Genomic DNA, 40,841 nt, shown 5'->3' with positions numbered 1-40,841 from the left:
GTCCTTCGCATGGCTTGAAAAATGCCGTCGTCTCTGGAAAAACTGTGAGCGAAAGCTTCATACCAGCGAACAGTTCATTGTCCTCGCGTTCCTCGCTCTCCTGTTAAAAAGATACTGAGCACGCTCTTAGCTGTCTTAGCTGTCTTAGCTGTCTTAGCTGTCTTAGCTGTCTTAGCTGTTAAAGGCATAAAGTACACTCCCTCCCCTTCAAGGGGAGGGGTGGGGTGGGGATGGGTTGAATGCTCCCCCTACTCCCACCCGGAAAAATTTGATCAAGGTCAAGGATTTAAAGCAGCCACCCCAATAGCATCCGCCTACCGTGTCATCTCCGAAACCGCGGCCTGCCTGCGGCGCGAAGACACGCCCCCACCATCCACCACAGGCAGAGACATCATGCGTTTGCGCTCGTCCCATCCGGCAATCAACATCATCCAGCACGACCATGATGTACTCGACGCCGTCTTGCAGGGCATGCTCCAGATCATCCGTACCATTGGCGAAAGCGGCAAGGCGCCCGACCTGAAGGTGCTGCGGGCCATGCTGTTTTATATCCACGAGTATCCCGAGCGGGTCCATCATCCCAAGGAAGACCGCTTCCTGTTTCCCGCGATCCGCAAGCGCACCAAAGCCGCCGATGAAGCCATTCTCGAACTTGAGGTGCAGCACACGCTTGGCGACCGCCTCGTGCTGGATCTCGAGCATGCGCTGAACCGCTACGAACTCGAAGGCGCCGCTGCATTCGATGCCTTTGCGCTGATGGCCGAGCAGTATGCCGGCTTTTACAAGGCGCACATGCGCCTGGAGGAACAGACTATCCTCCCCATCGCCATGGAGGTATTGAACGAAAATGACTGGCGCCAGCTCGATGCCGCTTTTACCGAAGAGAAAAATCCGCTCTCGGGAGACCGAGCCGACATGCAGCAGCTGTTCTCCATGATCGTCAACCTCGCACCGCCGCCGGTCGGTGTCGGTCCCGAACTGTGATCGCATGGCCGACAGTCTTTTGCTTACTCTCAATGTTGGGCCGATCGCCGGGAGTAGAGTCTGAATCAGGGCTACCTGAGGAGGGCGTACCATGAGCGAACTGGAAGAAAACATGTCGGCCGTAGTCTTGTGGATCCGTTGCACCTTCGTCGTACTCTGCATTTACGCCGGAGCCTTATTGATCGCAGGCTGCCAGGCGCTGCAGCAATGGCTGTCGCTGAAACCTCCTGCCGCAAGCAAGCCGGAGGCAGCCCCGGCCCCCGCTTCGGCACAAAGCAAGCTTCCCGGCAGCGCCTGACCATCGCACGCTGGAAAATCCTGCAGAGCCTTCACCGACGATCGCAGTGCAGCAGCATGTCTGTGCAGGACAGACGCGAGATCAGCCGCAACATGCGTTCACTGATGAGGATGCAATGCATATGCATCGCTGGATGAAGGCATGGCCGCAGCCGTTCCAAGCTGCACCGCCTCGTTGAAATAAGCGTCCAGCGCGGCGGGGTCCGGCATGGCTCCCGCCAGCCCCACGTGCCCGTCCGGACGCAGCAGGTAGAACGAAGGCCGCGGAATGCCGGCGCGTTCAAGCTCCTGGTTGTTGACCGGGTCATCCGGTACCACGCAGATACTCAAGAGGCCACCGCTGTGGGCAGGCAGCCTGCCTGCGGGCGGCTGCTGTCCGAACAGCAGCAGGTTGAAGCGGGTATCGTCGAGCTTCGCGAACAGGTCCTCCACCGGACCTGCCCCGGTGAACTTCAGTCGCATCCAGGGAAAGCGATCACCCGGACACGGCGCCTCTTCCGGCAGGCGGGAATGCATGCGCGACAGCGGGCTGTTCCGATAGCGGATGCCGATCTGCGAAATCGTGCGGAACGCCAGCTGGCGGGTGCGGTCCCGCCGCATTGCGATCGCAATGATTCTCTGAATGATCCGCGTCCGAAAGACTTCGGCCAGCCAGCGTTCGGAAATGAGGAAGTTGAATGCCTGATCGGTCGTTCTGAGCAGGCGTTCCGCAACCGGAATGCGCTCGATTTCATAGGAATCGAGCAGGCCCTGGCCGGCGTTCCCCGACAGAACCAGCGCCAGCTTCCATGCGAGATTGTAGGCATCCTGCAAGCCGGTGTTCATGCCTTGTGCGCCGACGGGACTGTGTATGTGCGCCGCATCGCCGAGCAGGAAACACCTGCGGTCGCGGAACCGGTCGGCGTGCCGATGATGCACATGATAAGTCGAGAACCAGCGGCATTCCTGAAACGCCACTGCATCGCCCGTCTCCGACCTTCCCACCTCGTTGCATACATAGGGAGCCACGTCGTCGAAGCCAAGAGCGTCTCGCGAGCGCAGTTCCGCCGGAAGAATGCCGACCACCCGCCAGTGATCCTTGCCGCGCAGCGGAAAGAACAGGTGGAATCCGCCGCGCCATAGATAAACGTTGAGTTCATCCGGCGCCATGGAGCCCGTTGCCTGCGTATCGGCGACATAGAACACATGCTGGTAAGGTGCACCGGAGAAGGGGATATTGCATGCCTCGCGCACCGTGCTGCGCGCGCCGTCGCAGCCGGCCACCCATGCGGCCGCGATCTCGTCGAAGGCGCCGTCCTGCCGTTCTATCCTTGCGGTGACGCCGTCGGCCGATTGAACAAGATCGACCAGCTTGGTGCTCCATTGAATCTGAACGCCTTGCCCGGCAAGCACATCACCTAACAGCGCCTCGTTGTCGTCCTGCCCGAGGATCAGCAGGAAAGGATAGGGGCTCAGGTTCGATCCGATGTCGCCCAACGGCACCCGCGCCGCACGCTTTCCGGCAACCCACATGCTGGCGCCGACGGCACGCCTGCCCATGTCGATCGCGCGTTCCGCAATGCCGAGATGCGCGTAGATTTCCATCGTGCGCGCCTGCACGCCGAGCGCCTTGGTCTGCACCGAGGGACCGGAATGCTGGTCGATGATGGTCACGCGAACCGATCGCTTCGCAAGCTGATTGGCGAGCATCAGGCCAGTCGGGCCTGCCCCGACGATAAGCACTTCGGTATCCATGCTGCCCCCGATACGATGACGAGGCTTCAATGGCAGGCACATTGCCCCGAACGCGGTTCAATGCCTGCCGGCAATCCGGATGGTCCTGCCTCCGGCCTTCATTTTAGGTCCGCGCCACCGCAGTTCAAAAGGCATGCGGAGAGCATTTGATCATGCGCAGGCCTTGCGGAATCATTCCCTGGGCAGCAGACCTGCCGGCTGATGCGTACAATCCTTGTTTTTGCAAGGCATCGGTTCGCGGCGCATCAGCAACGCCGCTCACATATTGATTGAGGCGAGCACATGAAAGAGGGAAACCTTTCTTCCCAGGGACTGGACGCACTCCGCGCGCGGTTCCAGGAACAGTCGCGCAAGGCGCAGGCCTATTACACGGTCATGCACAGGGCACGGGAATTCGCGGGGAACGACGATGCCGCAAGTGCCTGGATGAACGAACCGCTGCCTGCATTCGAAGGCAGGACTGCGGCCCAGCTGGTGAACGAAGGCCGTGCGGATGACGTGCTGCTGTACATCGACTCGCTTTGACCCGTGGCGCCCACGAACTTCAGCCGAACCCTTTTTCTGCATGTAAAAAAATTTCATGCAACGATACTTCCGTCATGCCCGCAGCCGCGCATGACATTCAGATAATTCCACAGCGCCGCCGACATGACAAACATCGAAACCGCCGACATCGTTTCCAATGACATCCGGGTCGATCATCCCCGTGGCCAGCTCTTCGTGCGCATCTGGCAAGGGCCCCAAGAGGCAGCCTCGTTCCGCGAGAAGGCGCCGATCGTGCTCTTCCACGATTCCCTGGGCTGCGTCGACTTGTGGCGCGATTTTCCTGCGCGGTTGAGCGCAGCGACGGGACGCAAGATCATTGCCTATGACCGGCTCGGTTTTGGACAGTCGGACCCGCGCACGGATCGCCCGGCGCTGGATTTCGTCGCCGACGAAGCGACGACGTTCTTTCCGGTGCTGCGCGAGCAGCTTGGTCTGCGAGGCTTCATCGCCTTCGGCCATAGCGTCGGCGGCGGCATGGCGGTCCATTGCGCCGCGCGGTATCCCGAAGACTGCCATGCGCTGGTCACCGTGGCCGCCCAGGTCTTTCCCGAAGACAGAACCCTGCAGGGCATCCGCGCCGCCAAGGAACAGTTCAAGGATGAGGCGCAGATCGATCGCCTCAGGAAGTATCACGGGGACAAGGCGGAATGGGTGCTCGATGCCTGGACCGGCACCTGGCTCGATCCGGCATTTGCTTCCTGGTCGATTGCCGACGTGCTGCCCAAGGTGACATGCCCGGTGCTGGCCATCCATGGAGAGTTCGACGAATACGGCTCGACGCGTCATCCGGAAATGATAGGCCAGCTGAGCGGCGGCCCTTCGCAGGTGGAAATCATGAAGGACACCAATCATGTGCCGCATCGGGAACGACCCGAAGTGACCCTGCGCCTGGTGTCCGAATTCGCTGCTTCGACCCGGTAGAAGAGACTTCAGCGGCCTTGAACGTGGGCGGCACTGCAGCCGGTTCATGATGCCTTCACACCGGTGAAGTGCCTCGCGAATGGGTCAAGCACACGCATGCGCTTTAGCGTGACCGATACGCTTCGGCATGCATGGAATGGTCGATGCCGCGTTCGTGCACCATTTCCTTCCGCTGTCGACGCTTTCCAAGTACGCCCCATACCGCCCGATATCTATCAGGATGACTTTAGGCGAAAACCCGCGTCACCTTCGCCAAACGTCTTCCGAGCATTCGCTTTTCACACTCAGTATTTGCCTGAATGCCGCTCTTTAGAGCGCTTTCGGCTTGACTGGACTCGGTGAGGCCGAGGCGATTTGCCTGCGGAACAAGGCGTGGTGACGCGACATGGCGAGCTCGGCGCCCCCGGGCCATGGCAAGGAGGACTCGGCGTCCCCACACAACGCAGTGCCGCTGGCAAATCGTCCGGGATCGACAGTACAGTCAAGCCGAAAGCGCTCTAGAATACTGCTGCGGCAGGTTTGCGCTTGTGAGCCCTAACTTCGCGGCAGCTATAAAAGATTTGCATTGAATGGAACTGATCTGATCCGGCTTGCCACACATGCTGCCTCAACAGTGAAGATTTCCGCTCGAAGACCATGCATGTTTCCCACAGCCGCCCGACAAGTTCACCTCCAGCCGGCTCCGGTTTCAGCCAGCGGCTGCAGTTTATGCTGCAGCAATTGAATATCCCGGTGACGCCGGGACCCGCTGCCGACGCCTACCTCCTGCGTTTCACCGATGAGCCGAACATCTATGTGATGAGCGCTGCTTCAGGAACCGTGCTGCATGCCGCCTGTGAGGCTGCAGTGCTGCCGCCCGCTCCACCTTCTGCAATGCTCTCCGGACTACTGGCGCTCAATCACAAGCCGTCCGGCGACCTCGACGCAACAGTAAGCCTCGACACAAGAACCGGCACTGTTGTCGTCTCTTCCCGACATCTGCTTTCAGCGGTCGACTCGGCAATGCTGAACACCATCCTCAGTGCCATTCGGCGCAAGACAAATGCTGTTCAAGGCGTTTTGACAGGTTCTCCGGCTGCGAATATGCATAGGCCCGCACACCGCTCCTGGAAAGGTTGACTGCAGTCGCGGTGACACGCCTCGTTTCCGATCAAATTCATCTGCACCGAAATGCCATGAAAACTCCGCCAACTTCCGCTCCCACCACGCCTGCGCTTGCTCGTGCTCACGATTCCAGCCGCTCGCCAACCAATCACGGCGTTGCGCGGGCAGAACCTACTGCTCCTTCTCATATCCCGACAACCCTGGCACCGGCGCAAATAACGGTTGAAAATGCAGCAAATATTTTGCTGGGAATGCGTAACGAACCACTCGTGGTGCAACCAATAACCTGTGTTCCAGCCTCCTTGGAGCCTGTAACGAAAACAATCCCGCTTGCTGCGCCATCACAGGGCACTTCGGCAAATTTCTTGAAAAGACTTTTGCACACAGAAGGCGAAAACGCAGATAACGCTCGGCAAGGCCGCACCATGCAACACTCCTCACCTCTCGGCGAGCCTTCGTCACCTCGCACTATGCATCCCGCCAAGCGTCACAAGGGTAACGACGGCTCGCCACGTGCAGCAACCTCGGCGCCCCATTTTTTCGAAAAACAAGGCCCGGGAACGCTAACTTGCCTGCAGCAGGCGTTCAACAATGCCTGGCAAGCGCATGCATGGGAACTTCCGTCAACCGAAGCATCTCACGGCGCGGATCTTGACCTCGTGTGTACTGGAGACGGACTTGGTGAACGAAAGATGATGCGTCTAGAAATCGACAAAGACCAGCTCGCCGCGCTCAAGCCATTATTGCTTGACGAGCTTGAAAGGATGGTGATCTACCGCGGTACGGTCACGATTGATAGCGGTGTGCAAGGACATTACATTGCCTTGCTCAAGCAGGACGATCGGTGGTACCTGCTTGACTCGCTGAAGGAATGCCCCGTACAAATGGATGCTGCCAAGTATCTCGACGCTTGCCTGAGCGAAGGTACTACCCTGCTGGCTACCGTGCCGGAGCAATCTTCACAACGTGTCAGAAGCATCGTCACCAACTTGTCGCAAGGCGCGTTTCCCTATGCCTGCCGCCTTCTCGGAAAGCTCTATGGCACCCAGCCTATCGAAGAACTGGCAAGCCATCTTGAAGCGCAGGCGTCTTCCGACGTTAGATTGTCGGCATCGAGCCTGTCGACATATCTGGCGGCGCGAGGCCAGAACGCGTCGCATCAGGCTTGGACTGCAGTCGGTAGCGACAGCCAGGATCTGGAGAACGTGCTCAACGAACAATTGCCGCAGCATGCACAGGGCCTGTTGTGGGTGCGTACCGCCCCATACCTCATCGCAGTTCGTCGCCACAATGACGGTTGGCAAACGCTGATGCAGGATCTGCAGAGCAACGATGCAGCGTTCATCAGCCAGACGCCTGCAACACTCTGGTCAGCGCTGCAAGGAAAATTTAATGAAATGCACGAGGCAGCAGGCGATGTACGGAAGGCCGAAATCCAGTCTGACCGCAGGGCGGTTGATTTCATTAGTCTTGATAGTGATTTTTCCGCACGCTGGCCTGAGGCTGCCTCGGTAGAAAGCTTATCGCAAGGTCAAGTGCATGACAGCAAAGTCGGCGAGGTCCGTCTTGTGAAGGCTAGTCGTCCATATTATGCAGCTATGGAATTTGATTCTACTGGAACGCTTCGGTGCGCAGCATTTCATTTCGAGAAAGCGACAGGAAAATCTGGCAAAGCAGAAGCCAAACTAAATGCGGAGAAACGCGCTGAGGCTGCCATGGCTGAAATTCGTAATGGCGGATTCAACTTCGAAACGCATCGTGAAAAATTATGGGAGCTAAATGGTGGGAACGCGTTCAGCGCATGTCCAGGTGTAAGTTACAACTCGAGCACTAAGCGGTGGCAATTGGATTTTGGTACTCTTAAACTTGGCGAAAAGAAAACATGGACATCAAGGCGTCTTTTGCTTAAATCGCTTCAAGTCCAACACTCTCCAGGCAGCGAAGTTACCAGGGAAGACATTATGAATACACAAAGAATAATCGAGTCATACTGGGGAGACATGATGACTAGGCAAATTAGCCGAGAGCAATGGAATGAGGAGCTTGCACACAAAAACTATCCAGTCAGGAAGCCTGCAGAACATCATAGCAACGTACCGTTTGTAGATTGGGATAAAACACACACCTCTTGGGTTGTAAGTTACTTCGAATCCCCAAAGAAAGGGAGCATTAAGGTGGGAAAAACCAGGAATTTTCATGCCAAGAGTAATGAACAGAAAGACATAGATGCTGCACTTGAGAATGCTAAAGATTTTGCGAGCGGCGTCGAGCTTGGCCGTTATCCAAAAAAGCAGTCTTCGACCAAAAAAACCCGCAAAAAGTAAGAGCACCGTCGGCAACACCACGTTGTGATATGGCCTAGTAGTGTGCGCGGAGAATTCCGTCCGCATATCAAAGCGGATGATCGTTGTCGATAGCGGAAAGCGTCACCGAGGATCGCTAAAACGCCGGACTTTTTCCCCAGACGTTTAAGGCACTGTTCCGGTCGGCAATCCTTCATCTACATGCGTAATGGTATTCGGGGCGCAGTTCCCTCGAATACTTCCGGCATGCATTCAGCCCGGCAAGCCTGTCCCCCTGCTCATGCAAACAAAACCGGCAGCCGCATCACAAACCTGGCGCCGCCCAGCGACGACGTTTCCACTGCAAGCGTGCCGCCATGCAGCGACACCGCTTTCCGCGCAATGGCCAACCCCAGTCCGAAGCCGCCTGTTGCGCGGTCGCGGCTGCGGTCCAGCCGGTAGAAGGCTTCGAAAATGCGCTCCCTTTCCTCGGCCGGCACGCCGGGTCCGTCATCTTCGACAGCAATTTCCAATGCTTCATTGCCAATGCGGCTTGCGCTCAGCCTGACGTTCTGCCGCGCATAGTTGGCCGCGTTCAGCAAGAGGTTGTCGACAGCGCGCACCAGCAGGCGGCGGTCCCCTGTCCAAGCCTCCAAGCCTGTTTCAAGCACGCATTCGAGCCGCTTGCCGCTGAAAGCATGCTCGCTGCGCTGCGCGCATTCGCGCAATGCCTGCGCAAGATCGAAAGGCGCGCTCTGCAATCCTTGCTGGCCGTCCATCTGCGCAAGGCGCAGCAGTTCATTGACCAGCGCCTTCAGCTCATGCACATCCTCTTCCATGGACTGGATGCGCGTCTCGCGCTGCGGTCCGGCCGGTGCATCGCGCAGCAGCTCCAGGCCGAATTCGATGCGCGAGATGGGCGTGCGGAGTTCATGCGAGACCGAATGCAAAAGGCTTTTCTGCGCATCCAGCAAGCCTTCGATGCGAACGGCCATCTGGTTCATGCGCACGGCGAGCGGCTGCAGCGCCGAATGCCTGTTGGTTGCGGCGCGTGCCGACAGCCGGCCTTCACCGAGGCTGTCGGCCACTTTCGACAGCGCCAGCAGTTCGCGCCAGTGCGCGCGCGACCAGATGCCGAGCGGGATAAGCACGCATAGCGCCACGATGAGATAGCGCAGCAGTTCCGTCTTCAGTTCCAGACCGATATCGATCGGCAGCCGGCTCACCTGCAGCACGTCTTCGTCGCTGCCGACGTAGCGGTCTCCTTTGAGATCGACGCGGCGGTAGAAAGTCCTTGAACCAATATCCAGCACCACGCCGCCCTGCTGAAGCAAGGCATGTTCACGCGGCGGAAGACGCTCCTGCGCCGCACTGAGAGGGATCAGTTCCATGTTGAAGCCCGACACTTCGCGCACCTTGTTCAGCCGCACCAGCCATTCGTCGGCAGGCGCCAGGTCGATGTACTGCTCGAGCAGGAAGATGGGCCCGGCAGCCTGCTTGCGGGCGATGTCTTCCAGCGGGTCGCCGAACAGCAGGCGGATAGCGAAGTAGATCGCGACGGCCGCGACCGCGATTGCGGCCGCGATCAACGGCGCCATGCGGACGAAAACGCGGTTCATTTCAGTCCCAGGCGGAGGGGCTGAACAGGTAGCCTTCGCCCCAGACCGTCTTGATCCTTTCGGCCGCGGCATCATCGAACTTGCGGCGCAGGCGCGACACGCAGTTGTCGATGCTGCGGTCCTGGCCGTCGAATTCGATGCCGCGCATCTTTATCAGGATGTCGTTGCGCGACATGACCTGTCCGGCCGACTCTGCGAGAATCAGCAGCAGCTTGAACTCGACGCTGTTGAGCGCAACCGGCTGGTTCCGCCAGTGCACCGCGCGATCCGCCTTCGACAGGCGGAATGCGCCGAAGACCAGTTCGCCCGCCGGCGCGGCGCTGGCCTCGAGACCGCGGCGCAGCAATGCGCGCAAACGGGCAAGCAAGACCCTGGGCTGCACCGGCTTGTTGATGTAGTCGTCCGCGCCCTGCTCCAGGCCGGAGACCTCGTCGAACACGTCTTCACGCGCCGTCAGGATGAGGATGGGCACCCGGCTCGCTTCGCGAATCTGCCGGCAGACGACCATGCCGTCCAAGCCCGGCAGCATCAGGTCGAGCACCACGACATCGGGCCGGGTCTGGTGAAAGCGCGCAAGAGCCGTATCGCCGCGGTTCACGACATCGACCGCGAACTCGTAGCCGGCAAGGTAATCGGATACCAGTGCCGCAAGCTTTTCGTCGTCTTCCACCAGCATGATTCGATACATCGCATTCCTCCCAGCCCGCATTGTATAAGCAGAATTGCATGCCAGATATCCGGCATCGGGCTTTGTACAAATTCATGACAATTTCAGTACCGGCCCGGGAAGATTTCCTGCCGACGCTTGATTACGATGCGTGCTATAGACCCGGCCAACATGGCGGGCATGCAAACGATATTGTCTTGAAGGAGCAATCATGATGCATCAACGGTGGATGAAGTCCTGCCTGACTTCCCTTCTTGCCGTCTCGGCCGGCGCACTGATCGCCGCCTGCGGCGGAGGCGGCAGTGCGGCCCAGGGCGGCGGTTCGCAATCGCTCTCGACCGGCGCCGTCATGGCGGAAGGGCAGAGCCTGCCGTTCGAGCTGTTCTCCCCGGCCGCCGCACAGTCGGCCATCAGCCGGAAGAAGCTGGTTGCGGTGCGCGATGCGCAGGCCTGGAATGCGCTCTGGTCGGAACATGCCGGTCCGACTTTCGCATATCGCCCCGCGCCCGCGGTCGATTTCTCCAGGAACATGGTGATCGGCGTTTTCCTCGGCAGCCGCGGCGCCTGCGACCGGGTGGAGATCGCCTCCGTCAGGCAACCGCCGGGACAGGCAAAAATCGAAGTCAGCTACCGCGACATTCCGCCGTCGCCCGACATGGCCTGCATCGCCAGCATCGTCAATCTCGCCGTGCTCGCGACCGTGCCGCGCAGCGACCTGCCGGTGGAATTCCTGCAGTTGCCGGCCCGGCCCGCGAGCGATCTGGTCATCCGAAGCGGCTGGGAGTTCGCACTTTGTACCAACAATTGCAAGGCCGAGGTCGAGATTGCCAAGGAGGGAGCCACCCTGAACGTGACGCCGCGGCCGAATGCGGGCCAGCAGGATAGGCGTGGTCTCTGGGGCCAGGTATCGCCAGAGGAGTGGAATACCCTGGCGGCCAATTTCGGCAGCCTGCCCGACCTGGTAGTCGGTTGCCCCGGCTGTGCCGACGAAGGCCGCGAGTGGATCGAAGTTGAAAAGGACGGCAGGAAGAAGCGCGTTGCCGTCAGCTGCGGCATGCCCTTCCCCAATGCCGATGCCCTCGCCGGTACGGTGCGCGCCATCCGCAGCCGCCTTGCCGCCGCGCTGGGCGTGCCACAGGCTTGCTCGCCCGGCAGCATTGCCTTCGAAAGGCTGGCGCCGGCCGTGTTCACATCCCGCATCGCGGACAAGCGCTTCGTCACGGTGCGTGACGCCTCGGCCTGGACGGCGCTGTGGAACGAGCATGCCGGCGAAGGAAGCGTGCCGCCCGCGGTGGACTTCAGGGAAAAGATGGTGCTGGCGGTATTTCTGGGCCGCGAATCGGTCACCTGCGGCAGCATGCGGATAGAAACCGTCAGACAGCACGGCAACCCGGCGCGCATCGAAGCGGGCTATCGCGTCACCGATCCCGGACCGGATGTCATGTGCGTCGCCGCCAACATCAACCAGAGTGCGTTCGTGACCGTTCCAGCCAGCTCATTGCCGGTCGAGTACGTGAAGCTGCAGTAAGTGAGGCAGGTTCGGCCTTATCAGCATGACACGCCGTGCGCTCGCGATCACCTGCCTGATTGTTCTCGTGCTGACGGCATGGTGGCTGTTTCGGGAATGGGCGCCTGCGCCGCAGGGCAAGGCCGCGAAGGTACCGGCCTCTCAGCCGGTGCCGATGGTGCCGGTGCTTGGATTGCGCGGCTGATGCCGTGAAATGCAGCTGCGGGCAGTGTGATGCGTGGGCGAATCTTGCTGCCGTCTACCGGAAAAACTCCATACAATACCCGCTTTGCATGACGGCAATTCGGCCATCATTCTGGAGATCCGCAGTGACGCGCGCCCTGACTTTCCTACCCTGCCCGCACGGGCCCGCCCTGACTCTTGCCGCACTTCTGGCCGGCTTGCCGCCTGCTGCGAGCGCGCAGGCCCCCGCCGCGCGCATGATGCCCGACGGCAGCAGGGATCTTTACGTCGGCGCGGGGGTGCAGCGCGCGCCGCGCTATCAGGGCGCCGGCGAACGCGATACCGATCCGGCGCTGCTGCTGCAGCTGCAATGGAGCAACGGCATCTTCGTATCCGGCCTCAGCGCCGGCATGCATCTGACGGAAGGCAGCCGTTTCGAATTCGGTCCGCTGGTTTCCATCGAACCCGGCAGGGATGCCGCCGGCCGGCAGCGTGCTTCCAGCATCGGTGGCGCCGGCGGCCTCGACATGCCGACGTTCGGCGCGTCAATCCCGGCATCGGTGACTACGGCGGAAATCCTGCGCTTCAACCGCGTCAAGACGTCGCCGCAGGCCGGAGGCTTCCTTAACTACTATTTCAATGAAAACCTGCGTCTTGCCGGCAGTCTGCAGTACGGCGCGGGCAACGATCATAACGGTCTGCTGCTGAAAGCCGGCCTGCAGCAATCCTTCACGCCGGCCGCTCATCACCGGCTCTCGCTGGCGGCGGCGGCGACCTGGGCGAACACCCGCTACACCCGCGACTATTTCGGCGTTTCCTTTTCCTCGGGGTCGCCGATCGCCTACACGCCCGGCTCGGGTCTGCGCGACGTGCAGCTTGCCGCGAACTGGAACTGGGAATGGAGCCCGCGCTGGCTGATGGCAACGCAGCTGTCGGTGACGCGGCTCAAGGGCGATGCCGCCGACAGCCCGCTGAGCGAACGCCGCACCGGCATCGGCCTGCGCACCGGCATCGCCTATCGCTTTTGAATACGGAAACTTCATGACTCCGCTCCCGCGTCTTTTTCTGCAGCTGCTTCAGCCTCTTGTGCTGCTGCTCGCGGGAGGATGCATCGGCGCGGCAAACGCGGTGGCAGCGGAACCTGCGGGAGCAGCCGTGCAGGCGGCGGCTCCGAACGGAGACTGGATGAGTTATCGCGATGCCTACCGCACGATGATCCGCTTCGAAAAGTACGGCAAGCCCAAGCAGCTGATCCAGAGCCATTTCCGCGTCGTGCCGAAGGAAGAAGGCGTGTCGCTCGACGGCGTGCGCCTGACGCTGACCGGCCCTTCCGGCAGCCTCAACCTGCTGCTGGATGCGGCCGGACGCGCAGTGTTCCCTTTCCTGAAATCGGCCTTCGACGAGAACGCCCGCCTGCAGTTGAACCGCATCGGTGATCGCTACACCATGCAGCAGGCGGTATCGATCATCCCTCGCGCCGACGGCATCTACGATGTCGCCGATCTGCAGTCAGCCTGCGAGCAAACCCTGGCCTATCTGCGCGACATCGGGAAGCCGGGCATGCAGGGCAGGAAGTGCATCGGCGTGCGCTTCGCCTATCCGCGCCAGGCCGATGACCCGCAGGTATCGCTGCGGGGAGGCGAACACAAGGACGGGCTGCTGCAGATCGAAGAAGCCCCGGCGTTCACGGGCGATGCGGCGCCCCTGTTCAAGACCGTCACCTATCGTTTCAACCAGCGCCCGGAGAAAAGCCAGGCTCAGATCCATACCCAGCAAAGGCCGGTGGCGATCACTGCGGTCTTCGACTGATAGCACGGGCCCGCCCGCGCCACGTTTATCATTCGGTTTGACCGACATTTCCGAAAGACCACGATGCAGTTTCCATCCACGGCGAAACACGCCATTCTTCCGCTTGCAATGCTGATGCTGTCTTCCAGCGCATTCGGCCTCGACTGCCAGAAGGCAATCACCACGCCGGAGCTCAATGCATGCGCATCGATCGACCAGAAGAAGGCCGAGGCCAACCTGAACAAGGTCTATCAGCGCGTCTTGAAGACCTTGGGCCAGGGCGAGTCTGCAACGTCGTCGGAGGCCTCCCTACGGAACGCCTTCGTGGCCGCGCAGCGTGCGTGGATCAAATTCCGCGAAGCCGATTGCAATGCCGTCCATCAGAAATATGCGGGCGGCTCGATCAGGACGGTGATGTATCTCGGCTGCATGCAGAATCATGCGGAAAGGCGCATCAAGGATATTGAAGACTTCGTTTCGGAGTAGCGGCTCGGGGATCAAACATGGCAGATGCGCCGCCGGAGAAAATGTCGTCATCAGGAAAATGAGCGACAATGGCCGCTGGAACGGCTGGCCGATTGTCAGGCAGCGGGCTGCAGGACCACACCCCGGAGGAACTTGCAATGCATGAAGAGAAGGAATCCCTGTACGTCTCGGACCTGTCTGCGCTGGAGCGGATCTACGGCGTTCCCGCGGCGGCCTCGGTCAGCAAGGAGATCGACTATCTTCATCCGCACTACAGGGCGTTCATCGACGCCTCGCCGTTCCTGGCGCTGGCCACATGCGGGCCGGGCGGCCTTGATGTATCGCCCCGAGGGGATCCGAAAGGTTTCGTCGAAGTCCGCGACGACAAGACGCTGCTGCTGCCGGACCGCCGCGGCAACAACCGCATAGACAGCCTGCGCAACATCGTTTCCGATCCGAGGGTAGCCCTGCTGTTCATGATTCCCGGGATAGGAGAAACCCTGCGCGTCAACGGCAGGGCGAGAATCCTGATCGACCCGGCGGTACTGAACCGTTTCGCCATCGACGGCAAGCCGCCGCGCTCGGTGCTCGAAATCCATGTCGATACCGTTTTCTTTCAATGTTCGCGCGCGATACTCCGTTCCCGCATATGGGATGCGAGCGAACAGATTCCGCGCGCTTCGCTGCCCAGCCTGGGTACCATACTGCAGGACTTGAGCCGGCAGCAGATCGATGGAGAACAGTACGACCGGGAATTGCCCGAGCGCCTGAAGACCACGATCTATTGACATTCCCTCACCTCCGCGCGGGCAGGGCGCCCTTTCGGTATTTACCCACGCGGGGCGCGATGCTGCGCGCCCCGTCCTACACAATGCGTATCAGAAACCGTCTACTGCTGCTCGTCCTCGCCCTGTTCCTGCCGATGTTCGTGGCCTCGGCGCTGGTTGTCTGGTATGTCTATCGGGAAGAGCAGAAGTCGCAGGAGCGTTCGGTGGCGGAAACGGCGCGCGCCTTTGCGCTGCTGGTCGACAGCGAATTGCGCGTTCGAGAAGGCATACTGCAGACCATGGTGAATTCGCCCTCGCTGCAGAACAGCCTGCGCAGCAAGGATTTTTCCCTCTTCTATAGCTATGCCCGCAACATGGCGCCGAACCCCGATACCGCCATCGTTCTGAGCGAGCTCGACGGCAGGCAGATCTTCAATACACGGGTCGAGTTCGGAGAACAGCTTCCGGCGCGCCGCTCGTCCAACCTGACGGAACTCGTTCACAAATACGGCGCCGATTCCACCCTGGTGTCCGACCTGTTCTTTTCCCAGGTGGGCGAACGTTACGACTTCAACATACAGGTGCCGGTAAGGGTCGACGGGCAGGTCCGCTATTTCCTGATCATGGGTATCCAGACTGCGCAGCTGCAGGCGCTGTTCCGGGCGCAGCGCTTTCCGGCCAAGTGGATCGGTACCGTGGTCGACCGCAAGGGTACGGTGGTGGCGCGCAGCGCCGACCCCGAGCAGAACGTGGGCAGAGTGCTGCGCGAGAGCAGCCTGCAGCAGCTGGCCGCCGGACGCGAGGGCGTCTATCGCAGCGTGACGCTGGACGGCATTCGGGTGAAGGCTTTTTACAGCCACGTTCCCAACGCCGACTGGACGGTCCTGATCAGCATTCCGGAAGCGGAAGTACGCCGCGTTGCGTTTCGCGCGGCCGCCCTGCTCGGCGCCGTCATGGTGCTGCTGCTGGCACTGGCCGTGATCGCGGCGCGCCGCTTCGCCGCAGGCGTGATCCGGCCCATCGAGGATCTCGGCAGGACGGCCGACCGCCTCGGACAGGGGCAGGAAGTCGCTTACACGTCGCAAGGACTGGCCGAGGCGGATACGGTGGGCTACACCATGGTCAATGCCAGCCGGCAGATCCTTCGCGCCAAGGCCGAACTGGAACAGCGCGTTGCCGATGCGGTGTCGGCCTTCGAGCGTGCCCAGACGGCGCTGCTGCAAAGCCAGAAGCTGGAAGCGCTCGGCCGCCTCACCGGCGGAATTGCGCATGAATTCAACAACCTGCTGCAGACGCTGTCGACGGCGCTGCAGCTGGCGGAAATGACGTCGGACCGGCAGCGCATGCAATCCCTGATCGACACCTGCAAGAAGACGGTGGACCGGGCGACGTCATTGACCAGCCAGCTCAGCTCCTTCGGCCGCATACAGGATGCGCGCCTTGCCACGACCAGCGTGAAGGAACGTGTCGACACTTTCGTGCAGCTGGTGCATAACATTCTGCCGAGCAATATCACGCTCGAAGTCGACTGTGCGCCGGACCTGTGGCCGGTGACCGTCGATCCGCTGCAGTTCGAACTGGCGCTGCTCAACATCGCGCTCAATGCGAAGGATGCGATGCCCGAAGGCGGCAGGCTGCGCGTGCAGGCGTCCAACGTCGACCTGCAGCATCCGTCGCATGGCCTGCCGGCTGGCGGGTATGTCCGCATCACGGTGTCGGACACCGGTGCCGGCATGCCGCCGGATGTGCTGGCCAAGGCGCTCGATCCGTTTTTCACCACGAAGGGCGTGGGCAAGGGAACGGGTCTGGGTTTGCCGCAGGCTTACGGCTTTGCCACCCAGTCGCACGGGATGCTGGTGCTCAACAGCACTCCGGGTGCCGGCACGTCGGTCGGCATTTACCTCCCCAGGTCGGCGCTCCCGGTTTCCGTCCCATCCGGCAAGGAGGGTGCGTGGCAGGCCAACGGCATCGATGCAGGCAGCACGGACCGCGGCACGACCGTGCTGCTGGTGGAAGACGATGCGCTGGTGCGGGAAGCCGTATTGGCGGCATTGGAAAAAGCCGGCTTCCGCATGCTTGTCGCATGCTCGGGCGATGCGGCGCTGGCGATGCTGGAATCCGGCGTGCAGCCTTTCCCGGATGTCGTGTTTTCCGATATCGTGATGCCGGGCCAGATCGGCGGCATCGAGCTGGCGAAAATCGTAAGTGAGCGCTTCCCCGGAATCAGGATGGTGCTCAGCACCGGCTATACCGACAAGCGGGTCGAGATTCCCGGCGTGCACCTGCTGGCCAAGCCTTACGAGATCGGCGCCGCGGTGCGCCTGCTGAGCCGAAGCGGCAGCTGAGCTTCACGAAGGACGCGCATTGTTCCGGCCAGCCTGCATCGGCCGGTGCCGTCATCTGCGATACGCGTCAGTCGTGAATGGCAGCCAGGCTTTTCTGCTCGGTACGCTTTGGCGCTGCCATGCTGCTGGACTCGGGCGTGAAGTCCTTCTCGGGCCATCGTTCCATGGCTTCCGGCAAAGGTCGGGATATGTACACAAGCGCGGGATTGGCGGCGGTCACCTGGCCGCAATGCGGGCATTCGATCACGCCCGAAGGCATTCCCTGAGAAAAGCATTTGCTGAAATGTTCAACCTCGTAAGGCCTTCCGCAAAAGACACTGCTGCACTTCTCCAGCCGAACTGACATGGCACGTCTCCTGGTTTTTTATATAGTCTTTTTAAGTCATGCGGCTCATTCAGCATAGCGCTTATTTTCCGGAGTTCAAGGAAAGTCCTGCACGCGGAATACACCGCAGATTCTCGGGACCGGCGGCGCTCTCCTCGCTTGCCTGATTCGTATCGCCCCGACAGATCATGCAGCTCCGCGGGGTTGGAATTCAAATCATTTTTATCACTCGTTTTTTCAGGACAGCGGAGCTAGGATGTGGATAGCCGGCTCCCGCCGGCCTATGGTCCGATAACCCTGCGTCAACCCATGCGATGACTATCCAACATCAGGCCCCGGAACAAAAAATCGAAGCGCTCGAGAAAGCGTTGAACGACAGCCAGGCCGAACTTCTGCGCGTGCAGGCGGAGCTGGCCGAATCCACGGTCATGTACCGGACCACCTTCGACATGGCGGCCGTCGGCATCGCGCACACCACGACCGGCGGGAAATGGCTGCGCATCAATCCCTTCTTCTGCAAGCTGCTCGGCTACAACCTGGAGGAACTGGAAGGCAAACTGTTTCAGGATCTGACTCATCCCGACGATCTTCCGCAAGACCTGAGCGGCCAGGAAGACCTGTTGAACGGAAAGATCGGGTCCTACCTGACCGAAAAGCGGTACATCGGCAAGAACGGCGAGCCGCTCTGGGTGCACCTTGCGGTTTCACTGGTGCGTGATGAACAGGGACAGCCCAGATTTTTCATCTCGGTCGCGAAGGAAATCAACAGCCGCATACTCAGCGCCTTCGAAGTGGACCAGAGCCGTACGCGGCTCAAGGCCGTGCTCGACAGCCTGAGCGAAGGCGTCATCGTCTTCTCCAACACCGGCACGGTGCTGGAAGCCAATCCGGCGGCGCTCACGTTGTTCGGTTATGCCGACAGCAGCGAAATCAGTTCCGAAGCGCAAGACTTGCATGCAAGCTTCGAAGTCTGGACCAAGGAAGGCGTCGCGCTCCGTCCCGAAGAGTGGCCGGTATCGCTGATGCTCCAGGGCCAGCCCGTGACCAATTCGGAACTGATCATCCACCGGCGCGGTGCGGCGCGCACCTGGATCGCCAGCCTCAGCGGTTCCATCGTCAAGCCCAGCGAGCAGCTGCCGCCGCTCGGCGTGCTCACCGTGCGCGACATCACCAAGCGCCACATGGCCGAAACCGCCCTGCGCGTCAGCGAGGAGCGCCTGCGCCTGGCCTTCGACAACATTCCCGACATGGTGATCATCTATGACACCGCGCTGCGCATTCAGTATGCGAACCGCGCCGCGGCGCTCAATGTCGGCAAGAGCGAGCAGGAACTCACCGGCAAGCGCGACACCGAGGTCCGGCCGCAATCGATCCTGAACCTGTGGCGCCCCCTGCTGCATGCGGCGCTGGTATCGGCAACGATGCAGAGCGACGATTTCGACGTTCCTTCCGACAGCGGCCTGCGCAACCTGGCGGTTTCCTGCGTGCCGATCACCGACCTCGGCGGCACGGTGCGCGAAGTGATGGTGATCTGCCATGACTATACCGAGCGCCGCCAGGCCGAGGAAAGGGTGCGCCAGGCGGCCCTGCATGATCCGCTGACCGGCCTGCCCAACCGGGCGCTGCTGTTCGAATACGCGCGCCACATCTTCAGTGCGGCACGGCGATCCCGGCAGCAGGTCTCGATCGTGTTCATCGACCTCGACCGCTTCAAGCCGATCAACGACATCCACGGTCATGAAGCCGGCGACACGGTGTTGCGCCAGGTAGCGAACCGCTTGCGGGCCAGCATGCGCGGCGAAGACATCGTATTCCGCCTGGGCGGCGACGAATTTCTGGCGCTGATGCCCCATGTCAACGGCAACCATGCAAACAATCACCTGGGTCATCACGCAGGCAATCATGCCAGCCTCCATGCCGGCGACAAGATGGCGCGCCATCTGATGGATGCGCTCAGCCGCCCCTATCAGGTCGGCTCACTGGAACTCATGCTGTCCTGTTCGATCGGCATCAGCATCTTCCCGGACGACGGCGAGGAGGTCGATACCCTGATCAGCCATGCGGATGCGGCGATGTACCTGGCCAAGCAGATGGGCCGCAACAATTTCCAGTTCTATACGGCAGCCCTGGCCGAGCGCATGCACATGCAGTCGATGATCGAACAGGGGATCAAGTCTGCGCTGTCCAAGAGCGAATTCCGCCTCTGCTACCAGCCCCTGGTGGACATGCGGACCGGCGAGGTGGTCAGCGTGGAGGCCTTGCTGCGCTGGCCGGGCAACGGCCTGGGGCCGGACCGCTTCGTGCAGGTGGCGGAAAGCACCGGCCTGATCGAACGCCTCGGCGAATGGGTACTGTCGGAAGCCTGCCACCAGCACAGCGCATGGAAGAAGGACGGCCTGCCCGCGATACCGATCGCGGTGAATGTCTCGCCGCTCCAGTTCCGCAAGAAGGACTTCACCACCTATCTCGAAGACGTGATGCTCAAGCACCGCATCGATTCCGAGGCCATCCAGATCGAGCTGACCGAGACCGCGGTCATGGAAGACATCGATCATGCGATCGCGATCCTGAGGCATTTCCGGCAAAAAGGCATCAAGATTTCCCTGGATGATTTCGGGACCGGCTATTCCAGCCTCAACTACCTGAGCCGGCTGCCGCTGGACAAGATCAAGGTGGACAAGTCCTTCGTGCATCGGCTGGAAAGCGACACCGCCAGCCGTGCCATCACCGAGGCCATCATTGCCATGGGCCGCACGCTCAATCTCGAAGTCGTTGCAGAAGGCATCGAGACCGCCTCGGTGCTGGAGTACCTGCGCAACCAGGGCTGCCACCAGGCACAGGGCTACCATGTCTGCAAGCCGGTGATCGGCGGCGAGTTTGCGGCATGGTACCGTACGCGCTCCCTGCCCGACGGCGCCGGCATGCATTGAACATCTTTTAGAAAAAGCAAAACGGCCGGGCCGGTGCGGGATAGGATGACTGATGCAGGACTGTTCGCGCCTCTACCGCCGCCGATCCCCGGTGATGCACAATCGGAGCAGCCAGCCGGGTAGCTGGAGCGATTTGAGAGAAACAGTGTTCCGCCATTACCTTTAGAATCACCGGCTTGCTCATCAACCATGAAATTGGTCACCTGGAACATCCAATGGGGACGCGGCGTCGACGGCCGGGTGGATCTCGATCGCATCATCGACCACGCGCGGCGCTTTGCCGACTTCGACGTGCTTTGCCTGCAGGAAGTTTCGGACGGCTTCGCCGATCTGGCGGGCAACGATGACACCGATCAGTTCGCCGGTTTTGCATCGCGTCTGCCGGGATTCGTGCCGATCGCCGGCATCGCCACCGACCTGCCGGGCGAGGCCGGCAAGCGCCGGCGCTTCGGCAACATGATCCTGTCGCGCTATCCGGTCCTCCAGACGTTCTCGCACTTGCTGCCGTGGCCGCCGCAGGCTGGCGTCAAGAGCATGCAGCGGGTGGCGCTGGAAGCGACGCTCGATACGCCGCTCGGCGCGCTGCGCGTGACGACCACCCATCTCGAATACTATTCGCCGCAGCAAAGGCGGGCGCAGGTGGAGCGGCTCAGGCTGCTGCATCATGAGGCATGGATGCAATCTCAGAATGATCCGGTCGGGTCAGCGTCCGACGGGCCTTTTCATGTTCCGAAGCGGGGCGGCCCGGCCATCCTGACCGGGGATTTCAATTTCCTTCCCGATTCGTCGGACAAGGCGCTGCTGACGGCAAACATCGACGGCGAAACGCCAGCCTACCGGGATGCCTGGGAACTGCTCCACCCTGCGGCCGAGCGTCCGCCTACCGTCGGCCTCTACGACAAGGTGCAATGGCCGCAGGATCCGTTCACCTTCGATTTCATTTTCGTGAGCAGCGATCTTGCGCCCAGGGTCACGGCAGTGCGGGCGGATCCGCATAGCGATGCTTCGGATCATCAGCCGATGATGATCGAGCTGGAATAGGAAGGAAATCCGAAGGAAAACCAGATCAGCCGCCCTTGGGCAATGCCCCGGAGTCGAGCACCCGCAGATGCGTCAGCCTCCATGCGCCTTCCGGTGCGAGCATGCGCACGCAGGTTCCCGCGACCTCGGCTTCATACTGGTGCTCGACTTCATCATACAGTTCCAGATAGGCACGGAAGGACAGCGAATCGGGGCCCAGGGTTTCCTCCGCGGACACCATGATGGCGCCGATATGCGAAGGTCCTTCGAGATTTGCCTGTTCGCGGGCGGTACTTCCCTTGTCGCTGCGGTCAACCGCGGCAGAGATGTCCTTGTCGAGATAACGGATGGCTTCCTTGGCTGCATTGGCCGGCATGCGTTCTCCTGCGTCGGTGGAAATGTCCATGTGACCATGCATTTCCGCGCAAGTTTAATGCCGTGGGGATTGAAGCTTGCCGAGCTTAAACATCGGGAGGAAAACTTGAACCAAGACTTGAACTAAGGAAGAATGCAAAACGGCGCGAGGTGTTGCCTCGCGCCGTTGATGCTGCCCGCGCGGCACGCGAATGCCGCGCAAGTTTGAAGGAGAAGATGCCGGAATTACCAGACGGCCTTGCCGCTGCTGTCCTTGACCTGGCCCTTCCATGCGTCCTGCACCAGCTTCACCACCGGTGCCGGCATCGCGACATAGTCCAGATCCGCAGCCATCGCGCCGCCGTTCTTGTAAGCCCAGTCGAAGAACTTCAGCACTTCCTTGCCCTTGGCGGAATCCGCCTGGCTCTTGTGCATCAGGATGAAGGAGGCGCCTGTCATCGGCCAGCTGTTCTTGCCGGCCTGGTCGGTCAGTACCACGGCGAAGCCGGGCGTCTTCGACCAGTCGGCGCCGGCGGCTGCCGCCTTGAAGGTTTCATCGTCGGGCTGCACGAACTGGCCGTCGCGGTTCTGCATCTGGGTGTGCGACATCTTGTTCTTCTTGGCATACGCATACTCGACGTAACCGATCGAGTTCTTGATCCGCTGCACGTTGGCCGACACGCCTTCGTTGCCCTTGCCGCCAACGCCGGTCGGCCACTTGACTGCGGTGCCTGCGCCGACCTTGGACTTGAAGTCGGGGCTGGTCTTGGACAGGTAATCGGTGAACAGGAAGGACGTACCCGAGCCGTCGGCGCGGTGCACCACGGTGATGTCTTCGGCGGGCAACTTGACGCCGCTGTTCAGTGCGGCGATTTCAGGCGCGTTCCACTTGGTGATCTTGCCAAGATAGATATCGGCCAGCACGGCGCCGGTCAGTTTCAGCTGGCCCGGAGTGATGCCGTCGATATTGACGATCGGCACCACGCCGCCCATGATGGCCGGGAATTGCATCAGGCCTTCTGCTTCGAGTTCTTCCGCCTTGAGCGGCATGTCGGAGGCGCCGAAGTCCACGGTCTTGGCCTTGATCTGCTTGATGCCGCCGCCGGAGCCGATGGACTGATAGTTCAGGCCTGTACCGGTGGCTTTCTTGTACTCCTGCGCCCAGGCGGCATAGATCGGATAGGGGAACGTTGCGCCCGCGCCGGTGATATCGGCCGCTGCTGCATGGGAAAAGACCGTTGCCGCAATCGCGAATGTTCCGAATGATTGGATGAACTTGCCAAGACGCATGACTACTCCTTCGTTGTAAATTATCAAAACGATGGCAAAGATACCGATCAATTGTGACTTGCCTGTGACCTCATCACTTTCTGCATTGGCAAGGCTGTCATCAGCATGACATGCCGCCGGTCTAGCATGACGCGCATACGTTTCCTTCACGCTTCAGGCCCGACGCATGCGCGATCCATCTTCCGCCACCCTACACGCCCCGCGCCCTGCCGGCGACGTTCCGGCATTCATCCTGCGGCCCTCCGTCATATACGCGAAGACGGCGCGCGGCCATGAGGAAGTGGCCATGCGGTCCTTCGGCTTGACGCCCAAGCAGCGCAGGGTGCTGATCATGATGAACGGCAAGAAAGATCTCGCAGCCATCGCCGGCTTCGTTCCCTTGTCCGAATTGCGCGAGGCCGTGCCTTTTCTTCTCGCGGAGATGTTCATTGCAGATACGGCGGAAGATGCGGCAAGCAAGGAGGAAGAGGACGTGCCCGACGGGAAGGAGCGCGCGGACCATGGCGCCGCTCTTGTCCCGATCAAGCAGATGATGACGGCCGCGGCAAGCCGTCATCTTGGACTGCTCGCCGGCGATATCGTCAGGCGAATAGAAAGCGCCGGCGACCGTGCCGCCCTCCAGTCTGCGGCCGGATACTGGCACGTCGCCATCCTTGAATCCAAGACCGGCGCCGACAAGGCCGGCATTTATCTGGATGAGGTTCGGCGAGCCATCGCCGCGCTTTAGCCTGGCGGCATCCGGCTCGTCTTCGGGCGCGCCATGCGTCAGGCTGCCGAAGCGTTCAAACGCTTGATCAGCGCTGCAGTGAATTCAACGGTCGACGCGCTGCCGCCGAGGTCGCGGGTACGCACATTGTCCTCCAGCAGCGTGGCCTGTATGGCGGTGCGCAGGCGCACGGCCAGTTCCGGCTTGCCGACATGGTCGAGCATCAGTCCCGCCGCCAGCAGCAGCGACACCGGATTGGCGACTCCCTTGCCGGCAATATCGGGCGCCGAGCCGTGCACCGCTTCGAAGATGGCGCCGTGCTCGCCGATGTTTGCGCCCGGTGCCAGTCCCAGCCCGCCCACCAGGCCGGCAAGTTCGTCGGACAGGATATCGCCGAAGAGATTGGTACACAGCAGCATGTCGAACTGCCAGGGATTGAGCACCAGCTGCATTGCGCAGGCATCGACGATGCGGTCATCGACCTCGACCCGCCCTTCGTATTCCTTCGCGACTTCGCGCGCCGCTTCCAGAAAAATGCCGGTGAGCGCCTTGAGGACATTGGCCTTGTGAACGATGGTGATCTTCTTGCGGCCGTTCTTCACCGCATACTCGAAGGCGAAGCGCGCAATCCGGCGGCAGCCGTCGCGGGTATTCACGCCGGTCGATACAGCGACCGCACGCGGATCCGCGCCGACCGGAATGAAATGTTCATGCGCTACGTACAGGCCCTCGATATTCTCGCGCACCAGGACGATGTCGATATTTTCATAGCGGCCCGGGATAATGGTCTTGGCCGGGCGCAGGTTCGCATACAGCTTGAATTCCTCGCGCAGGCGCACATTGACCGAGCGGAAGCCGCCGCCGACCGGCGTGGTGAGCGGACCCTTGAGCGCAAGCCGCGTACGCCGGATGCTGTCGAGCGTCGCGGCCGGCAGCGGATCGCCGGCCGCCTCGATGCCGGCCATGCCCGCGCTGTGTGTCTCCCATTCGAACGGCGAACCCAGGGCCTGCAGCACCTCGACTGTTGCCTTTGTCACTTCAGGTCCGATGCCGTCACCCGGAATCAGGGTCGCCGGTATTCCGTTGTTCGCACTTGCCATTGCAGCCTCCTTGTTGTTCGACGGTAAGCATTCATTCAATGCACCCCGCATCATAGCTGCAATTGGCTGTCGCAGAGCTTTCAAACGTCTGGTCGACCGGTGCCCTCACCGCAACCCTTCATGCCTGCATCAGCCTGGGCCATCGCATTCCGTTCAGGGGTGAAATACGTGACCGGCAGGCGGTCTGTCCTCTGGCGGTCGATATTGATCATCTCGATGCTGCGGTCCGCCGCCTCGATAAGGTCCGCAGCCTGACGCATCATGCGGCAGCGGCGAAATAGAGCGAGCCTGACAGGCGATGCAAGTCCATATCCTGCTCATGAAATCAAGGAAAGTGGCGGCATCAGTACAAACAGTAAGGCCGTCCTCATGGACGGCCTGTTTCCAATACGGCTGCGGCAACAGAATCAGCGCAGCGTATTCGCGGGCACCATGGCGCCATGCCGGCCGCGCGGCGTGGCTTTGGTCGCCGCACCTTTGCCCTTGACTGCCTTGGGCGCCGGTGATTTCGTACCGGTCTTTGCGGCCGCCTTGTTCGCCGTCTTCACGCTGGCCTTGCTGGTTCCCTGCGCTCCGCCCTTGGATGCGGTCTTCTTGCCTTCGACCTGCTGAGCGGCGATATTGACACTCCTCTTCATGCCGGCGGAATTGGAGGTGGCGGATTTCGCCCTGGTCGTAGCCTTGGCTTTCCGGGACCCGGGCGCGGCAGCGTCATTATCCGATGCGGGCGCGGCCTTGGCGGACTGCCGTTCGAATCTGGCCAGGGTTTCCTCGAAAATCTTTTGTCTCGACATTGCATCCTTGAGCGCCGCCGGCTGGGCCGAGCCGCGGCCGGCACCTGCCTGCGTCTTGCCTTGCTGGCGTTCCACCACGGCGTGATATTTGTCTCGGGCCTTGCGTACCCGCTCCATTCGCTGCATGAGTGCCTTGTCGCTCAAGGTGCCGACAAGGGGCGGATAGCTTTCATTGACCAGTTTGAATTCGGACTCGGATACGAGTCTCATGGCCGTAGGACGTTGAATGGGCATGTCAATCTCCTTCTATCACGATGCAGGAATGGTGCTGAGATGATCGAATCGCAGGGAAGTTTCCATTTTTTCCATCATGGCTGGAAACGGCTGCCGGTCCCGGCGTTTGCATCTGCATCCACTCGTCGCCTTCATTTTCATGCCCGGGCAGGATGTGCACGATGCGCGCATCGGCGGAGGCGGGCCAAGGCCGGATGAAGACAGCAGCGCATGGCCGGTACTGCAGTTCTCTCATGCGAAAGAAGCGACGCAGTCACTGCAAGGCATGTTCTCCAGCGAGCGCAATCAGCTTCACCCGAGGTTTGTCCGCTTGCTGCGCGTGGCATAAGCAAGCATGCGAGGCAATGCGCCTTTCACATCGAGATGAGGAGGAATCGTCGACCTTATACATCGGGCCGGCATGACATGGAGCGACAAGTGCGAGGGGAATGATGAAGCGGCTTGCGCGTATGGCCGGGGACTGCCTTCGTATTCCGCTGTCGCACCGAAACGAACAGCCTTATCCGAACAGCATCCTGACGCATGAAGCCATGCAGGGGAATTCGCATGGTCGCGAAGGACAAAAAATAAAGGCCGCACTAGGCGGCCTTCTCAATCATCATGATTTGCTCCCGCCATGATGCATGCGACGACTTGATTCACATGCCATCAAGCGCAGGGCTTGTTATGGCGTCTCCACGGGGATTCGAACCCCGGTACTCACCGTGAAAGGGTGATGTCCTAGGCCTCTAGACGATGGAGACAGAAACCTGTGTTGCGGTGTTGTGTTGCGGGCGCCATTCTACTCGATCTTTTAAAAAACGCATAGCGGATTCTGAACGAAGCGGCTTAAAAGTCGTTCAGAATCCGTTTCGGGAGCCGCATTACGCTGCGCGCTGCGTAGTCATGCTGAGCAGCGAAACCTGCCACATTTGCGCCTGATCAAGAAATCGCCGTCCTGAGCCCGATTGTCGGGAAGGCACGGCCCGATGCGCAGCATCGTCCAATACGCACGCAACCGCTCCTTCTATATTCAAAGCGCTTGCGGATACGCCAGGCATGAACCCGAAGCAAGTGATTTGCACGTTCGCAGGTCACGCAGCCATCTTCACTTCCTGATCACCTTGCGCTCATGAACAACCAGACAATTGCAAAACCGACATTTCTTTCAGCGCCTTCATTGACCGGCGCCGCGATACTTCTCGAAATCGGATCGGAATACGGATTGATCGACCTGCTGCGCCAGTCGTCCAGAACGATTTCGGTCGGCGAAGCCGCGCTGCACAGCGGACTCGCCCCGGCGGCAATCACGCAGTACTTTGAAGCGCTGGTCAGCGCCGGGCTGCTGGAACGCGTTACTCCCGGCCAGACTTCCGGCACTTACCAGGGCACGTCCGCATTGACCCTGGCAATCCATGATGTCGGCTACCTGTCGTGGGGGCTGCGCGCCTGCCAGCCGCTCATCGCCAATGCAAGACGGTTCGCGATCGACCCGCGCGAGGCGCAGGAAGCCCACCAGCGGGACGGCAGCCTGGTGGCGCGCACCTCGCAGTGGATGGGCGAGCAATCCTTCTATCCGCATGCAGAAGAAGCGATCCTGGCTTTGCGGCCGCGCCATTTCGTCGATCTCGGCTGCGGCTCTGCGCGCCTGCTGGTGAAGATTCTGCGGCGTCTCCCCGAAGCCTACGGCACCGGCATCGATATCAGCGCCAAGGCTTGCGCCGATGCGCGCCATGCTGCCGCCAAAGCCGATCTGGGCGAACGGCTGCGCATCATCGAAAGCCCGATCCAGGCACTGGCCGATGATCCTTCCCCACTGGCCGGCGCGGACGTCATCCATGCCGGCTTCGTCCTGCACGATCTCATGCCCGACGACGAAGCTGTCCTCGACCGCCTGCTCACTGCCTGCCGCAACGCCGCTCCCGGGGCCACGCTGGTTGCGGTGGATGCCGTTCCCTTCGCAAGAGACGAACAGGAACGCATGTTTTCGGCCGCATTTTCCTACCTGCACCATGGCTTCATGGGCCGCGAGCTGCAAAGCGAAATGGCATGGTCGGAGCGACTCGCGCGCGCCGGATTCGGCGCGGTCGAGATCGGCAAGCTCGGCATTCCCGGCGGCCGCCTGTTCCTGGCCCGCAGCAAATAAATGCAGTCAACCGCCGTCCTAAATACGCAGCACACAACAATCGATTCGCCAACTTCCATACAACGCATCGCCAGCATCGAGGACATCACATGACACCAGCCATCCAGAACCTGATCGCGCGCATCCAGAACCACCGCTGCTATTCGCACCCGATCTTCATGCATTGGGCGCAGGTCGATCCGGAACCGGAGGTCATCGGCGCGCTGTTTCACCAGATCCAGAACTTCTGCGCGGCCACGCGGCCCGGCGGCAATTTTCCGGCAGCGCTGGACCTGCTCGGCATGAACGAGCAAAGCGGGCTCATGCAGGAAATCGTTGAAAGCGAGGAAGACCATGGACCGGAACTCGCCATGATGGCCGGCCATATCATCAACCGGGCGGCGCAGCGGAATATCCATCCGGACTTGCAGGATCAGGCCGCCATCGAAAAACGACTGAAGGAGTGTTCCGACAGATTTCTCGGCAGCCTGCCCGGCTACGATCCGATATCCGGCCTGACGGTACAGGCAAGAGCGGCGATTGCCGTCTTTGACAGGCGCCAGCGTACCGATCGCGACAGCACCTTCAAAAACATGGGTACCGCGCTGGCACTGGAAATGATCTCCAACCGCCATCTCATTCCGGGTGAGAAACTCTGCCTCGTCGACAGCGGCCTGTACCGCGCGTCTCTCGACGAACCGGAGATGCATTACCTGCTGGAGCATTGGGGCGAGATCGGCGCCGAACAGATGCATGAAAAGAACGCAATCGATGCGGTTACGCATCTGCTGGCGGAAGAGTCGGCCCGGCCGATCACGCAAGGCGCCGACGAATTCCTCGATTCCTTGGCCGGATTATGGGATGTGCTCGACGCATCGCTGCTGCGCTCCGGCTATACCGACGACAGGCTCGCCGCCTGACGAACGGCCACGCCGGCCGGCAAGGCGGGCGAGACAACCGTAACCGCATACCTGAACCCATGCGCAACCGTATCGGCCAACGAGGGCCGGTACGGACATTTCATGCAAATAAGGAGACCCAGCATGTCCGCCTATCTCATCGGAAAAATGGAAATCCATGATCACGAAGCCTATGCGCGCTACAAGGCCTTGACGCCGGACATCATCACGCGTCACGGCGGCCGCTTCCTGACACGCGGCGGCGAGAAGATCACGCTGGAAGGCGATGAGGAAAAGCGCCGCATCGTGATCGTCGAATTCGACAGCCCGCAAAAGGCCGAAGCCTTCTATCGTTCTGAGGAATACCAGCAGGCGATGAAACTGCGGGAAGGCGCGGCGGTAATGGACTTGATGATCGTCGGAGGCTTCGAGTGAAGAAGGAAGCCGGCCATGCGGCCCATATCTTGACGACGCCCGCGGCTCAGCCCATACCGATCGCCGGCCGCAAGCCGCCGTCCATTCCGCTGCTGGCGTTTGCCGCCCTGCTCCTGGGCGCGGCGGCGCTTGCCTGCGGCGGCGTGTTCATTCGCCAGAGCGAACTGCCCCCGACCGCAAGCGCGGTGTACCGCGTCGGCCTGGCAGCGCCGATGCTGTTCCTGCTGAACGTGTTCGCCGCAGGAAAGGCGAACCGGGACAGTACCCGGACGGATGCAGCAATGCTTGGCATGCTGCACGGCCACCGCCGCCTGCTCGCTGTCGGCTTCATCTTTTCCGGCAATCTCGCCCTGTATCACTGGGCGATGAGCCTGACCACGCTGGCCAACTCGAACCTGCTGGCCAATCTCGCGCCCATCTTCGTCGTCATCGGCGGCCGCATCCTCTTCAAGCAGCGCTTCAGCAGGGGCTTCCTCGCCGGCATGTTGATGGCGCTCGTCGGCGCATTCATATTGATCAGCGCCAGATTCGATCTGCGCTCGGCTTTCTTTCACGGCAACCTGCTGGGCGTGGCGAGCGGCATGTTCTATGGCGCCTATCTGCTTGCGGTCAGCCGGGTGCGCGCCGAATTCAGCACCACCGCCGTGATGGCCTGGAGCAGCCTCGGCAGTTTCATGGTGCTGCTCCCCGTTACCCTGCTGATGGGCGAGCCGCTGCTACCGCACAGCCTGCACGGCTGGGCGATCCTGCTGGCGCTTGCGCTGGTCTCGCATGTCGCCGGACAGGGCCTGATCGCTTACGCATTGGCCAAGCTGCCTGCAGGCCTGTCATCGGTAACGCTGCTGATACAGCCGGTGATCGCCGCCGGACTTGGATGGTTTCTGCTGCGCGAGCGGCTCGATACGGCGGAGATCACCGGCGGCCTTATCGTACTGGCGGGCATCGGCGTGGCGCGGCGTTTTTCTTAACCGAAGAATCAATGTGCTGCGCAAGGCTGCAACGCACAGCCGCTCGCGGCCAAGGACCCCGCTTTCAACATCCGAACCAGGAAACATCAGCATGAGCTTCTATCCCTGTCACTCCGACCCGGACTGCTTCGTGTTCTATGCCCGCATCGTTGCCCGCCGCCCCGGTGCGGTCCGCCTCGACAAATCCTACTTCTATCCCGGCGGCGGCGGCCAGCTTCCCGACCGCGGCGTGCTGCGCTGGGTTGACGGCGAGGCGGCGGTCACTCACATCGAGCTGGCCGGCGGCCGCTTCTGGCACTGCGTCGATGCCGACATCCCGGGCGACGACATCATCGGCGTCATCGACGAAAGATTCCGCAGCATGATGTGCCAGCTGCATACCGACCTGCATGTGCTCAACGCGCTCGTCTATCAACATTTCGACGGGGCGCTGGTCACAGGGGTGCAGATGTCGGCCGACGGCACGGCAAGAATCGACTTCGATCTGCCGGGCGCCGACAACCAGAGGCTGAAGGAGATCGAACCGGAACTGAACGGCGTCATTCTGGCCGACCTGCCGGTGCATGCAGTCTATGTTCCGGCCGCCGAAGCGGCGCGCGAGGCAGGACTGATCCGCAGCCGGTCGGTCGCGCCGCCGCGCCAGGAGAACGATACGGTGCGCATCATTGAAATCGAGGGGCTGGATCGGCAGGCGTGCGGCGGAACCCATCTGTCGCGCACATCGCAGTCGATGCCGGTGCGCATCCTCAAGATCGAGAACAAGGGACAGCGCAACCGCCGCGTCAGGATAGGCTTGGTTGACGAAACCGCATGATGCCTTGCCGCGCCCCACACCTGCCGGACTCAGGCCGCCTTGCCGGAGGTGGGCCTGGCACCATGCGGGGCCGTGTGCTTGACGGCGTTGACGAACTGGTTGGGCGTGATGCCGTAGACGCGCTTGAAATGGCGCACCAGGTGGCTCTGGTCGAAGAATCCGGCATTGGCGGCGGCGCTGGCTCCGTTGCTGCCGTCGGCCAGCATGCGGCGCGCATGTTCCAGCCGGATCTGCGTCAGGTAGGTATAGGGCGAGAGACCGTAATGCTTGCGGAACACCCGCATGAAATGAAATTCGCTCAGCCTCGCAACCGCAGCCAGCTCTGCCATCGTGACCGCCTGCGCATAGTTGGCGCGCATGTGCTCGACGGCCGCCTTCAGAGGCCCGGTCTCTCGGCCGAGCCTGTCGGGCTTGAAGCGCGGTTCTCCGTAGCGGCCATACAGTGCGCCGACCGCATCGAGCAGGCAGGCCTGGCGCTCGACCGGGTCGCGGCTGGTTTCAAATACCGTGTGCGCCCGCAGCATGGCGCCGGCCAGCGCCGGATCGTCGATGCAGTTTCTGGAGAAATAGCAGGGACCGGTTCTGTCGTGCGACAGCGCCAGCGAAAGCCGCTCGAGCGCATTGCCGTCGATGTAGAAGGCCCGATAGTGCCAGCCTACATCCTCGACGGCGCCGCCTTCGTGCGGCTCGTGCGGGTTATAGACGAGTATCTGGCCGGGCGTCGAGATGTCCCGGCCGTGCCTGGTCACGGACTTGCCGGCGCCGTCGAAGGTCATCGCGATTACGAATTCTTCATGCACATGCGGCGCGTACTGCAGGTTGCGGAAGTGCGCTTTCAGGAAGCTGATGCCCTCCACATCCTGGTCGGTCCAGTAATTGGAGTGATTATTGGGATCATGTTTCGCCATCCATACTCTCCGCTGAGGTACATTCTTGCCGGACGCCGCGCAGGAACCGGCACGGCCGGTTTGCAACAGTGGTAACGGCAGGCAAACACTCTAGCGACTCGTTGCCATCTATGCAATACCGCTTGAGTATGGACTGACAAGACTCGGCTGTTTCGCAGGGCTTTTATTTCCAAGGTGCAAAATATGCTCAAATCCTCGCAGTCGCCATCACCGTCAGCGCCATGCAGCTAGTCTATTCGCCACGTCTGCCCGCTTCCTATGCGGAATCCCGCGCAGGCTTTCTGGCCATGGCGGCAAAGCTGGGCGGGGATGTGACCAGCCATCCGCACGGCCCGGCATCGGGCGGCTACCGCGACCCGGCGCTCAGCACCGACTGCGCGTATTTCGGACCGGAGGATGCGGACAGCCTCATCATCATCTCCAGCGGCACCCATGGCATCGAAGGATATGCCGGCGCCGCCTGCCAGCTGCACTGGATGGAACATTTCCAGGCCAGGGCGCGCGACACCGGCCTGGCCTGGCTGCTGGTGCATGCGGTCAATCCCTGGGGGTTTCTGCATGACCGGCGCGTCACCCAGGAAGGCGTCGACCTGAACCGCAACTTCGTGGATTTTCCGGTACATCCGGCAGCAGGGGCATCGGCTTACGCCCGCTATCATGATGTGCTGGTGTCCGATTTCCGGCCCTTGCCGCAAGGCATGCTCAACGAATTGCGCCTGCTCGCGCATGGCCTCACGGCGGAGCGGCGCCGAGCGCTGCAGGCGGCGATCACGGGCGGGCAGCATGAACTTCCGGACGGCCTGTTCTACGGCGGCCTGGAACCAACCTCGAGCCGCAAGACCTGGGAAGACATCGTACGCAGCCAGGCGCTGCACCGGCGCCAGGTGTTCCTGCTTGACCTGCATACCGGCCTGGGCAAATACGGCGAGGGCGAGTTGATCAGCTATCTGCCGCCGGACACCCCGGACTTCCGGCGCATGTCTGCATGGTTCAACGGCGAGCTGAAGTCGATGGCCGGCGGAGAATCGGTGAGCGCCGCCGTAGAAGGAACGCTCACCGCGGCATTCGACCGCATGGTGCCCGGGCAGAGCTATGCGGTCGGACTGGAATTCGGCACCGCTCCCGCGCTCAAGGTGCTGCATGCGCTGCGCTTCGACCAGTGGTATCACAACCATGCGGCAGAACTGCCGCCAAGCCTGCGGGATCAGGCCAGGAAGAAGATGCGCGCGGCGTTTGCCAGCCCGGACCGCCAGTGGCTGGACCATGTCCTGACGCGCTTCGACGACGTGACTGCGCGCATCGAGGCCGGGCTGCTCTCCAAGTAAAGAAGCCGGCGTCATCAATGATGGCGCCGGCCGGGCTGATGCAACTGCGGGTTAGCCGAGTTGCAGCGGAATGAAGATCTTCACTTCGTCACGCTGCACCAGCAGCGCGATATTGCGGCCCGCCTTCGAAGCCAGCGCGCGCAGCTGCTCGGGGCTTGTCACCGGCGTGCCGTTGACCTGCAGGACGATGTCGCCGGGCTGGATTCCCGAACGCGCCGCCGGACCGGCAACGTCTTCCACCAGCAGGCCGCCGGCCACGCCGGCCTCGCGCTGCTCCTGCTTCTCCAGCGGGCGAACCGCCAGTCCGAGCCGGCCCTGTTCCTGCTTCTGCGTATCGCGCTGCGCCAGCGCCGCGTCCTTCAATTCGCTCACGGTTGCGGTCAGCACCTTGGGCGCGCCCTTGCGGATCACTTCCAATTTCACCGAAGTGCCGGGGGACGTCGCGGCCACCATGGCGGGCAGATCGGCCGACTGCGAGATTTCCCTGTCGTTGAAGCGCACGATGACATCGCCCACTTCCAGGCCGGCGCGTTCGGCGGCGCTGCCCTTCTCGACGGCGCTGACCAGCGCGCCCTGCAGCTTCTGCAGCCCGAAGGAATCGGCCAGTGCCTGGTTGACTTCCTGGATGCTGACGCCGAGACGGCCGCGAGTCACCTTGCCGTGCTTGACCAGCTGATCCTGCACCCGCGTGGCCACATCGATCGGAATCGCGAACGACAGGCCCTGATAGCCGCCGGTGCGGCTGTAGATCTGAGAATTGATGCCGATCACCTCGCCTTTCAGGTTGAACAGCGGACCGCCGGAGTTGCCGGGATTGACGGCGACATCGGTCTGGATGAAGGGGACATAGGTGTCTTCCGGCAGGGCACGCGACTTGGCGCTGATGATGCCCGCGGTCGCGGTATTCTCCAGGCCGAAGGGCGCGCCGATGGCCAGCACCGGTTCGCCCACCTTGGCGCCGGCCGGATCGCCGAGGCGCACCACCGGCAGGTTCTTCGCGTCGATGCGGATCACCGCCACATCGGTCTGCTTGTCGGAGCCCAGTACCTTGGCCTTGAATTCCCTGCGGTCGGCCAGCTTGACGGTGACTTCCGAGGCGCCATCGACTACATGGGCATTGGTCAGGATCAGGCCGTCGGGCGAGACGATGAAGCCCGAGCCCTGGCCGCGCACCATCGGCGTCTCGCGCGGGGCGCGCTGTCCGAAGAAGGGCAGCATGCCGGAGAAGGGATCGCGCGGATCGATCTGGGGCTGCCCGGCGGTCGGGGTCTGCTCGGCCTTGCCGATCACGCTGATGTTGACCACGGCCGGGCCGTAGGCCTGGACGATGCCGGAGAAATCGGTTGCGGTCGCCACGCCCGGCACCGACGTCACGACGGCCTGCGATGCGCCCTGTGCAGCAGCGCTCTGGAGCGAGGCGGCATCCACGCGGCCCCAGCCGGATTTGTCGAAATAGGCGAATCCGGTCGCGCCTGCGGCGACCAGGGACGCGGCAACGATGCCGCGTTCGACTGTCTTGCGAATCATGTTCACTCCTTGGGAAGGCTTGCTCGATGCGTGCATCCTAAGGAGGAAAACTTAAATAAGACTTAAAGGAGGCGAACTGCGTGACGGCGCTGCTTGCCTCGCTGCAAGCTTCCCGCACTGCGAAACCGCGTCCGGTTTTCGCTACCTTGCCGAGCGGGCGAACTTCAGCGTCGCCAGCAAGCCGCCCTGCAGGTTCTGCAGGCTCACCTTCGCGCCATGCCGTTCCGCCACCTGCCTGACGATGGCCAGCCCCAGGCCGCTGCCGGATACACCGGTACCGGGCACGCGGTAGAAGCGGTCGAACACCCTGTCCATGTCGCCCGGCGGAATGCCCGGCCCGCTGTCCTCCACGGTCAGGACCACGCCCTCTGCACCGCTCTGCACGCCGACCGTCACTTGGCCGCCTTGCGGCGTATAGCGAATTGCATTCTCGACCAGGTTGTTGAGCAGGATGCGCAGGGCCTCAGGATCGCCTTCCACGCCGGCATCGGCGCCGGCTTCGGATACGCCAAGATCGATGCCCTTATCCTCCGCCGTCGGCATCAGATCTGACACCACGCTGCGCGCCAGCGCATTGAGGTCGACCGTTTCATGCGCGGCTTCGGCCGCGCCCGGCTCCTGCCTGGCCAGCGTCAGCAGCTGCTGCACCAGCCGGGTGGCGCGTTCGAAGCCCTGGCGCAATTCGGCGAAGGCGGCGCTGCGCTCGGCTTCGTCGCGGGCGCGTTCGGCCAGCTGTATCTGCAGCTTGAGCGCCGTCAGCGGGCTGCGCAATTCATGCGCGGCATCGGCGACGAAGGCACGCTGTGCGTTGATTGCCTGATCGAGCCGCGCCAGCAGGTCGTTGAGCGCATCGGTCAACGGACGGATTTCCTCCGGCAAGGCCCCGGCGCCGATCGGTGCCAGGCTGTCGGCATGACGCGACTGCACTTCCCGAGCTACCCGGCCGATGGGCAGCAGGCCGGCGCTCACCGTCAGCCAGACCAGTGCGCCGAGGAAGGGGAACAGCAGCAGCAGCGGCTTGATCGTCTTGAGCGCGGTATCCGCGGCCACATCGCGCCGGGCGCTGAGCGGCTGCGCGACCTGCACCACGGTATTGCCGTGCTGCGTGCTGTAGACGCGCCATGGTCCGTCGTCGGTCTGGATGGTGACGAAGCCGAGCTCAGCCCGCTGCGGCAGTGCCATGCGCTCATGCGAATGGTAGATCCGCAAGCCGCGGCCGTCCCAGATCTGGATCACGATATCGCGCGCCACATCGGGCGCTGCATTGCGGCCCGGCGCAACCGGCGCGAACGGCTGGGTCGGCAGCGAAGCGGCGAGCTGCTTCATCTGGTAGTCAAAAATCTGGTTGGCTTCTTCCTTCGCCTGCTGGTAGAGCAGAGCCCCGACGGCGGCGATGCCGATCGACAGGCCGACACAGAGCCATAGCAGCAGAGCCTTGCGTATCGACTTCATGGCAGCTTGGGAATCATGTAACCGACGCCGCGCACATTCTTGATGAAGCCGGTACCGAGCTTCTTGCGCAGCGAATGCACATAGACTTCGATGGTGTTGCTGCCGACCTCGTCGTCCCAGCCGTAGATCTTGTCTTCCAGCTGGCTCACGGAAAACACCGCTCCGGGCCGGTCGAGCAGGGCTTGCAGCAGGGCAAATTCGCGCGCCGACAGATTCAGCGGCTCGTTGTTGAAGCTGGCCTGGTGCGATACCGGATTGAGCACCAGCGCCCCGTGGCGGACCACCGCATCCGCCCGTCCGGCCTGGCGCCGCCGCAGCGCATGGATGCGGGCCACCAGTTCATCGAGATCGAAGGGCTTGACCAGGTAATCGTCGGCGCCGGCATTGAGCCCGGCGACCCGGTCGGCCACCGCATCGCGCGCGGTCAGGATCAGCACCGGCACCGGGTTGCCCTTGCCGCGCAGGGTCCGCAGCACCTCGATGCCGCCTTTCCCGGGCAGGCCGAGATCGAGCAGCACCAGGTCATGCACGTGGTCGCCCAGCGCCGTCTCGGCGCTGCGGCCGTCCTGCACCCAGTCGACGGTGAAGCCATCCTGGCGCAGGCCCTTGCGCACGCTGTCGCCGATCATCGGGTCGTCTTCCACCAGCAGAAGTCTCATGTCGCGTCCATCATGTGAAAGCAGGATTATCGCGCCGTTTTGCGATGGCTTCAAAGCTCGGCCCGGCGAGGCCGGTCACGGGATTTGACAGGAACGCCGAAAGCCACGCATCATCGCCGCACTTCTTTGAACTCTACAAGTCCATGAACGACGAACCGCAAAGCCGCTTGCCCGCGAATGCACTTCAGGCGCAGCAATGGATAGCCGATCTCCGCATTGAGCTGGATCGGCAGGACATCCTGTTTCGCGACCCGCCGGAAGAGCCGACCAGCTGCTGCGGGCGCGGCTGCAACGGCTGCGTATGGGAAGCCTATTTCCATGCCGTCGCCTACTGGTGCGAACAAGTCCGAGGTCTTGTCCGTACGCCTTGGCGGACGCCGTAGCGAATGCAGATCGCATTCTGCTTCAGTCAGGATGGCAACCTGGCAGCGGCGCAAGCAGCAGTCATGGCCGCCAATCGGTATAGTGAGGATGGCAAACTGACTTCCTACGCAGCGAGAAGATATGATGCTCACACCGTCCTTGTTCGAATCGGTTTTCAACACCTCCCCGATCGGAAATTATTTATTGTCGCCCACGCCCGAAGCGACGATTCTTGCGGTCAATGACACTTTTCTGAAGGCATCATCACGCACTCGGGAAGAGCTGGTCGGGAAGAGTCTGTTCGAGGCATTTCCCATGAATCCGGATGATCCTGCGGACACCGGCGAGTCGGACCTGCGGCGTTCTTTTGCCCGCGTCATTGAAACGGGCAAGCCGGACAGCCTGCCGGCGCAGCGCTACCCGATCCGCGTTGAATTGCCCAACGGCGAGGTGGGCTACGAGGAGCGCTTCTGGAGCGCGGTGAGCACCCCGATTTTCGGCGACGACGGCCGCATCCAGTGTATTTCCCACAGTACCAGCGACGTGACCGGCCAGGTGCGGTCGGCGGCCGCCTTGCGCGACAGCGAGAGGCGATTCCGTGCCCTCGTCAATGCGACGGCGGACGTGGTCTATCGCATGAGTCCGGACTGGACGCAGATCCGCCAGCTCGAAGGACGCGGCTTCATCAAGGATACGACCGATCCCCTCGAATTCTGGCTCGATGAATACATTCCTGTCGAAGACCAGGAGCTGGTGCACAACACGATCCGCGAAGCGATCGAAGGCAGGAAAGTTTTCGAACTGGAACATCGCGTATTCCGGGTCGACGGATCATGCGGGTGGACACTTTCAAGGGCGGTGCCCATGGTTGACGCTTCCGGTGCGATCTACGAGTGGATCGGCGCCGCCAGCGACATCACGGAGCGCAAGGAAGCGGAGGAAAAGCTGAAGGAAGCCGACCGCCGCAAGGACGAATTTCTCGCCATGCTGGCTCATGAGCTGCGCAATCCGCTGGCTCCGATCGGGGCGGCGGCGGAATTGCTGCAGCTTGCAAACCTGAATGAAGAGCGCGTGCGGCAGACCAGTCAGATCATCGGCCGCCAGGTGCTGCACATGAGCCATCTCATCGATGACCTGCTCGACGTGTCGCGCGTGACCAGGGGCCTGGTCAAGCTGGAGAAGACGCCGCTGGATATCAGGCACATTCTCATGGATGCGGTGGAACAGGTGACGCCCCTGATCCGTGCACGGCGTCACCATCTCGCCCTGCACCTGCCGCCGGATGCGACCACGGTAACGGGCGACGAGAAGCGGCTGGTGCAGGTCATGACCAATATCCTGACCAACGCAGCCAAATACACGCCCGAAGGCGGCATGCTCGAGCTGAGGGCCGATGTGCAGGCATCACATGTTCTGATCGCCGTGATCGACAACGGCATAGGCATGGCGCCGGAAATGGCTGCCCGCGCTTTCGACCTGTTTTCCCAGGCGGAACGCACACCGGACCGGTCGTCAGGAGGACTCGGGCTGGGACTGGCGCTCGTCAAGAGCCTGGTCGAGCTCCACGGCGGAACGGTCTCCTGCGAAAGCCGGGGTATCGGCCAAGGCAGCCGGTTCACCGTTTGCCTGCCTCGCCTGCCGGTTCAGGATGGCCGGGATTCATCTCATGGTCCGGGCAGCGGTACGCAGGGAGCCTCCGACGCGCTGCGGGTGATGGTGGTGGATGACAACATCGATGCGGCAACCATGCTCGCCATGCTGCTGGAAGCCATGGGCCATCAGGTGCTGGTCGAGGAGCGGCCGGGCCGCGCGCTTGAATTGGCGAGGAAAACGTTGCCGCAGGTCTGCCTGCTCGACATCGGGCTGCCCGACATGGACGGGAATGCGCTGGCCCAGCGCCTGCGGGCTCAGCCCGAAACCGCCGCCGCAGTACTGATCGCCGTCACCGGCTACGGCCAGGAGAGCGACCGCGAGCGATCCTTTGCCGCCGGCTTCGACCATTACCTCGTCAAGCCCATCGATACGAAGAAACTGTATCCCATCCTGGCGGGGATCAAGAGGACCTGATCGGCGACCGCCGGCGCGGCTGCGGACGGAAGGCGGCAGAAAGCTTATTGCGCCGCAACCGGCGTCCCCTGCCCTCCCCGCGCCTGCTTCACCACCGCAAGAAAGTTGGCGGTCTTGGCCGAGGTATCGCTGTCCCGGGAGGCGAGCGCGAGCCGGGTTTTCACGCCCACGCCGCCGATATCCACATAGACCACGCCTTCGGCCTGTATCTGGCTGACGGAAGCCGGCACGATGGAAACGCCGAACTCGGCGGAAACGAGGCTGACCACCGACGACAGCTGCGGCGCCTGCTGGCCGAGCGTGGGCTCGAATCCCGCCTGGCGGCATGCGGTGACGATCTCGTCATGCAGCGTCGGGCTTGCTTCCCGCGGAATCAGCACGAAGGATTCTCCGGCCAATGCCGCAAGCGGCAGCTTGCGCTTTGCCGCCAGCGGATGCTTTACCGGCAAGACGATCTTCATGCGCTCGTTCTCGATCTGATAGAGTGAAACGCCGGCGAAGGAATGTCCGCCCGGGCGCAAAAATGCCAGATCAAGTCGGCCTTCTTCCAGATAAGCCAGCAACTGCGAGGTGTTTCCCTCGGTGAGGCTGAGCCCGATGCCCGGATAGGCATTACGGAAGGCGCGAATCAGCGCCGGCACTGCGGGGTTGTAGGCCGCCGATGCGGTGAAGCCGAGATTGAGCCGCCCGGTTTCGCCGCGCCCGGCCCGCTGTGCATTGAGCACGGCCTGTCCGGCGTCGTCGAGCAGGCGCTTGGCATCGGCCAGCAGCGATTCGCCGGCTTCGGTCAGCGACACGCCGTGCCCGGTGCGGCGAAAAAGCTGGACGCCCATCTCGCGCTCAAGCGCAAGAATCTGCTGGCTCAGCGGCGGCTGGCCGATACCGAGTTTCTCTGCCGCACGGGTGACATTGCCCTCCTGGGCGACGGCAAGAAAGTAGCGGATATGGCGAAGTTCCATGGCGGTATATGCAAAAAGTCTTGCAGGCAGACGTGCAAGATATTGGACAGTATAACGCCAAAGCCTCACAATATCGGCATTTGTAAGTGTTTGTAGTTTGCATTGAGCACTGCGACCTCACGGGAGCGGCAAGCCAAGAGCCAGCTTAATTCAGCTTTGGAGGTTTTTTCATGTCGGAAGCCGTAAAGAAAAATCGGCAAAAATATGGCGTCATGACCTTTGCGGACATTGCGCACTACCGTCTGCCGTTGGCAGCCTATCTGTCCATCCTACACCGCGCCAGCGGCGCTTTCCTGTTTTTGCTGCTGCCCTTCATCCTGTATCTGCTCGACCGCAGCCTCATGTCCGAGATCTCCTTCGAGTACCTCAAGGGCTTTGTCTCCGGCTGGTTCGTCAAGC

39 protein-coding genes, 1 tRNA gene and 1 pseudogene are annotated in these 40,841 nt (G+C 61.8%); 26 read left to right on the top strand and 15 right to left on the bottom strand.

Features of this window, described 5'->3' with window-relative positions; all coding sequences use genetic code 11:
• The 3 genes and pseudogenes from IGW03_RS30160 to IGW03_RS30150 form a co-directional block, all read left to right on the top strand.
• Nucleotides 1–118, top strand: a pseudogene (locus IGW03_RS30160) (IS5/IS1182 family transposase); the annotation flags it as partial.
• 275 nt (nucleotides 119–393) lie between these two features.
• Nucleotides 394–984 (top strand): hemerythrin domain-containing protein, encoded by a 591-nt coding sequence (locus IGW03_RS30155; protein WP_194726169.1) that lies wholly within the window; start codon nucleotides 394–396, stop codon nucleotides 982–984.
• Nucleotides 985–1,075: 91 nt separating this feature from the next.
• Nucleotides 1,076–1,282, top strand: coding sequence for a hypothetical protein (locus IGW03_RS30150; protein ID WP_194726168.1), 207 nt, complete (start codon nucleotides 1,076–1,078; stop codon nucleotides 1,280–1,282).
• Nucleotides 1,283–1,380: 98 nt separating this feature from the next.
• Here the strand turns inward: IGW03_RS30150 and IGW03_RS30145 are convergent, their stop codons facing one another.
• On the bottom strand, nucleotides 1,381–3,015 hold the full coding sequence (locus tag IGW03_RS30145; RefSeq protein WP_194726167.1) for an FAD-dependent monooxygenase: 1,635 nt from the start codon (nucleotides 3,013–3,015) through the stop codon (nucleotides 1,381–1,383).
• A gap of 282 nt (nucleotides 3,016–3,297) precedes the next feature.
• Between IGW03_RS30145 and IGW03_RS30140 the strand changes: the two genes are divergently transcribed.
• The 4 genes from IGW03_RS30140 (at nucleotide 3,298) to IGW03_RS30125 (ending at nucleotide 7,910) form a co-directional block, all read left to right on the top strand.
• Entirely contained in the window at nucleotides 3,298–3,540 is a 243-nt protein-coding gene (locus IGW03_RS30140; RefSeq protein WP_194726166.1) for an MbcA/ParS/Xre antitoxin family protein, read from the top strand.
• Between the two features lie 123 nt (nucleotides 3,541–3,663).
• Nucleotides 3,664–4,482, top strand: coding sequence for an alpha/beta fold hydrolase (locus IGW03_RS30135; RefSeq protein ID WP_194726165.1), 819 nt, complete (start codon nucleotides 3,664–3,666; stop codon nucleotides 4,480–4,482).
• Between the two features lie 636 nt (nucleotides 4,483–5,118).
• Complete coding sequence (locus IGW03_RS30130) at nucleotides 5,119–5,601, top strand: CesT family type III secretion system chaperone (RefSeq protein WP_194726164.1); 483 nt, start codon at nucleotides 5,119–5,121, stop codon at nucleotides 5,599–5,601.
• A 56-nt stretch (nucleotides 5,602–5,657) separates the two neighbouring features.
• On the top strand, nucleotides 5,658–7,910 hold the full coding sequence (locus IGW03_RS30125) for a hypothetical protein (RefSeq protein ID WP_194726163.1): 2,253 nt from the start codon (nucleotides 5,658–5,660) through the stop codon (nucleotides 7,908–7,910).
• 257 nt (nucleotides 7,911–8,167) lie between these two features.
• On the opposite strand, the gene IGW03_RS30120 is transcribed toward IGW03_RS30125, so the two are convergent.
• On the bottom strand, nucleotides 8,168–9,487 hold the full coding sequence (locus tag IGW03_RS30120; protein ID WP_194726162.1) for an ATP-binding protein: 1,320 nt from the start codon (nucleotides 9,485–9,487) through the stop codon (nucleotides 8,168–8,170).
• A gap of 1 nt (nucleotide 9,488) precedes the next feature.
• A complete protein-coding gene (locus IGW03_RS30115) occupies nucleotides 9,489–10,175 on the bottom strand; it encodes a response regulator (RefSeq protein ID WP_194726161.1) in 687 nt (228 codons plus the stop codon).
• A 190-nt stretch (nucleotides 10,176–10,365) separates the two neighbouring features.
• Between IGW03_RS30115 and IGW03_RS30110 the strand changes: the two genes are divergently transcribed.
• From IGW03_RS30110 to IGW03_RS30080, 7 genes are all read left to right on the top strand, one after another.
• Complete coding sequence (locus IGW03_RS30110) at nucleotides 10,366–11,682, top strand: hypothetical protein (RefSeq protein WP_194726160.1); 1,317 nt, start codon at nucleotides 10,366–10,368, stop codon at nucleotides 11,680–11,682.
• A gap of 25 nt (nucleotides 11,683–11,707) precedes the next feature.
• Nucleotides 11,708–11,866, top strand: coding sequence for a hypothetical protein (locus IGW03_RS30105; protein ID WP_194726159.1), 159 nt, complete (start codon nucleotides 11,708–11,710; stop codon nucleotides 11,864–11,866).
• A 124-nt stretch (nucleotides 11,867–11,990) separates the two neighbouring features.
• Nucleotides 11,991–12,872, top strand: coding sequence for a MipA/OmpV family protein (locus IGW03_RS30100; RefSeq protein WP_194726158.1), 882 nt, complete (start codon nucleotides 11,991–11,993; stop codon nucleotides 12,870–12,872).
• Nucleotides 12,873–12,885: 13 nt separating this feature from the next.
• Nucleotides 12,886–13,653: a hypothetical protein gene (locus tag IGW03_RS30095; RefSeq protein WP_194726157.1), complete on the top strand. Its 768-nt coding sequence runs from the start codon at nucleotides 12,886–12,888 to the stop codon at nucleotides 13,651–13,653.
• Nucleotides 13,654–13,716: 63 nt separating this feature from the next.
• On the top strand, nucleotides 13,717–14,118 hold the full coding sequence (locus IGW03_RS30090; protein WP_194726156.1) for a lysozyme inhibitor LprI family protein: 402 nt from the start codon (nucleotides 13,717–13,719) through the stop codon (nucleotides 14,116–14,118).
• Nucleotides 14,119–14,255: 137 nt separating this feature from the next.
• On the top strand, nucleotides 14,256–14,885 hold the full coding sequence (locus IGW03_RS30085; protein WP_194726170.1) for a pyridoxamine 5'-phosphate oxidase family protein: 630 nt from the start codon (nucleotides 14,256–14,258) through the stop codon (nucleotides 14,883–14,885).
• An 83-nt stretch (nucleotides 14,886–14,968) separates the two neighbouring features.
• Nucleotides 14,969–17,209, top strand: a complete 2,241-nt coding sequence (locus IGW03_RS30080; RefSeq protein WP_194726155.1) for a hybrid sensor histidine kinase/response regulator — start codon at nucleotides 14,969–14,971, stop codon at nucleotides 17,207–17,209.
• A gap of 67 nt (nucleotides 17,210–17,276) precedes the next feature.
• On the opposite strand, the gene IGW03_RS30075 is transcribed toward IGW03_RS30080, so the two are convergent.
• A complete protein-coding gene (locus tag IGW03_RS30075; protein ID WP_194726154.1) occupies nucleotides 17,277–17,555 on the bottom strand; it encodes a hypothetical protein in 279 nt (92 codons plus the stop codon).
• Between the two features lie 293 nt (nucleotides 17,556–17,848).
• On the opposite strand from IGW03_RS30075, the gene IGW03_RS30070 reads away from it, so the two are divergent.
• Both IGW03_RS30070 and IGW03_RS30065 read left to right on the top strand, forming a co-directional pair.
• On the top strand, nucleotides 17,849–20,464 hold the full coding sequence (locus tag IGW03_RS30070) for a sensor domain-containing protein (RefSeq protein WP_194726153.1): 2,616 nt from the start codon (nucleotides 17,849–17,851) through the stop codon (nucleotides 20,462–20,464).
• 189 nt (nucleotides 20,465–20,653) lie between these two features.
• Nucleotides 20,654–21,505: an endonuclease/exonuclease/phosphatase family protein gene (locus tag IGW03_RS30065; RefSeq protein ID WP_194726152.1), complete on the top strand. Its 852-nt coding sequence runs from the start codon at nucleotides 20,654–20,656 to the stop codon at nucleotides 21,503–21,505.
• Nucleotides 21,506–21,530: 25 nt separating this feature from the next.
• Here IGW03_RS30065 and IGW03_RS30060 read toward each other — a convergent pair whose 3' ends face one another.
• On the bottom strand, nucleotides 21,531–21,890 hold the full coding sequence (locus tag IGW03_RS30060; RefSeq protein WP_194726151.1) for a hypothetical protein: 360 nt from the start codon (nucleotides 21,888–21,890) through the stop codon (nucleotides 21,531–21,533).
• Nucleotides 21,891–22,084: 194 nt separating this feature from the next.
• Nucleotides 22,085–23,128: a phosphate ABC transporter substrate-binding protein PstS gene (pstS, locus tag IGW03_RS30055; RefSeq protein ID WP_194726150.1), complete on the bottom strand. Its 1,044-nt coding sequence runs from the start codon at nucleotides 23,126–23,128 to the stop codon at nucleotides 22,085–22,087.
• A 166-nt stretch (nucleotides 23,129–23,294) separates the two neighbouring features.
• Here pstS and IGW03_RS30050 point away from each other — a divergent pair, with 166 nt between their 5' ends.
• Nucleotides 23,295–23,855, top strand: coding sequence for a hypothetical protein (locus IGW03_RS30050; protein WP_194726149.1), 561 nt, complete (start codon nucleotides 23,295–23,297; stop codon nucleotides 23,853–23,855).
• Between the two features lie 38 nt (nucleotides 23,856–23,893).
• Here IGW03_RS30050 and IGW03_RS30045 read toward each other — a convergent pair whose 3' ends face one another.
• The 4 genes from IGW03_RS30045 to IGW03_RS30030 all read right to left on the bottom strand — a co-directional run bounded on the left by IGW03_RS30045 (nucleotide 23,894) and on the right by IGW03_RS30030 (nucleotide 26,705).
• On the bottom strand, nucleotides 23,894–24,934 hold the full coding sequence (locus tag IGW03_RS30045) for an isocitrate/isopropylmalate dehydrogenase family protein (protein WP_194726148.1): 1,041 nt from the start codon (nucleotides 24,932–24,934) through the stop codon (nucleotides 23,894–23,896).
• An 80-nt stretch (nucleotides 24,935–25,014) separates the two neighbouring features.
• Nucleotides 25,015–25,197 (bottom strand): hypothetical protein, encoded by a 183-nt coding sequence (locus IGW03_RS30040; RefSeq protein ID WP_194726147.1) that lies wholly within the window; start codon nucleotides 25,195–25,197, stop codon nucleotides 25,015–25,017.
• A 144-nt stretch (nucleotides 25,198–25,341) separates the two neighbouring features.
• A complete protein-coding gene (locus IGW03_RS30035; RefSeq protein WP_194726146.1) occupies nucleotides 25,342–25,962 on the bottom strand; it encodes a hypothetical protein in 621 nt (206 codons plus the stop codon).
• Between the two features lie 667 nt (nucleotides 25,963–26,629).
• Nucleotides 26,630–26,705, bottom strand: a tRNA-Glu gene (locus IGW03_RS30030).
• 368 nt (nucleotides 26,706–27,073) lie between these two features.
• Here IGW03_RS30030 and IGW03_RS30025 point away from each other — a divergent pair.
• From IGW03_RS30025 to IGW03_RS30005, 5 genes are all read left to right on the top strand, one after another.
• Complete coding sequence (locus IGW03_RS30025; RefSeq protein WP_194726145.1) at nucleotides 27,074–28,087, top strand: class I SAM-dependent methyltransferase; 1,014 nt, start codon at nucleotides 27,074–27,076, stop codon at nucleotides 28,085–28,087.
• Between the two features lie 89 nt (nucleotides 28,088–28,176).
• On the top strand, nucleotides 28,177–28,986 hold the full coding sequence (locus tag IGW03_RS30020; protein ID WP_194726144.1) for a hypothetical protein: 810 nt from the start codon (nucleotides 28,177–28,179) through the stop codon (nucleotides 28,984–28,986).
• A 123-nt stretch (nucleotides 28,987–29,109) separates the two neighbouring features.
• Nucleotides 29,110–29,400, top strand: coding sequence for a DUF1330 domain-containing protein (locus IGW03_RS30015; RefSeq protein WP_194726143.1), 291 nt, complete (start codon nucleotides 29,110–29,112; stop codon nucleotides 29,398–29,400).
• On the top strand, nucleotides 29,397–30,368 hold the full coding sequence (locus tag IGW03_RS30010) for a DMT family transporter (protein ID WP_194726142.1): 972 nt from the start codon (nucleotides 29,397–29,399) through the stop codon (nucleotides 30,366–30,368). The genes IGW03_RS30015 and IGW03_RS30010 overlap by 4 nt, the downstream gene beginning before the upstream one ends.
• A 91-nt stretch (nucleotides 30,369–30,459) precedes the next feature.
• A complete protein-coding gene (locus tag IGW03_RS30005; protein WP_194726141.1) occupies nucleotides 30,460–31,182 on the top strand; it encodes an alanyl-tRNA editing protein in 723 nt (240 codons plus the stop codon).
• Between the two features lie 29 nt (nucleotides 31,183–31,211).
• On the opposite strand, the gene IGW03_RS30000 is transcribed toward IGW03_RS30005, so the two are convergent.
• The gene (locus IGW03_RS30000) at nucleotides 31,212–32,090 is read right to left on the bottom strand and encodes an AraC family transcriptional regulator (RefSeq protein ID WP_194726140.1); all 879 of its coding nucleotides are present in this window, start codon (nucleotides 32,088–32,090) and stop codon (nucleotides 31,212–31,214) included.
• Nucleotides 32,091–32,311: 221 nt separating this feature from the next.
• On the opposite strand from IGW03_RS30000, the gene IGW03_RS29995 reads away from it, so the two are divergent.
• Entirely contained in the window at nucleotides 32,312–33,415 is a 1,104-nt protein-coding gene (locus IGW03_RS29995; RefSeq protein WP_194726139.1) for a DUF2817 domain-containing protein, read from the top strand.
• A 51-nt stretch (nucleotides 33,416–33,466) separates the two neighbouring features.
• Here IGW03_RS29995 and IGW03_RS29990 read toward each other — a convergent pair whose 3' ends face one another.
• The 3 genes from IGW03_RS29990 to IGW03_RS29980 all read right to left on the bottom strand — a co-directional run bounded on the left by IGW03_RS29990 (nucleotide 33,467) and on the right by IGW03_RS29980 (nucleotide 37,053).
• Complete coding sequence (locus tag IGW03_RS29990; protein ID WP_194726138.1) at nucleotides 33,467–34,942, bottom strand: DegQ family serine endoprotease; 1,476 nt, start codon at nucleotides 34,940–34,942, stop codon at nucleotides 33,467–33,469.
• 141 nt (nucleotides 34,943–35,083) lie between these two features.
• On the bottom strand, nucleotides 35,084–36,394 hold the full coding sequence (locus tag IGW03_RS29985) for an ATP-binding protein (RefSeq protein ID WP_194726137.1): 1,311 nt from the start codon (nucleotides 36,392–36,394) through the stop codon (nucleotides 35,084–35,086).
• On the bottom strand, nucleotides 36,391–37,053 hold the full coding sequence (locus tag IGW03_RS29980; protein ID WP_194726136.1) for a response regulator transcription factor: 663 nt from the start codon (nucleotides 37,051–37,053) through the stop codon (nucleotides 36,391–36,393). The genes IGW03_RS29985 and IGW03_RS29980 overlap by 4 nt, the downstream gene beginning before the upstream one ends.
• Nucleotides 37,054–37,097: 44 nt before the next feature.
• On the opposite strand from IGW03_RS29980, the gene IGW03_RS39105 reads away from it, so the two are divergent.
• Together IGW03_RS39105 and IGW03_RS29970 are read left to right on the top strand one after the other, a co-directional pair.
• Complete coding sequence (locus IGW03_RS39105; RefSeq protein ID WP_369122959.1) at nucleotides 37,098–37,436, top strand: oxidoreductase-like domain-containing protein; 339 nt, start codon at nucleotides 37,098–37,100, stop codon at nucleotides 37,434–37,436.
• A gap of 121 nt (nucleotides 37,437–37,557) precedes the next feature.
• On the top strand, nucleotides 37,558–39,483 hold the full coding sequence (locus IGW03_RS29970) for a PAS domain-containing hybrid sensor histidine kinase/response regulator (RefSeq protein ID WP_194726134.1): 1,926 nt from the start codon (nucleotides 37,558–37,560) through the stop codon (nucleotides 39,481–39,483).
• Nucleotides 39,484–39,527: 44 nt separating this feature from the next.
• Here IGW03_RS29970 and IGW03_RS29965 read toward each other — a convergent pair whose 3' ends face one another.
• Entirely contained in the window at nucleotides 39,528–40,442 is a 915-nt protein-coding gene (locus IGW03_RS29965) for a LysR family transcriptional regulator (RefSeq protein WP_194726133.1), read from the bottom strand.
• A 170-nt stretch (nucleotides 40,443–40,612) separates the two neighbouring features.
• On the opposite strand from IGW03_RS29965, the gene sdhC reads away from it, so the two are divergent.
• A partial coding sequence (gene sdhC / locus IGW03_RS29960) for a succinate dehydrogenase, cytochrome b556 subunit (RefSeq protein ID WP_194723486.1) occupies nucleotides 40,613–40,841 on the top strand: 229 nt, incomplete at its 3' end.

The organism is Noviherbaspirillum malthae (assembly GCF_015352985.1).
In the GTDB taxonomy this organism is placed as follows: Bacteria; Pseudomonadota; Gammaproteobacteria; order Burkholderiales; family Burkholderiaceae_D; genus Noviherbaspirillum; species Noviherbaspirillum malthae.
The sequence above is the reverse complement of the archived record's forward strand: the minus strand, read 5'-3'. Positions and strand labels throughout refer to the sequence as shown.

Bases quoted from the DNA above. Each gene is read 5' to 3' on its own strand.
- IGW03_RS30155 (WP_194726169.1), top strand. From the start codon at position 394: ATGCGTTTGCGCTCGTCCCATCCGGCAATCAACATCATCCAGCACGAC.
- IGW03_RS30150 (WP_194726168.1), top strand. From the start codon at position 1,076: ATGAGCGAACTGGAAGAAAACATGTCGGCCGTAGTCTTGTGGATCCGT.
- IGW03_RS30145 (WP_194726167.1), bottom strand. From the start codon at position 3,015: ATGGATACCGAAGTGCTTATCGTCGGGGCAGGCCCGACTGGCCTGATG.
- IGW03_RS30140 (WP_194726166.1), top strand. From the start codon at position 3,298: ATGAAAGAGGGAAACCTTTCTTCCCAGGGACTGGACGCACTCCGCGCG.
- IGW03_RS30135 (WP_194726165.1), top strand. From the start codon at position 3,664: ATGACAAACATCGAAACCGCCGACATCGTTTCCAATGACATCCGGGTC.
- IGW03_RS30130 (WP_194726164.1), top strand. From the start codon at position 5,119: ATGCATGTTTCCCACAGCCGCCCGACAAGTTCACCTCCAGCCGGCTCC.
- IGW03_RS30125 (WP_194726163.1), top strand. From the start codon at position 5,658: ATGAAAACTCCGCCAACTTCCGCTCCCACCACGCCTGCGCTTGCTCGT.
- IGW03_RS30120 (WP_194726162.1), bottom strand. From the start codon at position 9,487: ATGAACCGCGTTTTCGTCCGCATGGCGCCGTTGATCGCGGCCGCAATC.
- IGW03_RS30115 (WP_194726161.1), bottom strand. From the start codon at position 10,175: ATGTATCGAATCATGCTGGTGGAAGACGACGAAAAGCTTGCGGCACTG.
- IGW03_RS30110 (WP_194726160.1), top strand. From the start codon at position 10,366: ATGATGCATCAACGGTGGATGAAGTCCTGCCTGACTTCCCTTCTTGCC.
- IGW03_RS30105 (WP_194726159.1), top strand. From the start codon at position 11,708: ATGACACGCCGTGCGCTCGCGATCACCTGCCTGATTGTTCTCGTGCTG.
- IGW03_RS30095 (WP_194726157.1), top strand. From the start codon at position 12,886: ATGACTCCGCTCCCGCGTCTTTTTCTGCAGCTGCTTCAGCCTCTTGTG.
- IGW03_RS30090 (WP_194726156.1), top strand. From the start codon at position 13,717: ATGCAGTTTCCATCCACGGCGAAACACGCCATTCTTCCGCTTGCAATG.
- IGW03_RS30085 (WP_194726170.1), top strand. From the start codon at position 14,256: ATGCATGAAGAGAAGGAATCCCTGTACGTCTCGGACCTGTCTGCGCTG.
- IGW03_RS30080 (WP_194726155.1), top strand. From the start codon at position 14,969: ATGCGTATCAGAAACCGTCTACTGCTGCTCGTCCTCGCCCTGTTCCTG.
- IGW03_RS30075 (WP_194726154.1), bottom strand. From the start codon at position 17,555: ATGTCAGTTCGGCTGGAGAAGTGCAGCAGTGTCTTTTGCGGAAGGCCT.
- IGW03_RS30070 (WP_194726153.1), top strand. From the start codon at position 17,849: ATGACTATCCAACATCAGGCCCCGGAACAAAAAATCGAAGCGCTCGAG.
- IGW03_RS30065 (WP_194726152.1), top strand. From the start codon at position 20,654: ATGAAATTGGTCACCTGGAACATCCAATGGGGACGCGGCGTCGACGGC.
- IGW03_RS30060 (WP_194726151.1), bottom strand. From the start codon at position 21,890: ATGGACATTTCCACCGACGCAGGAGAACGCATGCCGGCCAATGCAGCC.
- pstS (WP_194726150.1), bottom strand. From the start codon at position 23,128: ATGCGTCTTGGCAAGTTCATCCAATCATTCGGAACATTCGCGATTGCG.
- IGW03_RS30050 (WP_194726149.1), top strand. From the start codon at position 23,295: ATGCGCGATCCATCTTCCGCCACCCTACACGCCCCGCGCCCTGCCGGC.
- IGW03_RS30045 (WP_194726148.1), bottom strand. From the start codon at position 24,934: ATGGCAAGTGCGAACAACGGAATACCGGCGACCCTGATTCCGGGTGAC.
- IGW03_RS30040 (WP_194726147.1), bottom strand. From the start codon at position 25,197: ATGATGCGTCAGGCTGCGGACCTTATCGAGGCGGCGGACCGCAGCATC.
- IGW03_RS30035 (WP_194726146.1), bottom strand. From the start codon at position 25,962: ATGCCCATTCAACGTCCTACGGCCATGAGACTCGTATCCGAGTCCGAA.
- IGW03_RS30025 (WP_194726145.1), top strand. From the start codon at position 27,074: ATGAACAACCAGACAATTGCAAAACCGACATTTCTTTCAGCGCCTTCA.
- IGW03_RS30020 (WP_194726144.1), top strand. From the start codon at position 28,177: ATGACACCAGCCATCCAGAACCTGATCGCGCGCATCCAGAACCACCGC.
- IGW03_RS30015 (WP_194726143.1), top strand. From the start codon at position 29,110: ATGTCCGCCTATCTCATCGGAAAAATGGAAATCCATGATCACGAAGCC.
- IGW03_RS30005 (WP_194726141.1), top strand. From the start codon at position 30,460: ATGAGCTTCTATCCCTGTCACTCCGACCCGGACTGCTTCGTGTTCTAT.
- IGW03_RS30000 (WP_194726140.1), bottom strand. From the start codon at position 32,090: ATGGCGAAACATGATCCCAATAATCACTCCAATTACTGGACCGACCAG.
- IGW03_RS29995 (WP_194726139.1), top strand. From the start codon at position 32,312: ATGCAGCTAGTCTATTCGCCACGTCTGCCCGCTTCCTATGCGGAATCC.
- IGW03_RS29990 (WP_194726138.1), bottom strand. From the start codon at position 34,942: ATGATTCGCAAGACAGTCGAACGCGGCATCGTTGCCGCGTCCCTGGTC.
- IGW03_RS29985 (WP_194726137.1), bottom strand. From the start codon at position 36,394: ATGAAGTCGATACGCAAGGCTCTGCTGCTATGGCTCTGTGTCGGCCTG.
- IGW03_RS29980 (WP_194726136.1), bottom strand. From the start codon at position 37,053: ATGAGACTTCTGCTGGTGGAAGACGACCCGATGATCGGCGACAGCGTG.
- IGW03_RS39105 (WP_369122959.1), top strand. From the start codon at position 37,098: ATGGCTTCAAAGCTCGGCCCGGCGAGGCCGGTCACGGGATTTGACAGG.
- IGW03_RS29970 (WP_194726134.1), top strand. From the start codon at position 37,558: ATGATGCTCACACCGTCCTTGTTCGAATCGGTTTTCAACACCTCCCCG.
- IGW03_RS29965 (WP_194726133.1), bottom strand. From the start codon at position 40,442: ATGGAACTTCGCCATATCCGCTACTTTCTTGCCGTCGCCCAGGAGGGC.